Origin of the sequence: Ensifer sp. KUDG1, from assembly GCF_050434285.1 — a bacterium.
Lineage (GTDB): Bacteria > Pseudomonadota > Alphaproteobacteria > Rhizobiales > Rhizobiaceae > Ensifer.
This window is the reverse complement of record NZ_JBNDIG010000018.1, coordinates 1-57,671: the sequence shown is the minus strand read 5'-3', so window position 1 is coordinate 57,671 and position 57,671 is coordinate 1. Positions and strand designations below refer to the sequence as shown.

Below are 57,671 nucleotides of genomic sequence, written 5' to 3'. Positions count from 1 at the left end.
TGGCCGGCAAGGCGGCCGAGGGACTGGAGGAATCCTCAGGGATCGCGGCGCGCACTTTGGCCTCCTGGGAATACGGCTGGCAGAATGAGAAAGGGCTGCTTGGAAAGGGCGACATTCTCGTTATTGATGAGGCGGGCATGATTGCAAGTCGGCAGCTCGCGAGGTTCGTCAAAGAGGCCGAGGCAAGAGGCGCCAAGCTCGTGCTCGTCGGCGATCACGAACAGCTGCAGGCGATCGGCGCAGGATCTCCGTTCCGCGCGATTGCGGAACGGATCGGCGCGGTCGAGCTCTCCGAAATCCGCCGTCAGAAAGACGCCTGGCAGCGCGAGGCGTCTGTTGCCTTTGCGACGCATCGCACGGAGGAGGGGCTGGCGGTCTATGCCGAGCGTGGGGCGGTTCAATTCCGCGATGATCGCGACGAGGCTCGAGCAGCTTTGATGTCTGACTATCTCGCCGACAGCGAGGCACGAGCAGCGGGGTCCCGCATCGCACTCGCGCATCGGCGTGTCGACGTCAGGGCGATCAATGCCGACATTCGCTTGGGCCTTCAGGAGCGTGGTCGACTGGCGCGCGGTGATGAAGTGGATGCGGTTCTCGGGCGGGAACGCGTCTACCATACCAACGACGGCGCGCGGTCCTTCGCCCGCGGCGACCGCATCGTTCTTCTCGAAAACAACCGGGATCTTGGCGTGAAGAACGGCATGCTTGGAACCGTTGAGGCCGTCAAGCCGGACGCACTACATATACGTCTCGACGGCAGTGCTGGCGCAAACAAAAGCGGCCGCGCAGTCTCCATACCGGTCAACAGTTACCAATCCTTTGATCACGGCTACGCGACGACAATCCACAAGTCGCAAGGAGCAAGCGTCGATCGCGCCTTTGTCATGGCCTCCACTACCATGGACCGGCATCTGGCCTATGTCGCAATGACCCGCCATCGCGACGATGTGCGGCTCTATGTCGGCCGGGTTGAGATGAAGGACATGAAAGCGCTTGGCGCCAGCATGGGCCGCTCAGGCGCGAAGGAAACGACGCTCGACTACAAAAGCGTCTTCGCCGCGCGCAGAGGGCTTGGTGAGGGGTTCGGCATCCAGAGTGAGATCGTCATCGCGGTTGCAGCAGGGGGCGCCAGACCCGGGCCTGCTCGCGAAATGCAAACGGGATTTGCGGCAGGAGAGACGGGGCGCGAGAGCGTCAATCCGCTCATTCCTTCAATCGCGACCTATGCACGCAGCATCGAGGACATCGCGCGCGAAAAGGCAAGGCCGGATTTCGATCGCGCCATGGAAGCGGTGCGATCCGTGGGTCGACAAATCTATGTTGACCCCGACGGTGCTTCGGCGAAAATTGGACAGGCGATTGTCAACGCTGGAGCGGACGGGCAGACGCTTGCAAACGCCGTAACCGAACACCCGGAACGGTTCGGCGAGCTGCGCGGCAAGACCGGGTTCTTCGGCGACAGCAAGGAGCGCAAGGCCGCTCATCACTCTTCCAAGGCCCTCGGGCTCCATGTCGCATCGGCGGCCAACACCTGGTCGCGCCGGCTTGAGGCCGAACGTAAATCGGAAGCCTGGCAGCGTGAGAAGAGGGACGTGGTTGAAGTTCCCGGTCTGACCGGGCGGAGCGAGGACATATTGAAGGAGTTCGACGCTTTGCCTCAGGCGGAAAGGCCGCGGTTTCTCACCGAGCTCTCCGGGACGCCGGAAGGGCGGCAGGTGTTGGAAGAAACCAAAACCATCGCCCGCGCTCTTGAGCAGCGTCTCGGAAGTTCGGATCCGCGAAGTTTCAAGAAGGAGCTCGACCGTCTAGGTTTGAAAGATCGGGTCGTGATCGACCGCATCAAGGACGTCGCGCGTCTCGTCGACAGGACGCAGCGGGCCGAGTTGAGCCGGACCTATGAACTCACGCGCGGACTGAAGAAGGGTCTCGGCTTGGGGATGTGAAGTTTTCGAACTTGCCGCACCAATCCTTGACAGGAAGGAGATATCTTAGTGCCTCGATACGTATCGCTAATCGAAGCGTCGGCAATGCTGGCAGAAGCCAATCGAGTTCTCGTTATCGGTTGCTCTGGAGCCGGCAAGACCCCATTTTCCCAGAAAATCGCGAATTCATATGGCTTAGAATTTCGGTCCCTCGATCGCCCGCCCTGTTGGTCCGGGCCTGTGAAGTTGCGGGGCGTGGCGGTTGAAGTTGCCGGATGCCGGAAAACACAACGGCCCGGCGATCTTTCGATCCCGAGCCGTTTTTCATCCTTGGGAGGATAAGGCGCCCCTCGGGGCGCTGGAATTTGTTAGCCGCGGCGCGTGTCCGGGAAGTTCGCCGGATCAATGCCCAGCGTGCGCAGGTCGCTTGCCTTCGGGCGGCGGTGACCTTCGACAGCGGCGGCGGCAGCGCTAGCAGCGCCGAGAACTGCGAATGCACGACCGATGAAACCCTTGTGATAAGTTGTGGTAGCCATCTTCTTGCTCGCTTTCGTTTTCTCTTTGATGAGCAAAAGATGGGGTTTGGTCGGTCTTTTTGCAATGCACAATCGGACACGCCAGCCATGCAATGGAAGCAGGCCCGGTCGGTATTCAAACCGTCCGGGCCTGCGGATAGGCCTTGGGAGGAGGCGCTATGTCGATCGGGTCCGAAAGGGTTTCCAGAACCGATTGTTATTGGGGCTTAGTCTTCGTTGGCGGCGAGCTGCGAAAGGACTTCGCCGCGGCCACGGGCCCGAAGGATGAGCGGTACGATCAGCGCTGCTGCCGCGATGATCAGAAGACCGGCTGCGATCGGCGAGGTGAACAGGACCGAGTAGTCCCCCTGGCTGATCGCGAGCGCGCGGCGTAGCTGCTGTTCCGCGAGCGGGCCGAGGATCAGGCCCACGACAACAGGCGCGATCGGATATCCGAAGATGCGCATGGCGTAGCCGAGCAGGCCGAAGGCGAGCAGCATGCCGAGTTCGTAGACCGACGGGTTGGCGCCGATGGTGCCGAGCGTGGCAAACAGCAGGATGCCGGCATAGAGCCAGGGCTTCGGAACGGTCAGCAGTTTCACCCAGAGACCGATGAGCGGCAGGTTCAGCACCAGCAACATGAAGTTGGCGATCAGCAGGCTGGCTATCAGGCCCCAGACGAGCTGCGGATTGGTCGCAAACAGCAGCGGTCCGGGTTGGAGGCCATATTGCTGGAAGCCGGCAAGCATGATTGCCGCGGTTGCCGTGGTCGGAAGGCCGAGCGTCAGGAGCGGCACGAGCGTACCGGCGGCCGACGCGTTGTTGGCCGCTTCCGGGCCGGCGACGCCTTCGATCGCGCCATTGCCGAATTCTTCCGGATGCTTCGTCAGGCGCTTTTCTGCGGCATAGGACAGGAACGTGCCGATCTCGGCACCGCCAGCCGGCATGGCGCCGATCGGGAAGCCGATGAGCGTACCGCGCAGCCACGCCTTCCAGGAACGTGCCCAGTCGGCCCCATTCATCCACACCGAGCCACGGACGGCCTCGACCTTGTCGGGCCCCTTGTCGCCCTGTGCAGCGATGTAGAGCGTCTCGCCGATCGCGAACATGGCAACGGCGAGCGTCGTCACCTCGATGCCGTCAAGCAGCTCGGGAACGCCGAAGGAAAGGCGCGCCTGGCCGGTCAGTTGGTCGATGCCGATGACGGAAAGCGCCAGGCCGACAAACAGCGACGTCAGACCGCGAAGGGTGCTGTCGCCGAAGGCCGAGGAAACGGTGACAAAGGCGAGAACCATCAGCGCGAAATATTCGCGCGGACCGAAAACCAGGGCCAGCTTGACGATGTAGGGCGCGATGAAGGCAAGGCCGAGCGTGGCAATCAGGCCGGCGACGAAGGAGCCGATCGCGGCCGTTGCCAGCGCTGGCCCACCGCGTCCCGCTCTCGCCATCTTATTGCCTTCGAGCGCAGTCACGATCGAGGCGCTTTCACCGGGAGTGTTGAGCAGGATCGACGTGGTCGAGCCGCCATACATGCCGCCGTAATAGATGCCGGCAAACATGATCAGCGAGCCGCCGGGATCGAGTCGGTAGGTGACCGGCAGCAGGAGCGCCACCGTCAGTGCCGGGCCGATGCCGGGCAGGACGCCGACCGCCGTGCCGAGCGTTACGCCGATCAGCGCGTAAAGCAGGTTCATCGGTTGCGCAGCAACCAGCAATCCCTGCATCAGGAATTCAAAAGTAGCCATGGTCGTCGGCCCTCTTAGAAGAACAGGCGTTCAAGCGGCCCCGCGGGCAGCGACAGGAGCAGGAGCTTGGCGAAGATCACCCACACGACAAAGCAGATCGCAATGCCGACGGGGAGCGAGAACCAGAGCTTGCGCTTGCCGAAACCACGTGCGGTCAACGCGAACAGAATGCCGGTGGCGATCGAGAAGCCTGCAATGTTCAAAAGCAGCATCTGGGCGGCAAGACCACCGACGATCCAGATAACCGGAGCGATTTCCTGGCGCTCGCGCTCTGGAAAATCGCCGCGAAACGCTTCGATAGCGGTCCAGATCGCGAGGCCAAAAAGACAGCAGGCAATCGCATAGGGAACCGTCGTCGGTCCGACCTGGGAGTAGCCGGCAGCGCCGGTCAGGCGCGACACATCCCAGAAAATGAGTCCAGCGATAGCGGCGAGAACCACCGCGATGAAGAGCGCCGCCCGATCCGGGCGACGCGTTGCAGTTGAAGGGTGATGCCCCTTGGTCATTTCACCAGTCCAATGTCCTTGAGAACGCCTTCGGTCGCCGCAACATCCTTGTCGAGCTGGGTGTTGAAGGCGTCACCGGCGAGATAGGTGTCCTGCCAGCCCTTGGTCTTCAGGACTTCCTGCCAACCGGCGGACTTCGCAAGCTTCTCGATATCGGCGGTTACGGCAGCCTTCTGCTCGTCCGAGAGGCCCGGAGCAGCAGCGATCATGCGCCAGTTTTCGACAGTCACGTCGAGACCGGATTCCTTCAGCGTCGGAGCATCGACGCCGGCAAGGCGCTCGGCGCTCGATACGGCGAGCAGGCGCAGCGTGCCGGCCTTGACCTGCGATTCGAATTCGCCGTAGCCCGAGACACCGGCCGTAACCTGGCTGCCGAGGATAGCGGCAAGTGCTTCACCGCCACCGGAATAGGCGATGTAGTTGATCTTGGTCGGGTCGACGCCGGCCGCCTTGGCAATCAGGCCAACAGCGATGTGGTCGGTACCGCCGGCCGAGCCGCCAGCCCAGGACACAGCGCCCGGATCTTTCTTCAGGGCTTCGACGAGGTCGCCCATGGTCTTGATCTCGGACGAGGCCGGAACGACGACAGCTTCGTATTCGCCGGTGAGACGCGCGATTGGCGTAACGTCCTTAAGGGTGACCGGGGACTTGTTGGTGAGGATTGCACCGACCATGACGTAGCCGCCGACGATCAGGGCGTTCGGGTTGCCCTTCTGCTGGCTTGCGAACTGGGCGAGACCGATGGTGCCGCCAGCGCCCGGGACGTTCTGAACCTGAACGTTGCCGGAGATGCCTTCCTGCTGCATGACCGTCTGCAGCGACCGGGCCGTCTGGTCCCAGCCGCCGCCAGGGTTTGCCGGTGCAATGATCGTGTAGTCAGCGGCAACTGCCGGGAGCGACATGGCACCGGCGAGAATCGTTGCAAGGAAAATATGTTTCAAGGTCAGTCCTCCGTGAGGCGCGTTTTCACCGCGCACGTTGTTGCTGTGTGCGAACGGGAAGACGGCGACGGGCTCTTTCGACCCTTATCGCTTGACCGGATTGGTGGCTTCCTCCCAGTACGCAACCGGCGGCCCGCCTCCACGGGTGCCAGTGACCTTAAGGCACCATAGAAAGCTGACATTTAGCTGACATCAAGACCCGAATGCGAAAATCCTGCCGCACCGTTTACGGAATTTTAGGCTCTCGCATGCGCTGACAGGCGATGTTGCCGGTCCCCGGCGTTCAAATTGAGGAAGTTCCCGACCGGATTTCGCGACGGAACCACGAATCGCAACTGGGATATTGCCGCCAGCCGGCCCGAGCCTAGGTATGAGGAAGCAACGCCGACAAGGCGAAGACAGGTTTGCGCCGAGCCCGCCTGAAGGCGAGCTCCGGCAAGGATGATGGGAGAGTAAATTCGATGGCGAAAGCGACGACCAAGGCGAAAAACAACGATGCGGCGGAAGACGCCGCCTCCGCCTCCGGGCAGATCGAAGCGAGGATCGCGGAACTTGGCGACTGGCGCGGAGCGACGCTCGCGCAGATACGCAAGCTGATCAAGGAAGCCGATCCTGACGTCGTCGAGGAATGGAAATGGCGGGGTGTCCCGGTCTGGGAACATGGCGGCATCATCTGCACCGGCGAGACCTATAAAGCGGTGGTGAAGATGACCTTTGCCAAGGGGGCAGCGCTCGAGGATCCGGCCGGACTTTTCAACTCCAGCCTCGAAGGCAACACCCGGCGCGCCATCGACATCCATGAGGGCGAGGCGATCAACGAAGAGGCGTTGAAGGCATTGGTTTTGGCCGCCGTCGAACTGAACCTTTCCGCGCAGGCCCTACGCTCCGGGCGCTCGCGGAAGAAGGCTTAGGGCCGGAGCCTGGCGGGTTTCCAGCCTGACCGGGAGCGCTTTCCGGTCGGTCGTCTTCAATGGAGCCTTAAAACCTCGTTCCATTTGGCAATCAGCCGTGAGCGCTTCACCTGATCGAGATAGACCATCAGGCCCGGGCTCACCGGGACGGGACGCAACTGGCCGCCAAGCATCTCCTGCATGGTGTTGGCGGTGTTTTCGCCGGCGACCTCTGGGCTGACGGCCGGGATTTGCAATTCCCGCGCCATGATCGTCTGGCCTTCCTTGGACATGAAGAATTCAAGATAGCGCCGGCCGAGGTCGGGGGAGGCGGCAGCTTGCGGGACGAGGCCGATGCGCGACATCACCACGGTGTAGTCCTTCGGCAGAACGATGCCGACATCCGGATGCCGTGCCGCCCAGTCGGCGGCGTAAGAGCCGAGGATGTTGTAGCCGAGCACGAAGCGGCCGTCTGCGACACGCTCGAGGATTGCTTCGCTGGTCGAGTAGAGCTTGACGCCGGCCGCACCCATGGCCTGGATGACATCCCAGATATCGCCGAACTGTTCCTGGTCGCGTGACATGAAGAGGAAGCCGACGCCGGACCGCTCGATGTCATAGGTTCCGATCCTGCCGAAGACGGCCGCGCCCTGGCGCTTCAGGTAATCGACAAATTCCGCGCGCGTCGACGGCGGTTTCTCCTTGGTGAAGCTCGGCTTGTGATAGACGAAGACGGCAGGCTCGAAGGTCAGCGCATAAGCCGTGTTGCGCCAGTTGGCCCAGGCCGGCCAGCGGTCGCTCATCGGCAGGTCGCTGCGCTGGGCGTAACCGTCGTTGCTGAGCTTGACTTGCAGGTCCATGGCGGAAGAAAAGGCGAAGTCCGCCGTCTTCATTCCGGCGTCGGTCTCCTTGATGATGCGGTCGTAGATTTCTCCGGTCAGCATGTCCTCATAGCGCACGGCAACGTCCGGATTGGCCCGCTGGAAACCGATGATCATCGGCTTTGCGAGCGGCTCGTCGAGTGATGAATAGACGACCAGCGTGCGCACGTCCGCTTTGCCGGAAAGGGCCGGGAATATGATAGGGGCCGCAAGGAGCAGCTGAGGACAAAGAGCAAAAAAAAGAAAAGAAATCAAGAACCGCATGAATCCACAATGCCTCAGTGTCGTACCGTTCACAAGCAAGGCGTCGGCGGATAAGGTGGTCGGGGGAGTGATGATAATTGCGTATCTTGCTTGTTGAGGACAACCAGGACCTGGCCGAGGGCCTGTCGGCGATCTTGCGCGGCAGTGGCTATGCCGTTGACGTCGTCAGTGACGGTGCGTCGGCGCATGCGGTGGCCGCTGCCGAGACGTTCGACCTCGTCATTCTCGATCTCAATCTGCCGGAGATGGATGGCCTCGATGTCTTGAGGGCGATGCGCGCGCGGCAGAACCGCGCCGCGGTGCTGATCCTGACGGCAAGGGGTGCGCCTGAGGAGCGCATCAAGGGGCTCGACCTCGGCGCAGACGACTACATGATCAAGCCTTTCGACGTTGGCGAACTCGAAGCGCGCGTGCGCGTGCTCTTGCGCCGGCAGGCGGGCCTCAGGGCCTCGACCGTCAGTTACGGCAATGTTTCGCTCGATCTCAATACCCGCAGCTTCTCGTCCGGCGGGGCGTCGATCGATATCCCGGCGCGCGAGCTCGGGCTGCTTGAGCTGCTGTTCATGCGCGCCGGCAAGGTGGTCGCCAAGGATGCGATCATGCAGTCGCTGACCGGTTTCGACGATGATCTGAGCCCGAACGCGATCGAGCAATATGTCAGCCGGCTTCGCAAGCGGCTCGCACCGCACGGCTTGACCGTGCGAACCGCCCGCGGCATCGGCTACTACCTCGACAAGATGGCTGGGCCGGAATGAGACCGACGGTCTACAGCCTTCGCCGGCGCTTGCTTGGCTGGCTGCTGGTCTCGACGGTCGTCATCGGCATTATTGCACTCGTGGACACCTACCGTGAGGCAGTCACAACCGCCAACGTCGTTTCCGACCGCGTGCTCGCCGGTTCCGCACTGGCGATCGCAGAGCGCGTGGTCGTGGCGGAGGATGGCTCGCTCGAAGTCGACATTCCCTATGTTGCCCTGGAAATGCTGACTTCCGCCGCGCAGGATCGGGTGTTCTACCGGGTCGACGGGCCGCCCGGCCAGTTCATCACCGGCTACCAGACGTTGCCCTCGCTGGCGGAGGAACCGGGAGCGTCGACCACCTTTGCGGATTCGATCTTCCGCGGCGAGCCGATCCGCATCGCCGCCCTTCGCCGCTCCGCGTCGACGGGCATCAATTCCGTGCCCTTCGTTGTCACGGTTGCCGAAACGACGATCGCGCGCCGACATCTGACGCAGACGATCCTGGTGCGCTCGGCGCTTCGCCTTGGCATGATGATCGCCGGCGCGGCCGTGATCGTCTGGATCGCGGTTACGTTTTCCTTGCGTCCGCTCTACAGGCTGGGGGACGCGATCTCCGAGCGCAGTCCGGACGATCTGCATCCGATCGGCGAGCGGGTTCCGAACGAGGTCCAGGGCCTCGTCGATACGGTCAATTCCTTCATGGGGCGCCTGCAATCGGCGCTCGATGCACTTCGCAATTTCACTGGCAATGCCAGTCACCAGCTTCGCACGCCACTCGCCATCATTCGGACACAGCTCGCCTTGGCGCAGCGCGCCGGTTCAATAGAGGAGACCCATGTCGCGGTGAAAAAGGCCGACGAAGCGGTTGCCAGTGCCGAACGCATTCTGGGGCAACTGCTTCTGATGGCGAAGATCGATGCCGCCGGCAAGAACGAGGCCCGTATGCTCGAGCGTGTCGATCTCGTCGAACTCGTGAGGGAAATCACGGCGGAACACGTGCCGGCAGCGGGAGAGGCCGATATCGATCTTGGCTTCGATGGGGCGGACGAAGCCTTCATTCGCGCAGAGCCATTGCTCGTGGCTGAGATGCTGAAGAATCTGATCGGCAACGCTTTGCTTTATGCCGGTTCTGGTGCCGAAGTGACGACGCGTGTTGTTGCAGACACTGGATCCGTGTCGCTTGTCGTCGAGGACAATGGCCCGGGCATTCGGTCAGAGTTGCGCGAGCAGGTGTTGCGCCGCTTCGAGCGCGGAGGCAGTGAAGCGCCGGGCTCTGGGCTAGGACTGCCGATCGTCGAGGAGATTGCCGAACTCTACGGTGCGACGACCCGTCTCAGCGAGGGAGCCGACGGACGGGGCCTCAAGGTCACGATTCTGTTCCCGGCCTCCACATAAACGGGCATCATTTTGATCATTTTGAAGGGGGACGGGTCCGTTCGAGATGGCCGAGGCAGGCTGCCTCAACTTTGGAGATGAGGATCTCCGTGCGTTGCGCGAGCCAGTCCAGGGCTTCGCTGGAGATGTCATAGTGCGGTGAATAGCGCGCTTTGACGTAGGCCTCATTGAGAACGTTGAACCACGCTGCGTAGCGCTGCGGTTGCTCCGGCCAGACCTCGACCAAGTCTTCAGCACGGTCTTCCGCCAGCCCCCGAAGGAAACGAAGATTGTGCGATGACGGGCTGTAGTTTGTCAGGACCAGAAGGAGGGTTGAGTATGCCTGCTCGATGGATTGGTGAAGCAGGAAAGCCGCCTCTTTGTGGTTCCCTTCGCCTGCGCAAAATCGGCTTGTCCTCAGAAACACTCTGGAACGCGGCAATCTGTCCGCGAGATACTCCGATGCCAACCGCCACGCTTCTTGGGCGCCGACACATCCGGGAGTTGCCAAAGGTTCATTATCGAGGTCGTACAGGGCAATTCCGTCGCGCGCGATGTCGACGAAGAAGTATCGGCCTTCACGCAGGTTGGTGTTCACCTCCCGCAGGGCATGCACGATCACGCTGACCGGAGTTTGGATTTCTCGGTCGCGCATCAACCGGTCGTTTGTACGGTTCCAGTCGGTTGGATCGGTAAGCTTCTTGTTGTTGACGATCACCAAAATGTCGAAATCTGAACGGTACCCTTTTTTGGTGTGGGGCTCGTCGACGAAAGTGCCACGACTATATGAGCCGAAAAGCACGATCTTGAGGATGCGGCCACGCTTCTTGAATTCGGCGGAGCCGCCTTTCAGCGCGTCATCGAATTCCTCGTGAATGATCTCGACCACGCGACGAAGCTCTTTTTGCTTGATCGCGGGCAAGTGGTCGAGGCTCGTCTTCATCGGCAGCAGTCCTTCAATTGTGAATCGGTACCTTGCCGAAAGGGAAGGACCAATTCAACAAAGCAACCGTGACGATCCCTTCGCAATCGTTTCGCAAAAAGATCATCGGGAAAGCTCACGGTGAAGACCGAACGGACGCTTTGAACGATCAGCGCCCAACCCCATCGCTTCCCGCGCGCGGACAACGTCGCCACTGGAGGAGGGAAGGCTCGACTTATTTTGGTGTCAGGTTCAGATTTCTAGGGCGCTAGTTACACCCCAATCGGTTGTCTGAGTGGCGTTAGATCAGCCTGGGTTCTCTAGCGGTCACGCTGGCCGAAGAGGAAACCTGTCTCGCGGGTTTGTACCCGCAGCACCGCGTTCCAAAGCTGAAGAACGAAACGCGGCTGAAACTGGCTCGCAAGCTTGCGCTGCGACAACATGGGAAGTCTCCAATAGTTTTGAACGCGTGCCATATAGTGCATAGCCAAGGATTCAGCCAGAGCGCATGTGCCGGGGCAGCCTTGCATGCCAAGCATATGTGGAAAATGCCTTGTTCCGACTGATATAGCCTCCTGAAAAAAATAAAAATGCCGGGATGACCTTCGTCATCCCGGCCAGTTGGCTTCACTGGGAGGAGAGTACTGCTTTTGGGAGTCAGGCCTTCTTGCGGTTCTTCTGTCGATAGACGTCGACAACGACGGCGGCGACGATGATCAGGCCCTTGACGATTTCCTGGTAGTAGGCGTCGACCCGAAGGAAGGTGAAGCCTGAGGTCATGACGCCATGGATGATGGTGCCGATGACTGTGCCGGTGACCCGGCCGACGCCACCCGTCAGCGAGGTTCCGCCGATGACGCTCGCTGCGATCCCGGGCGGCGGGGACCGGGCCGGGGGAGTTCGCGCTCTTACCGAAGATGCCCTCAGAACGTCAAGGTGCCCCGCGAATGCGAATCCGTCCCAAAACCCAGTCAATCGAGAGTGTGGCCGAAACAACGACTGAGCTTGTTGCAACATCAGATCTGTTCTAAGGCAAAGTGATGCCGTGTTAGGCGCCTTCTAGGGTCAATTATTGCTTTGAAGGCATCCCGAAAGCGCATTTCACCTTCTATAAGGGGCCAGATGGATGGTGATTCTGCCGATGAAATTCTGAGGGTTACATTAAGTGAGCGTGCACTTTACAGACATAGTCGACGGCGGGATCCAACTCAGGCATTCGTCCACCCCTTTGTCCCGGCTAGGCTTGCCAGAGCTTCGCGAAGTTATTCATGAGCTGAACCTTGTTTCTGATCGGCTAGGATGCGTAGCGTTCGAGGGGGACGGTCTCAGTCAGAATGACCTTGTAATATTTGCAGGAAATCTAGAACGATTCTCTATGTTGTCCGCCGCTAGAGGCGTTGCATCGCGCATTTTTTATTTTCAAGATACTTCTAGTTGGTGGTACGGTGGGTCAAATCTTCTACCAAATATTGAGGGAATTCAGAAATTTCTTGTTCGGCATGTTACCAATAGGCCGTGTCTATCCTTCGGGCAATCGTCTGGTGGATACGCGGCGCTAGCTATTGGCGGGCTTATACCTCATATAGACGTGCTTGCGTGCTCTCCGCAAACATTTGCCGATGGAAATGTTAAGGAGCGACTACACCTAGCGCCTTCACTCGCAGTGCAGCGCACCCCAGATCACCTCATTGATATTGCGGAATTGTATCGCTCATCAGGCAGAAGGGGGATGGCGGCTGCGATATTCTCTGCATCGGAGGCAGGTAATCCATTGCATAGTCATTTCTGGATCGATCATCTCCACTTGGCAAACATCGCAGGAATACCCTCAATAGATATTCACATCGGAGCTTCCGCTAAGCACTCACTCGTGTCCAAAAATGCTCTACGCTTTTCCGAGGGGCTAAGGGAATTGCTGCGTTGTTCTAGGAAGAAGAACGAAGTTAAAACGAAGATAGTCCGGCGCCTCGTGGAGGACATCGCTTCCGGGCATCTGGAACGCGAATATGGATGAGCTGTTGTCTGATGCAAACTTCCACTGTGAAGAACGCCTAACCTTCGCGAGCGATAAGGCGATATCGTTCTGATTGAGCGCTTATTGCGCTTGTTGCGTCTGATTCGTATAACGGTCTCGTAGAAGAAGGCCCGTCAAACATTATGAATTTCTGCGTCTATCTCGACAACGGAGCGGAAGTGCACGGCTATTTCGTGCCAGACGGATTTTCGGCTTCCCCAAGAATACATGTTCGTATCAATGGTGATGAAACGCCCAAAATAATTCAGACGTGGATTTTCATTGAAGGAGCCAAAGCGCAGGGGGCGCATCAAACTGGTAATGTCGGCTTTATCCTCAGTGAGGATAACATACCAGGCTTGAGTAACGCATCTCAAGTAGAATTGTCGGATCCGGACAGTGGCCTGGTGTTTTATCGGCGCGATCAAGCAAGATCCTTCGTTCCTAAAAAGGTTCTACGGTTGGAGACCGCATATGTGCCTCACAGCGAAGTAGATCTGAGTCTGAGGCCGTACTTTCAGTTTTGTGAACACCGAGTCGAGCACTATGGCTACGAAACAATACGGCAAATGTTGGAAATCATTCATCAACCGTCCGTCTATGTATCCGGAAGAATGCTTCTCAAGAATTTTAAATTATACATCGACTATAATATAGATACGACTATTATCTCTCTGAGAGATCCATTTTATGAATTGGCCTTGCGGTTAATTGTTTTCACTCGAATTGGAAAACAAGAAATCAGCTTTGTATCTGCGCGCGACAAAACATTGTTCAAACCGGTAATTGAGTGGTTGGATGGCTTGGATATAAAGAACGAGAGGGCGTTAAAATTGGCTATTCGGAGAGCTCCCAAAGACGCAATGAATTTGCTTTCTTCGCCATTCACGCAACAGTTGACAGCAGCAAACCCCTCCGAAACTCCGACGCTCAATGAAGTGTCCCAGGCTTTGGACGCGCTATCGCAGTTCACATTATTCGATGTCGGCGGGGATCCCGACGTATTTCCGAAAAACATAGAGGATTTACTTGGAGTGCCGCCTGGGACAGTGCGGATGCGGCCCCAGTTTCAGGCGGCGCACCAACTGGCTGATATGCTCCGAGGGTTTAGTCAAATACAGCATATCTTGGAGGCCGATCTTCTATTGTATCATTTCATACAGAAAGCGGGTGAACGCGCGGCACACGGATCGTGATTGGGCGGGCGAACATCGCCGCGGCAGGAGCTCCCGCGCCTCATTGCAGAGCTCTGCTGTGACTTTGCAGGCCGACGTCTGTGTCAATTGGACCCACTATTCAAGGTGGATTGCGATCCTGGTCCGCAGGCGCCAGTCCTGGGTACGTGCGCGCCGCAACCAATACCTCCAAGAAGGGGCAGGTGCGGCGAGAATGCTGCCAAGGACTCGCCGGTTGCGCGCCTGCGGCCGGCGAGAGCTTGAGGCCTAGTTACGAGAGTACGCTATCTTAAGCTGCAGACGGTGTCATCGAAACAACATGCCAAATCGAATCGTCAACTACGAGTTGGCTCGTGCGAAACTACCGAGGGGCCGAAGTCTCGTCCACATTGCGGTTTTCCCCAGACGCTACACCTACCGTCCGCTGGCTATTCCAGAGCGGGAGTTCTAAGCAATTACGCGTCACTCAGTCGAGCTTTTGGCGTACCATCACCACCACTCCGCAAGCAACGGCGCACGTCGCGAGGCACGCGAGTAGACTGAGGAAAAGGGATAACGCAATGTTAGGATACTCATTGCTATCAGGGAGCGTAGGCTCAATAAAATTATCGACATAGATCAGTTGCAGCGAGCTGACTAGCTTCACCTTTTCGAGGTCCTCAAGAGCTGCTTTAAGCCGGGCTTCCGCCAATGACAAATCTAGCTTCAACTTTTCGAATAGTGTTGAGTATTCCGCGAGGTTTGTGCCTTCCCGATCTGTGCTTCCGGCAGCCTGTGCCCTCAAATCATTTGCCTGATCCTCGGCCGCTGCAATGCGTCTGTCCAGGTCAGCAATCTGCGGGGTGTTGATGGCGACCGTCTCGCTCAGAGCCTGCCGACGACTCCTCAACTCTGCGATATTGGACTCGACCGAAGTCAAGACAGATGCGAGTCGCTGCGCTGAAAGCGCGATATCGAAAACCCCTGTCTGATTCTGCGTATCACGAAACTTCCCTCTGAGATCAGCGACATCCTTCGTAGCAAGATCAACATCCCGTTCGGTGGAACTGCGGAGATCTTGCCACATACCAGAACTTAGTTTGTTAACTCGCTCCTCCGAGAGGCGGAGTACAAGTTGTACCAAGTCCCGGGCGTCCTGCGGGGAGTAGGCCGTAACTTCAAGCTCAACGATACCACTCTTAGGGTTCACGTAAGTATGGGCATGCTTCTTCCAGTATTCCAGCATGTCGTCTTGCGTGGCGTCGGCTGACAACCGAGATAGGAAGTCGATATTAGAACCGCCAAACAAGCTATGAAGATCCACTTGCTTCTGCATGTCTTGAATAATTGCGGGGCTTGCTAGGTAGTTCAGCAGGATTGCGGTGTCCTGAACAATCTTTTCCTTAGGCTCGACGTTGTTGCTCGAATATCTATCACGCGAAAGAAGCGGCGTGGACGACCTAACGATGAATCGGACCTCTGACACGTACCCTGGGCTCGCCAAGAATACGAAGTATCCGATGCTTGCGATCATTGGCAGGAAAAGAGTTGTGCCAATGAGAAACATGATCAATATCGAGAAAACACGATCGCGGGCACGAGGTGCCAAACCGGCAAGTCGGTATAGGTTGCGGCGGCTGCGGTTCTCAAAGGTCAACGCTCGAGCGTAGGAACTCAACGCAGCGGCCACCCTTTGGCTTCGCTCCAGCGAGGTCACCGGTTTCGCTTCGATCAAACGGCCGTCGTCTTTTTGCATGTTTTCCGACAATATCTATACACCTACTTAACGATTGAGCCGCATATAGGTTGCTATTCCATCTTCAACGTTATCAAATTGTACCATTTGGCCGTCGATCAATACTATGGCGACGTCGCAATAATCTTTGATTGTCTCCATGTCATGTGAGATCATAATAACGTCCGACTTGGCTCGGCGTGCCCGAAACGCTTCTCGACAACGCCGCTGGAAGTTCGAATCGCCAACGGCTGTGATTTCATCTACCAGATAGCAATCAAATTCGATGGCCATGGAAAGACCGAATGCGAATCTTGCGCCCATCCCAGAAGAATAGGTCCTCAAAGGCTCGTTTAGGTAGCTACCGATTTCCGCGAATTCCGCAACGAACCGCAGTACGCGATTAAAATCCTCGCCATAAGCACGGGCAACGAACTTCAGGTTCTCCTTACCACTCAGCATGGGGTTCAATCCATTTGCAAATCCTAACGGCCACGAGACCCTCACTTGACGCCGGACGCGCCCTTTGTTGGGAAGTTCCGCTCCGGCGATCAGGCGCATAGTGGTCGATTTCCCAGCGCCGTTCACTCCGAGCAATCCGTACGACCTTCCGGATGCAAAATGCATGAACTGATTTCGTAAGATATAACGGCGATGTGCAGCCGTTTTATAATACTTTGTAACGTTATCCAGCGTAATCATCACTACACCCGATGATCTTCAATAGACATCCAGAGAAGCGTTGCGGTCATCCAGAGCGTGAGCAGTCCGACAGACAAGATAATCCAGCTAGAGAATCGATCAGGGTATTCTGAATCTTCCGGAGTATTCGAGTTTGAAAAGATCGACATGAACGTTGTCCGTTTCAGTGCCGTCGATTTGGCAGTATCAAGGTTCCGTACGTTGGCCTCATAAATTGCCTGTGTGACGATTCGTCGCGTCTCCAAGCGTGAGAATTCCGTCAAACTGCTCGATAACTGCGTATCCGCCCCATCAAGCGAGCCAGCCATATTGTTTTGACGCAGCTTGATCTGATCATCGATTGCTTGAATGGAGCGACGAAGCTCCCTGCCACGAGCGGTTTTGTCCGCACCAGCGGCCTCCAAAGACTTCAAGCTGACCGTCAACTGCAATTTTTGCTCGGTGAGTTTACCAATGATCTCACTCAACATCTTGGCTGAAGATAGGGGATCGAGGATCCCAGTTTTGTTTTGGTAATCCCGTAAGTCGTCGAGCGCCACGCGATAGTCAGCCAAGCTAGCCGTTACGTCACCCTCGACCCTTGCGACAAGGTCCCCCTTGGCCTTCTCCGAGATTTTGTCAATCATTGCGTCGGCGCTACCCAGTGCAGCGTTTGCTATCAACACCGAGGCCTCAGGGGAAAATGCCCTAACGGTGAATACAATAATACCAGAGGGACCATCGACATAGGTATCAACATGCCGTCCCCAGTACTGAAAAAGCTCCTCAGATGTAGCGTTCAGGGATAGTCGTGAAAACCAGTCGACATCTTCCCGGGAAAAATATTGACGTAAGCCAATCTCTACATCCAGCTTCCTTACGATTTCCGGCGATTTTAGATAGTTCGCTACAATGTAGGAATCCTGTGTCAACGAGTCACCACCAATCATCGAACGTCCTTCGCGAGCCTGTGACGTATCGAACTTCTCGCTGACGCCGATAGTGCGCACTATCATACGCATCTCCGCGACATACTGGTTACTGGCTATTAGCCAGAAATAGAGACCGGCAAGTGCGCTGGGCAAGACGACGAAGAACAGCAGCGAATTTTTCTTGGTGAAAAGTAGTCCGAAGAGACGCGACACGATGCCAATCTCGGACAGCCGCATCGCTTCATCGGCTTCAAATGAAACAGCTAGACGATCCTTAGGATCATGCCCTATCTGAAGGCTCATTCTTCGTCCTCAAACGCACGTTAGGTGTAGCAGCCCGAACCGCGTCAGACACGCTTCCAGATGGCACATCCCACGATTACATTCAACTTCCAAAATGTACCCTGTGACGTCTGATGGCTTCTGCTGAAGCTCGTCGTCCTTACAGCGTCTCGTCTCTCACCGATATGCCGATTGGTGTGGCGCAATAATGGCCACCCGACCCGCATCTGGTTTATCAGGCCTCAAACAGCTTTTGATCCAACGACAGGCGTGATGCAACAGCAGCGGGTATTTTTTGGTGGTTTGCACCGAGGCAGTGTCCTGCAACGAGAGCAATTCGCTGGGCCGCCCTCGCAAAGCGGTGCCTTAGTGTTAGGTTTCCGTAGCTCTCATCCACCTGCTGCCAAAGGGCTTGAATCGCAAACTCACCGGCTGTCCACAGGGCCCGACCTGGGTTAGGCGACAGCTGGTAGCCGAAATACTTGGAAAAGTTCCGTGACTCGTCAAACGCGCGGCACAGCTGTTCGAAAAAACCGTAGTCGTGTGAGTGGTAGACGACAGCGTTCGGGGAGTAGGCCTTGCTGTAGCCGGCTTCAATAATGCGTTTTGCCCAGATCTGATCTTCGGCGAATTCGACATCGGGATATGGTATCTGCTGCCAAATCGATTTTCGCAAAAGGGAGTTATTGTCCGAGTAGAAATGCAACATTTGGCGCCAGCCCACGTCGGCCTTGTACCTGATTGGATCGAGGTCGCGTGAAACCACCAGTGGATGAGCTAGGAAACCCGCAAAATGCTTGTCGAGGTCGCTTTTCGTAAAAGGTGAAGCGGTTTGTTGAGCAATATGGCGACCGAACACCCCGGCAATCGCGGGGTCTTGTTCAGCAGAGGAAACCAGATTTAGGAGCCAATACTCATCGACGGGTTCCGCGTCGTGGGTGAGGAACGCAACGAACTCAGCGTCGGCGAGCCCAACGCCAAGGTTGCGGGTCTTGCCGTGGCCGAATTCACTCGGCCCGATTTCAACTAGCCGAACGTCACTCAGCCCTCGCAGGTAGTCAGATGTTCCATCCGTAGAGCCCGAGTCCACCACGATAATCTCGTAGCGCCACGGCGTCCGTTGAGTCCGAACTTTGTCCATCACTGTCGGCAAGACGTGCATGGCATTTTTCGTTGGTATAACTACCGCACAACGATATCTGGTCATTCGGCGATCTTCCGGCTGGCGGCATGCTCAATACGCTCTTGGATCGCCGCCTCAATCATGCGCGCTGATTTCTCCCAAGAAAGTTCCTGAACGTAAGATAGAGCCTGCTCTTGAAGTCGCTGGCGCTCTCGTGGGTCACTCAGGAGTCGCTCCAGCGCGTCAGCTATCCCATCAGCCGTTGGTTTGGCAAAAGTCATCACCTCCTGAGGAAAGATGGACCGCACCGTGTCGAGATCGAGGTCTATGACCGGAAGACCGCAGGCCATCATCTCTTTGTTGACCAGCGAATGGTTCGTCGCCGAGAAAACAACGCCGACCGTCGCCTCGCGGTAAAGCGTAGCGAGTTCATCGCCGCTTAAGACACCATGGTCGCGGTATGGGAACGGCACGTTCAATTTGCCGAGTTGCCAACCGAAAAAATCGACTTCAAAAGAAACGCCGCGCTGATGCAGAACCTCAAGTGCTAGAAAGGCAAGCTCCACGGCGCGACGCGGTGTAACGTAACGCGCATACACCGCGATTCGCGATTTATGTCGAGCCTGGTCAGATGCGCCGAGGCTGTAGATTTGCCTGTCATAGGCTAGCGGCCATGACATTGACCACCTTCCGAAACCTTCCGACATCCTTCTGTGCAGCCAGTCACCTGCACACAAGCAGTCGAAATCAAAATGGTATGTTGCTTCGGTCAATAACGCTTCAGCGCCAGCAGGATAAAAGGCTGGCTCAAAATCCTGTACGAAGTAAAACTTCCTTGTGAAACCCCGCATTGCTTCTACCGGATAACAGGTGAAGCGATCAGTTGCGATCAATGCGTCACCGACAACGTCCGGTGCGACACCCGTGAAAAGCTGTACTTTACCCTGAAAAGGCTGAAAATGCGTGTTAATTGCTTCGAGGACATCCAACTCTGTCTTGTGTATTGTCGGGTTTTGAACAAGAAACTGGACATCATGGCCAAATCGCTCAAGATAACTCGCAATTCGGAAAATCGTCATGTGGCCACCGGCCCCGGGCAAGAAATCGGGTATGACCCAGGCGATGCGCAGTCGCGATAGTTCCATACTGTCGAGCGGCGGCGTACCGCCGGAAGGTGCGTAGTCGATAAATGACTTGAGGTGCTCGATGCGGCGTTCGAGAGGGGTGTTTCTCGGTCGGCCCGGGGTCAACATACCCCAGACCCACCGCATTAAAGAGCGCAATGACACAGACTACCCTTTGTTTATCGAAAAATGGTGCCTCAAAAGACAGATTCTGACAAATACATCCAGAAGTGAGGTCTTCGCGAGCTGGGTCTGAGACTCACACACTCGGCCTCGTGTGACGGCGCATCGGCTTACGTTGTGCATTTATTGACCTCGTTGCCACCACGCTCTACGGGACGAGGACATGATAAGCAATACCCCAGCGGGGGCTTGGAACGCCGTAAGGTCTTGATGGTTGGCCACGCCTATCCTTTGATATGGCCGATACTGCGATGCTGGTGAAACCGTATAACAGTAACCGAAGGGCTGGAGCGCTCAGCGATAAGAGCGCAAAAAATGCCTTCTACCTTTACACATATGGATCGGCTCGCTAGTGATGTCGAAGTTTTGGATGCTAACGTTGTAGGCGGGCGAGGATGAATTTTGAGCGCACGAGTATCGCGGATGTTGTCGTCGTAGAGCCCAAGAAATTTGGCGATTCCCGAGGCTATTTCATGGAAACATTTCGACAGGTGCTGTTTGCGGAGCATGTCGGAACCTTCGAATTCGTCCAAGATAATCAATCATTTTCCGCCGAAGTCGGCACGGTGCGGGGATTACACTTCCAAACGGAGCCCAAATCCCAAGGTAAATTGGTACGTTGCATTGCTGGGGCTATTCTCGATGTCGCGGTCGATATCCGCTCTGGGTCACCCACCTATGGCGCGCATGTTGCGGTGGAGTTGACTGCGGAAAACGGCAAACAGCTCTGGGTACCGCCAGGTTTCGCTCACGGGTTCTGCACGCTCAAGCCGAATACTGAGATTAGCTACAAGGTGACGGACTATTACAGCGCCGAGCATGATCGCGGACTATTATGGAATGACCCGAGACTTGGAATCGACTGGCCTGTCGATGTCGAAAAGGCGGCCCTTTCTGACAAGGATAAAAGACAGCCGTCGCTCGCCGACCTGGGCTCGGTTTTCACTTATTGAGGCTCTTCATGCTGCATTCCTCAAAGGTCGGCCGTCCGCTTGCTACGTTGGTTTCTACTAGGACCTATTCCACGATAATGTACGGAGAAATTTTCAGATGCGCATAATTGTAACGGGTGGGGCAGGTTTTATTGGGTCTGCCGTCGTGAGACACCTCGTTCTAAATAAGGGTGACGAGGTCCTGAACTTAGATAAGCTCACGTATGCAGGCACAGAGACGTCGGTAAGAGCGGTGAGCAATCGTGAAGGTTATCGTTTCGTGCAGGCTGACGTGTGCGATCGCGCAGCGGTCGCACAGGTGATTGCGAACTTCCGCCCAGAGCGTATCATGCATCTTGCGGCAGAAAGCCATGTCGACCGCTCGATCACTGGCGCCAAAGATTTCATCGACACCAACGTGATGGGCACTTTCACAATGCTGGAATGTGCTCGCCAGTACTGGTTGACCTTAAGCTCCAAGGAAAAAGAGGCGTTCCGCTTCCTGCATGTCTCCACTGACGAGGTCTATGGCTCGTTAGGCGACGAAGGGCTGTTCACTGAACAGACCCCCTACGATCCAAGCTCTCCGTACTCGGCCTCCAAAGCGGCATCCGACCACTTGGCCAAAGCTTGGGCGCGTACCTATGGAATGCCAGTAGTAGTTTCGAACTGCTCGAATAATTACGGCCCCTATCATTTCCCAGAAAAGTTGATTCCATTGATCATCCTCAACGCCCTTGGTCAAAAACCGCTGCCGGTCTATGGTAGCGGCACCAATATTCGCGACTGGCTGTATGTCGAGGATCATGCTCGTGCACTAGATATCATTGCGGAACGCGGGAAAATCGGCGAAACCTACAATGTCGGCGGCCGAAACGAGCGCCGCAACATCGATGTAGTCATCCGGATCTGTGAATTGATGGATCGTCTGCGTCCACAAGCGCAACCCCATTCCAGTCTGATAACCTATGTGACAGACCGTCCCGGCCATGACGCTCGCTATGCAATCGACGCAAATAAGCTCGAAACTGAATTAGGCTGGAAAGCTGAAGAGAACTTCGATACCGGGATAGAGAAGACAGTGCGCTGGTATTTAGAGAACGAATGGTGGTGGTCTCCGCTGAGGCAGGATTATTCCGGGTCTCGCCTCGGTCTACTTTCCGAAAAGAAAGCCTCCGTATGACGGGTCGTAAACGATTGATTGTGACGGGCCGGGAGGGCCAGGTCGTGCGATCGCTATTGGAACGTGGCGGCCATGATCGACGCTTTGAGGTGATCCCGCTCGGACGCCCGGAGTTGGATCTCTCAGCGCCGGGTACAATTGAGGCCGTCCTGCGCGTCGCCCAGCCGGATGTGATTGTATCTGCCGCTGCCTATACAGCGGTGGATCAGGCGGAAAGCGATGAAGAAGCCGCGACGGTGGTCAACGGCTTAGCAGCCGGTAGAATTGCGCAAGTGGCGGCGACGCTGGGCGTACCGGTCGTCCATCTCTCGACCGATTATGTCTTCAACGGTGCAAAATCCTCGCCTTACCTGGAGACGGATCAAGTGGCACCCGTTGGCGCTTATGGGCGCTCGAAGCTTGCCGGTGAACAGGCTGTGGTTGCCGCAACATCAAACTTCGCAATCTTGCGTACAGCTTGGGTTTATAGTCCCTTCGGCGCGAACTTTCTGAAGACGATGTTAACGCTCGCTGAAACCCGCAAATCCTTGAACGTTGTCGATGATCAGCTTGGAAACCCGACTTCAGCACTCGATATTGCGGAGGCTGTGCTCGACGTTGCGGCGAACCTCATTGCAAACGATGATCTGGCTCTGCGCGGTATCTTTCACATGACCGGTTCGGGAGAGGCAAGTTGGGCCGATTTCGCGGTGGAGATCTTTGCACAGTCAACGCTCGTCGGAGGTCCGAGTGCAGAGGTTGGCCGAATTCCATCAAGTGCCTATCCGACGCCCGCAAAGCGCCCGGCAAACTCGCGGCTCGACTGTACGAAGCTTGCGGACGTCCACGGTGTTAGGCTTCCCGACTGGAAGCATTCTACTGCAAAAATTGTCGAGCGGTTAGCTCAAGCTAAACACTAGGGAAAACTACGTATGAAGGGCATAATTCTTGCGGGTGGCAGCGGTACCCGCCTTCATCCAATGACCAGGGTCATATCTAAGCAACTGATGCCGGTTTACGACAAGCCAATGATCTTTTATCCGCTCTCGACGCTGATGTTGGCTGGGATTCGCGAGATTCTGATCATCTCAACACCTGCAGACATGCCAATGTTCGAGCGCCTTTTAGGGGACGGTTCGCAATGGGGGGTTGCCCTAAGCTACGCGGCTCAACCTTCACCCGACGGTCTGGCTCAGGCCTACATCATTGGCGCAGATTTCATCGGTGACAGTCCATCGTGCTTGGTCCTTGGTGACAACATTTTCTATGGTCATGGTATCACGGATCTCTTCACGAGCGCCATGAAGCGCCCAGCGGGTGCGACGGTTTTTGCATATCATGTCAACGATCCGGAACGTTACGGCGTCGTGGAATTCGATAAGCAGATGCGGGCCATGTCGATCGAAGAGAAACCCACTACACCACGTTCCAGCTGGGCCGTTACGGGACTGTACTTTTACGACAAGGATGTCGTCCAGATCGCCGCCAATCTTAAGCCTTCGCCGAGAGGTGAGTTGGAGATCACCGACGTTAATCGCGCCTACTTGGAGCGAGGTGACCTGCATGTAGAGCAGATGGGCCGTGGTTATGCTTGGTTCGATACGGGGACGCCGGACAGTTTGCTCGATGCGTCCGAATTCGTTGCCACGCTGGAACGTCGGCAGGGCTTCAAGATCTCGTGCCCCGAGGAGATAGCCTTCCACAAAGGCTTCATCGATCGTGACGGGCTTGCGAAGCTAACCGAATTGTACGGCAAAGGCGACTATGGCAAATACCTGAGAGAAAAGGTGTTGGCGCATTAGGCCTTGTTCGTAAGGCCGGTGCAGCAGATTCTAACAAGCATTTTAGACAAGCATTCTCGGTGATGGAGCATCCTCGTCTAAGCTTTGTAACGACAGGGCACTGGTTTTGCATTTGCCCTTGGCTCTTTGTTAAAGCAGCCGCTCAGGGCGTTTGCCATGAGTTTCAATCCGTGCCGTAGGATTGGGATGCTTGTAAAAGGTACGGGCTGCGGGTTCATCGCCGAACCTAATGCGGAGCTGATAGCAACTCATGCGAGCGTGTGAGTGAAGCGAGCGCAGATATCATTGGCAGACTATCTATGCGCCGACGAAGCGTTCTTGACAAACAACTCTTGCCGTCGGATCGCTCCCCATTCTATCCTTGCCGGGCAGCTGTCAGCAGCCTCCTATGTCTCGGTACAAGGGCACGGCCGTGCGGCAAAACTGGGGTCTGAGTCTGTCAGCCTACGAGGGCGCATCAGCACGTCATGTTGGAGGAGGCAATGACTCGCGTTGCGCAGTCTGGTTGCAGCATCGCTCGTGTCTTCGTTATCACACCGGCTTGACGACACTACAAGCTAGGTAGTGTGACTAGCTGATCGTTATTGAGACCCGTTCGATATGGCGGTAGGTGCATTGCAATGTCTGTTGAATGGAAGAATGTGTTGAAAAAAGCGATGAACCAAGCACAGAAGATTATTGCTAAGGCTTCCGAAAAGGTCCCACTTCTAAAAAACATGAAGCTCGAGAAAGCAATCACGCGGTACTTTGATCGTGATTGGTATCTGCGCCAGCATCCGGATGTCATGCAATCGGGGATGGATCCAGCGCTGCATTTCATGCGGTATGGCTGGCGAGAAGGTCGAAATCCGTCAATCTATTTTGATGTGCTGTTCTACTTGGACGCTAACCCCGATGTCCGCGCCTCGGGGATGAATCCGCTGAAGCACTATGTTTCCCACGGCTGGTCCGAAGGCCGAGATCCCCATATTCTTTTTGACGTAAGCTGGTATCGGGAGACCAATTCCGATGTAAAGGATGCTGGATTAGAGCCGCTCTTGCATTTCGTCAATCACGGCGCAGAGGAAGGGCGTAGCCCACATCCACTTTTTGACGCACAGTGGTATTTAGAGACCAACCCCAGTGTGGCTGATTCTGGCCTGAACCCATTCTCGCACTATCTGTCGATAGGCGCCGCGGAGTTGAGAAGTCCACATCCTCTTTTTGATGCAAGGTGGTACGCAGAAAAATATCCGACCAATCGTCGCGCGTGTGTCAATCCCCTATTCGACTATATCGAAGTCGGTGGAATTTCTGGAAGGGACCCAAACCCGTACTTCAATTCTGCTTGGTATATCAGCCAGCATGAGATCCTGAGGCAAAGCAACAAAAATCCTTTGCTGGACTACGTCACCCAAGGGCAATATGAAGGGCGCGATCCGCATCCAGATTTCGATTCCGAATGGTACCTCCTCAACAATCAGGACGTGAAGGCGGCCAAAAAAAACCCGCTCGCGCACTATCTTACGGCAGGACGCCATGAAGGGCGCTCCCCATCGGAGCCTGGGCCGAGGTCGGAGTTATGCCACGTCCTTCAGATACCATACGAGGTACGCCGCGTTCCCCAGGGATTTGAGGGCAAGGATTTTTGTCTATTCGTGACTTTTAGCGCGAACGGACACATCGCCGATCATGTACTGAGATACTTCAATGCTCTGAAAAGCTGCGGTCTATCCATGATCGCCATCGTTGTCACAGAGGGACTAAGTGTCGCTTTGCCGAACAGCCTATTGCAGAGCGACGGCCTCATTGTCCGCAGAAATCATGGTTGGGATTTCGCAGCTTGGGCAACCGCGCTCGCTGCGCTGCCCGGATTGTGGAAATCGAAATCGATCATCTTCACGAACGATAGTATCTACGGGCCTACATCCGTTCGTAAACTGAAAGACATTGTAGACCAATTTCTGAACGGTACCGGCGACATATTTGCGCTAACTGATAGCTACGAGAATAGGCATCACATGATGTCGTATTTTATTGGCTTGAAGAAAGAAGGTTTGACGTCTCCCGCTGTTCGAAACTACTGGAAGAGTGTCAACAGCTATGAAGATAAGAACCATGTGATACACCAGTACGAGTTATCAACGCACGATCATTATCTCAAAAGTGGATTGAATATTGAAATAGCATTTCCATCGAAAAAGTATTCCCCCGGGGATAACCCGACTCTACATCACTGGCAGGATCTTCTGAAGCGCGGCTTCCCGTTTATCAAAGTGCAAGCTCTCAGAGACAATTTGCCCAATGTAGACGTGTCCGATTGGAGATATGCCTTAAAGAAGTCACCGGATTTGGTTGCCGACATTGATAAACATTTGGTGGCGCTGGCGTCTAAATCCGAAGATTCTATGCGATCGTCGCGTCCAATCCCAAAAGGCCTTAACCGATACAAAATTCCGTCCAACCTGACCAATGATATTGGCGCAGTAACAGCCATTCGCCCCACTGACTCCACCGATTACGTTCTCGAATTGCCATTCGAGTTCCGCACGAACATCAAAGATTTACCCGATCGTGTTGCGGTGATAGCGCACATGTATTACGTAGATCTGGCCGCCGAGCTCATGGAAGAGTTCGAGAAGATCCCTGTCCCCGCCGATCTTTTCATATCAACTGATTGTGCGGATAAGAAGCAGGATTTGTTAAAACTACTGAGAAGCTATCGAAATGGCAGTGTCACCGTCGAAGTCTTCCCAAATGTTGGTCGTGACATTGCTCCGATGCTCGTTGGATTTAGAGACGTATTCAGAATTTATGACTACTTCTTGCACGTTCACTCGAAAAAGTCTCCATATGGATCTGCACACGAAGGGTGGAGAGAGTATCTCCTAGAGAATATTCTTGGGGAAAGCGAGAACATACATTCGATACTGTATCTGCTAAAAAACACCACTACTGGTATTGTATTCGCTGACCATTTCCCAGGTATCAGGAACTTGCTCAACTGGGGCTATAATTACTCTACCGCAAAGTCGTTGCTCAACCGAGCAGGGATCAAGCTTGATGGCAGTTTCATCCTCGAGTTTCCCTCAAGTTCGTTCTTCTGGGGTAGGTCAGATGCCATAAGGCCGCTTTTGGACCTTGAGCTTGGCTGGACAGATTTTCCACCAGAGGAGGGTCAGTTTGATGGCACGCTTGCACACGCGATTGAGAGGTCGTTGCTTTACTTCTGCGAAAGTGCTGGGCTTGGCTGGTCAAAGGTCGGGATCGCGAAACATGTACCTGGAGACCGTCTGGTCCCAGTGCTCTCTGCAGATGAACTCAATTTCTGTATAATGCGGACTAGTCACGCATTGCTGGGTAACGAGTATCGTCGCGCAAACTACTTCGAGAAATACGGAGAGGTAGTTCCTGCATTGGGTCGCAAGGATCAAAATACACGTATTAGATTTAACTTGGTATTGCCTACCATTAAGCCTGAGGAGACGTATGGCGGGATCTCAACCGCTGTAAAAATATTCAAAACTATCTGTGGCAAGATGGGCCATGACGTCGACTTCAGGATTATTGTTACACATAGCCCGGTAGATATGCATGCCTCAATGAACTTCCCGGACTACAGCGTAGTTTTGCCGGATAGTCCCTATGATCATATGAACAAGACTATCGTCAATGTGTTTGACAGGCGGTCTACGAGGAGTATAGGCGTTCGCTCTGGCGATGTATTTATGACGACAGCTTGGTGGACCGACAAATACACTCAAAAAATCCTGGAACTGCAAAGGACTTTTTTTGGTGTATCCCAGCCTAAGCTATATTTTATTCAGGACTTCGAGGTTGGCTTTTATCCTTGGTCGACCCGGTTTGCTTTAGCAGGATCGACCTACAATAACTTGACTGATGGGATTGCGCTTATCAATTCAGAGGAGTTGGCGCAGTTCATGGCAACTCAGGGGATGAACTGTGAGGGCTATGTTGTCCGATACTCAATGAACGATACACTTCGTCAGGCCGTCTCAGCGAAACCGAAGCAACGCATACTTTTATTTTACGGCCGACCTAGCGCCTCTCGAAACTGCTTCGAGTTGATTTGCTTGGCCATCGCCACTTGGCAACGGCGAAATCCCGAGTTGGCCACAAAATGGCGAATCGTGTCAGCCGGAGAAGCTTATGACCCTGAATTAGCGAAACCCATCTTCAATGCCGAAGTCCGAGGTAAGCTATTGCTGGACGAATACGCTGAGTTGCTTTCCGTATGTTCGGTTGGTGTCTCATTGATGATCTCGCCCCATCCTAGTTACCCGCCACTCGAGATGGCTGCAGCTGGCCTTGTTACGGTGACGAATGATTACGAGAATAAGAGAATGGGTTTGCGGAGCGACAATTTTATAAGCTTGGAATACCTAGACGTAGATGTATTAGCACAAGCAATAGAAGATGCGATCGATAAGGCAGAGGCGAATATTGGCCAGAGTTTTTCATTAGGAGAAATTCGCGACCAGCCATGTGACCTACCTGATTTTGATGCTACCTCGGTCGCTAGCCGTCTGTTAGCACTTGCTAGAAATCGGGCGAGCGGCCCTCATGGTCGGCATGACGGCGACTTGCCGCCGAGAATGCCACATCAATCGTGAACCCAATTCGCGGTAACGAAAAGTTGCCGCGAACTTGAGATTAAGTTAATGTGAGCTTTTTTCTGTTGTTCGCGCATTATGTAGACGGGATGGCTCCCTATTGTTGATCCTTCGATGTTTTAGGTATCTTCGCAACGTTCTCAGGTTGTCGGGCGCAATATACTTTTCTGGTGGACGTTCAAACAAACGCGCGCGCTATTTGGAGGTGTTAAATGTAGCGCTGTATCTGCGAAATAGAAGTGAGTGGGCTAACTACCATTCGCCTTTTTTTGATTGCCGCAATTATTACCAGGCCAATCCCGACGTAAGAGATGCAGGGCTGGAGCCAATATCACATTATTTGGAGCATGGATGGCGTGAACTCCGGTCACCTTCGCAGTATTTCGATGCGGCCGGTTTCTCCGCAGCCCATCCGCATATCAACGGCCAACGTCACGATCTTGCAGAGGTGTGTCTGCGTTTGTACGGTTCCTATGCGTGGAAGGTTGATGGGGAGATCGTGCCAGTCCGCAATGCACAAATGTCACGAAAAGGCTTTTCGTTGCGTGAGCGTACCCGCCTGTTCAACGTCTGGCAGAAGTATCGACATTTTTTCGATGCCAACTTTTATCTCTTGGAATATCCTGACGCGGCTATAACTACGGATGAAGCATTCGTGCATTACATGCACCGGGGTTTTTCCGAGGATCGTAACCCGCGACGGGATTTTGACGGTCACCGCTATCGCAAACGGCATGGACTGTCACGCGGAGAAAATCCCTTCCGACACTGTGTAGATAGCCTAAGAGATGCGACCGCGTTTCCCGCCAATAGTCACGATTGGCTCGCCCTGCGGGTTGACTCAGTTGAAGATCGAAACGTAACGACTGACACTCTTGGGTCATATCTTGAAGAAAACCGTGAGCGGCCAAGTCTATGCGTTCACCTTCACTGCTTTTATGTTGACCTGTTGCACGAAGTGATAGACCGAATCCGGTTGATCACCATTCCATTTCCTCTTGTTGTGACTGTTTGTAGTGAGGTTGATGCCGCGGCGGCGCAATATCTGCTAGCCGATATCATGCTTCATCGAGAACTTCACATTATCGTCGTAAAAAATAGAGGGCGAGATATCGCTCCATTTTTGATTGATGCCAGCGCCATTTGGCGGAAGTCGGATTTGGTCTTGCATCTTCATACAAAAAAAAGCCCGCATATATCGTGGGGCGATAGTTGGCGCAGATATTTGTTCGATCGAACTATCGGTGGGGAAGAGATATTGGGATGGGCTATTGACTATTTTAGTAACCATCCATCCACCGGCCTGATCTATCCGGAAAACTACTGTATGATCAGGTACTTCACCGAGAAGGAGCAGAATCATTGCGCTATCCGCTCTGTCGCGGAAAAGCTTGGATTAGAGTATGATCTTCTATCACCGCGCGCGTATCCTGCCGGATCTATGGGGTTTTATAGGGTGAGTGCGCTTGTCGGCATCCTCGATTCTGAGGGGTTGGAAGACCTCTTCGAACAGGAGATGGGGCAGCTTGATGGCACGGCAGCACATGCTTTCGAGCGATTGCTTCCCGAGGTGGTTCGACAAGGAGGGTATGAAGCTACGCTCTATGCCGCTGGCCCGTAGTCGTTAGGGCATTAGTTCATTAGTGGCGGTTAGGCGAGCTTTGGAAGTTTGCACCTAAGCCATGGAGCTCTACCGTCCGAACGGCCTCGCCACTCCACTTGTCTGCTTCCGCCCAAACAAGCATCGAGCGGATCTGCGCCGGGGCGCGTAAACTATAAACCGGTAAGAATTCAAGCATCGTAAGCCTCCGGTGGAGACCGCAGCTTATGCCGCTTTAGCGTTCAGCGCGTCTGGCTGCCAGTTCCACGGCAGCAATTGCTCCAGCCTGCTGATCGGCGTGTCGGCGATGCGCGCCAGGACGTCGGCAAGCCAAGCCTGCGGATCGATGTGGTTGAGCTTGGCGGTCATGAGCAGTGTCGCCATGAACGCGGCACGGTCAGCACCGCGATCGGATCCGGCGAAGAGCCATGACTTCCTGCCGAGTGCGAAGCCTCGCAACGCTCGCTCGGCCGCATTGTTCGTCAGGCAAATCCTGCCATCCTCGAGGAATGACGTGAAGCCATCCCAGCGCTTGAGCATGTAGTCGATCGCCTCGGCGACGGGAGAACTGCGCGATAGCTTTGCCCGCTCGGTTTGAAGCCAGCCTTGCAGCTCCTTGACGAGTGACTGGCTGTCCTTGCGGCGACGCTCCAGGCGCTGGTCGGCGGCAAGCCCGTTGATCTCCCGTTCGATATCGAACAGAGCGTCGATCCGTTTGACCGCTTCCAATGCAATCGGCGAGATCGGCGCGGCGCGGCTGCCGCGTTTGGCATTCGCAGCAATGTCGGCGAGCACGAAGAATTTGCGACGCGAATGCGCCCAGCACAGTGCCTGCATCAGAGGACCGGGATCGCGATCTACCTTGAACAGCGGATTGTAGCCGGCATAGGCATCCGCCTGCAGAATGCCGGCGAAGGTCTTCAGGTGGCGCTCGGGATGCTCCTGCCGCCGGTCTCGCGAGGCATAATAGAGAGCTGCGGGCCGCGAAAGCCCTCCAAACGGCCGATCATCCCGGACGTAAGTCCAGATCCGCCCGTTATCGGTCTTTCCTTTCGCCAGGATCGGCACGGTTGTGTCGTCGCCATGCAGCCGCTCGGCCGCCAGAACATGCCCCTCGATCAGAGAGTGAATGGGCTTCAACGCCGCAGCGCATGCTCCGACCTGGTCGGCCAGTGTCGACAAGCTGAGGTCGACGCCCTCACGGGCATAACGTTCGCTCTGGCGATTGAGCGGTTGGTGCTGAGCGAATTTCTCGAAGAGGATCATCGCCAGCAGGTTCGGCCCGGCAAAGCCACGGGGCGTTACGTGGAAGGGTGCTGGCGGCTGCGCAATCTTCTCGCACTCCCGGCAGGTAAACTTCTCCCGCACTGTCTGGATCACTTTCCACTGGCGCGGGATGACTTCCAGGGTCTCGGCAATGTCCTCGCCGAGCTTCGATAGCTTGGCCGAGCCGCAGCAAGGGCAATTCGGCGGGGCGGCGATGACGACGCGTTCGCGCGGCAGATGTTCAGGAAACGCCTTGCGTGATGGGCGCTTGCGCTCGAAGGACCTGAAGGCTGAGGCTCTGGCTGCAATCTCTGCGCCCAGTTCGTCTTCGCCGGCGTCTGCTTCAAGCTCCTCGAGTTGCAATTCCATCTGTTCGAGGAGCCGCGCTTTACGCTCGGACCGGCTGCCGTAGAGTTCACGGCGAACCTTGTCGATCTCCAACTTCAACCGCGCAATCAACGCCTCGGAATGCGATACGAGCGCCTTTGCGCTGGCAGCTTCAGCCTTCGCGGTCGCTACTTCCGCCTCGGCAGCAACGCGCCGGGCACGTTCCTGAGCCAGCAGTGCAAGCGCACTGGCAAGATCGTCCGGAAGCTCTTCAGTCGCATCGCTCATGACAGGATGGAATCATATTCGACCCTGCCATTCCAGTGTTTTTGCTCATCCGGCGGACGTTGGCCGCCAGGTCTTTTGCGGCATCCGCCAGTCGATGCCTTCCAGCAGATAACCGAGCTGCGCAGGTGTGATCACCACCGTTCCATCGGCTGCCGAGGGCCAGATGAAGCGTCCCCGTTCCAACTTTTTCGTGAACAGGCAGGCTCCCTGGCCGTCATGCCAGATCACCTTCATCAGGCCACCACCGCGGCCGCGGAACACGAACAGGTGCCCGCACATCGGATCACGCTTCAGTGCCTCCTGCACCATAAGCGACAGACCCGGAAAGCCTTTGCGCATGTCGGTATGGCCTGTCGCCAGCCAGACCTTTACACCGGCAGGGACCGGGATCATCGACGACCCAACACGACGTCGAGAATGCGGCCCAGCGCCTCGGTGTCGATGTCACTATCCACGCGGATGCGTCGGCCACGACCAAGTTCGATCGTTACATCGCTGCGCTTGCGTCGGGGATGGGATGGGGTGGGCGGCTCCGGTGTAGCGGGCGAGCCTGGCGGAGCGGTCTCGGACACGATAACCGGCACCAAAGTGGTGGCCAACTCGATCCTCGGCTCCTCGATTTGGCACAGCTCCTTGCGCCAGCGGAAGAGCTGACTGACATGGATGCCGGCCGCGCGGGCAATCTCCGAGATCACCGCATCCGGCTCAAAGCAGGCCGCAACAAGGCGCTCTTTGTCCTCGCGTGACCAGCGCCGACGGCGCTCTACGGATGTGATCAACTCAATTGGATGCTTCGTCATATGACTACTCCTAGTGTTACCACTAGGACTGGCAGTCAGCAGCCCGTCATCGCAAGACGGCCTTCACCGTGGGCTTACCAAGCATCCGGTGAACGCCGCAGTTCATCATCGGGAAGTCTGGGCGTGTGGTTCACCGGCACCGGCCGGATAAGGTCAAGGCGCAGATGATCTCGGAGATCCTTCGGCTCGGCGCAGTGGTGAAAGAAGTCGGAGAGCGCCATGGCTTGTAGGCAACCACCTTGCCGTTTGGCGGACGATAGCGCGAGAGGGTAAACCGGTTTTTGCTAATGCCAGGGGAGCGCTGGAATGCAACCGTGTGCTGCTCACACCTTAAGCGAAATCCATCGCCTGACGCGCGGACATGGCCGTGCATGGACGGTTATCTGCGATGCCTGGACATCAATTCATGATTTGCGGCCTGAGTAGACGCTCCAAAAGCAGACCGATCGGCAGCGTAAGTATGCACCACATCATTACATAGGTCTTATCCAGATATTGGGTAGGGTACCCTAGATAGTACGCACTTCTCATCCACTCAACTAAGTGGAATACAGGATTGAAGCTACAGAAATAAATAACCTCCTCAGGAAACGATGTAATGTATATCGGGGCGTTAGAGCTCAGATATACCACAACCATAAATAGTGAGTAAATCATAGCGAAGAATGGGAATATAGCCGCTATGACACTTGCTATGATGCCTACCCCAATCGACAAAGCAGCTGTGCAAGCCATCGCGAGTAAAGCTTGCTCAGGTGATCTTGGTACGACATTCGACCCCGTTGCCACGAGGATTGTCCCAATGAAAAGAGTGGCCAAAACAATACCGATGATTTCAAGAAATGATCGGGCGAGCATAATGTCAATCAATTTCACTGCTGGAAAGGCGAGCATGTTTTTGTTTGCAACAACTGAGATCGACATGTAGCGAGAGATATAACTAAACGTTAGAGCCGGAACCAACCCAGTCGCAAAAAAGAGAGCAAGATCCTCTCCAAACACGGCGTTGCGGCCCGTAAAAGAGTAAATAAGCAGTAGGATCAACATATGGGCGACTGGCATAATCGGGCCCATCAGAAACCCTAGTCCATGGTTGAAGTATCGGCTCCGGATGTCGCGCAGGACCACCGCGTGCATCACGCTTATCATCCTGATTAAAGCGATTCTGTCACTGGTCCCGACCGGTGTCGCAGCGCGTCTCATTCCTGGCGTCCTCAAGAAAATGGAGTTGCTCCATATATCGTCTGCATCCCTTTATCGCTAAATGGGCAGGTACGCTACGAAAACAAGTTGGCGCGTTCCTGCGACCGAATGGGTTGGAGCGGCGGAATTCTATGCGATCCCGGTGAGCATCACAGGAACGGAGCAATCATCCACACCGCTTCGGCCAGGGCGATTCGTTGAGCCATGAATGCGTATACCGGCGTGTCGGCTTCGTGCTGGGGGATGATCTTGGCTGAAATGCTGCGGCCACTGTCATTTCCGGGTCATTCCGCTATCGGCCATTCGATTATACCGATCCGCAGAAACGGCTACCGTCGCCACAACAATGGTCGAAAGCTTCGACAACCCAGAGCCCGGGTAGATGCTGTGGTAGCTTCGAACGCGAGGTCGCTGAAAGACCAACCTAGACCGCGAACAGTTGGGTATGACTGCGCGATCTGCGGGCCGCAGTATATGTAGAATCTCACCAAGATAGGCGAGATACCTTGGTCGCGAAAAACAAAACGCCGGGATGACCTTCGTCATCCCGGCCAGTTGGCTTCACTGGGAGGAGAGTACTGCTTTTGGGAGTCAGGCCTTCTTGCGGTTCTTCTGTCGATAGACGTCGATGACGACGGCGGCGACGATGATCAGGCCCTTGACGATTTCCTGGTAGTAGGCGTCGACCCGAAGGAAGGTGAAGCCTGAGGTCATGACGCCAAGGATGATGGTGCCGATGACTGTGCCGGTGACCCGGCCGACGCCGCCCGTCAGCGAGGTTCCGCCGATGACGGTCGCTGCGATCGCGTCCAGTTCGTACATCACGCCCATGCCGGCCTGTGCAGTCTGGGCCCGGGCGGCAGTGACGACGCCGGCAAGGCCTGCCAACATACCGGCAATCGCATAGACCTTGATGAGATGCGCCTCGACATTGATGCCGGAAACGCGGGCGGCCTGGACGTTGGCACCGATCGCATAGGTGAATTTGCCGTAGCGGGTGTAGCGCAGCGCGATGTGGAAGATGATCGCGACGACGAGAAAGACAATGACGGGCCAGATGCCGGTGCCAATGAAGTTGAACTGCTCGGTGAGGCCCGAGACCGGCTGGCCCTTGGTGTACCACTTGGAAATGCCGCGTGCCGAGACCATCATGCCGAGCGTGGCGATGAAGGGCGGGATCTTGGTGCGGGCGATCAGCTGACCGTTGATAAAGCCGGCGAGCAGGCCGATGCCGATGCCAAGGCCGATCGGGACGATCGCCGGCATGTCGGTGAGCGACGGATAGAGCGCACGCGGCCAGGTGGAGGCCTGGGCGACGCTTGCCGAGATCATCGCCGTCATGCCGACGACGGAGCCGGAGGAAAGATCGATGCCGCCCGTTATGATGACCTGGGTGACGCCGACGGCGATGATGCCAATCACGGACACCTGCAAAATCATGATCGTCAGGCGCTGCGGGTTCATGAGGAAGCTCTGGCCGACGAAGATCCAACCGAGGATCTCATAGACCAGCGCGATGCCGATCAGCACCAGGAAGATGTTGAATTCGGGGGGCAGGCGGCGCTTTGCGCCGGCGAGCTGCGCGCTCGTGCCCTGTGCGGCGATGTTGGTGTCCATTTTCATTCCTCCCTTTCGTCGGGTGGCACTTCGCTCAGCTGGCTGCGAGCTCCATGACCTTGATCTGGGTTGCTTCCGCCCTGTCGAGGAAGCCGGTGACGCGGCCTTCATGCATGACCATGATGCGGTCGCTCATGCCGAGCACTTCGGGCATTTCCGAAGAGATCATGATGACCGCGACGCCGTTGCGGGCGAGTTCAGTGACGAGGCGGTGGATTTCCGCCTTGGCGCCGACGTCGATGCCGCGTGTCGGCTCATCGAGGATCAGGATGCGCGGATTGGTGAGCAGCCAGCGGCCGATCAGCACCTTCTGCTGGTTGCCGCCCGACAGGTTCTCGATGCGCTCCTGCAGGTTCGGCGTCTTGACCCGCAGCTTGCGGCTCATCTCTTCGCAGGCAGCCGTGATCAGTCTTTCGGTAACGAAGCCGCCTTTGACGAAACGATCCTGGAGCACCGCGATCTGCATGTTCTCGAGAATGTCGAGGATCAGGAGACAGCCTGTATCCTTGCGGTCTTCGGTCAGAAACGCCATGCGGTTCCTGATCGCCGTGTTCGGGCTGTCGACCGAAAGCATCTTGCCGTCGATCGAAATCGTGCCTGAGCTTGCCGGGGTCACGCCGAAGAGGGTTTCGGCGACATTCGAGCGGCCGGAACCGACGAGACCGGCAATGCCGAGAATTTCGCCGGCGCGGACGTCAAAGGAAACGTCGCGGAACACGCCGTCAAGCGCAAGGTTCTTGACCGACAGCACGACGTCGCCGATCGGAACCTCCTCCTTCGGGAACATCTGGGTGATTTCGCGGCCGACCATCATGCGGATGATGTCGTCGCGGGTAACATCGCTCGACGCGTGCGTGCCGATGAATTTGCCGTCGCGAAACACTGAGAACTCGTCGGCGATCTCGAACAGCTCGTTCATCTTGTGGGTGATGTAGACGATGCCGATCCCCTGTTCGCGCAGGTCCCGGATGATCTCGAAAAGGTGGGCGACCTCGCGCTCGGTCAGCGCAGACGTCGGCTCGTCCATGATGAGCACGTCGGATTCGTAGGAGACCGCCTTGGCGATCTCGACCATCTGCCGGTTGGCCACCGACAGGTGACGCACCTCGATTTCAGGATCGATCTTGATTTTCAGGCGGTCGAAGAGACGCGCGGTGATGCGGTTCATCTCGCCATGATCGACGAACCCGAAGCGGTTTTTCGGCTCGCGGCGGATCCAGATATTTTCCGCCACCGTCATGAACGGCATCAGGTTCAGTTCCTGATGGATCATGGCGATGCCGTTTTCGAGGGCGTCGAGCGGCGACTTCAGCCGGATCTCGGCACCCTTCAGCTTCACGTCGCCTTTGTCGGGCGTGTAAATGCCGGCGAGGATCTTCATCAGGGTCGACTTGCCGGCGCCGTTTTCGCCCATCAGTGCGTGGACAGTACCGCGCTTCAGCTTGAACTCGACATCGTCAAGTGCGACGACACCGGGGAATTCCTTGCGGATCCCTTCCGCAGAAAGAAGATATTCGGCCTTGGGTACCGCGCCGCTGGCGCGCACGGCTGCCATCGTTGTCGGACTGAGCGTCATGTTCCTTGCCTCCCCGTCGTTTCCGGCTGTCGCGGAAAGTCCTCATCGCTGGCGGGTGACCAGCCTATTTTACCGCGTACGGCATCCATTGGACGCAGACATTTGCGGTCGGACCTGCATTTTCGAAACGAGAGCGCGAGGTTTCCCGCGCTCTCGATTGCGGCGATCAGTTCTTCGCCTGGTACTTGTCGAGGTTTTCCTTGGTCACGAGCTCGAAGGGAATATAGACCTTCTTGTCGACTGCTTCGCCCTTGGCGAGCTTCAGCGCGGCGTCGACCGAGCCCTTGCCCTGGCCGGCAGCATTCTGGAACACCGTGACGTCGAGGTCGCCTGCGGCCATGGCTGCAAGAGCATCCTGCGTCGCGTCGATACCGCCGATGACGACGCTATCCATCGAACGGCCGGCGGCCTTCAGCGCCTGGATCGCACCGATCGCCATTTCGTCGTTGTTTGAAATGACGGCGTCGAATTCAACGCCGGCCGAGAGCCAGTTGGTCAGAAGATCTGAGCCTTGCGTGCGCGACCAGTTGGCGGTCTGCTCCTCGACGATCTCAATGCCCTTGCACTGGTCGGTCCCAAGCACATCGTGGATGTCCTTGGTGCGCATGCGGGCGGCCTGGTTGGACAGTTCGCCCATCATCACGACGGCCTTGCCCTTGCCGCCAAGCATCTTGCAGATTTCCTGCGTCTGCAGCGTACCGGATTCCTGCTCGTTCGATGCCACGAAAGCCTGCTTTTCCGGCAGCGTGTCGACGTTGACCGGCTCGCGGTTGACGTAGACGAGCGGGATGCCGGCATCCGCGGCGATCTTCGACATGGCAGCCGTTGCATCGGTATCAACCGGGTTGACGATGATCGCGGTCACGCCGGCGGCGATGAAGTTCTGGATCTGGCTCTGCTGCTTGGAGACGTCGTTCTGTGCGTCTTCGATCTGCAGTTCGACGCCATCAAGCGTCTTGGCGTAGTCGGACATGCCGTTGCGCAAGACCGTCAGGAAGTTGTCGTCGAAAAGGGCCATGGATACGCCGATGGTCTCGGCATGGGCCGCCGTCGACATCATCACGGCCAGCGCTGTGCTGAGCACGAATTTCTTCATTGTCTTTCTCCTCCACAATGGTGCCCGGCGCCACCTTCTCCTGCCGGGGACGCAATGGCCGATTGCGCTCATTCATTTCGAAAGCGGCACTCCCGCTGCGCTTTCGAATAAAACGGAATAAACGAACCAGTAAATTGCGATTACGGAATATGTATTCCATTTTATGCGGGCGCCGTCAAGGCCTGATACGGCGCCCGTTGTTGATTTGACGGCCTCGGGCCGCGGGTGCTCAGATCTGGGTTTGGATGTAGTCCACGCTCTGCCTGACGGCTGCGGCCGGATCCGCCAGTCCGTGGACTTCCGCGGCGAAGGGCTCAAAGGAGAGTGGTCCTGCATACCCCGCCGCGCGCAGGCGCCGAATCTGTCCGACATTGTCGAGCAGGTCGCTCCGGTCGACGAGGACGCGGTGCGAATCACGCAAATCCGACACGGCCACGCGTTCGTCGGTGACGCCGGAAATGTGGATAAGGCCTGTCATCTCGGGATAGACCGCATGCTCACCGGCGAGGTGGTGGTGAAACGTGTCGTGCACCAGGCGGAAGGTCTTCATACCCTCGACTGCCTTGATTGCCTCAGCAGCCTCCGTCTTCGAGCGCAGTGAGCAGATTTCGAAGCCGAGTGGTTCGACGAGTCCGATGATCCCGGCCTTCTCGAGCATCGGCTTCAGTGCCGACAGCGCCTTGCGAAGATTTGCCTGGCGTTCACCATCGGCCCGACCGGTGCCATCATTGACGGGAACGAGGACTAGGGCCTTGGCGCCGCAGTCGCGCGCATAAGCGATCAGTTCCTCGGCTTCGGCCAAACGGGCTTCGTTCCATTCGTTGAAACGTTGAAGGGCATTGATCGAGATGATCGTGATGCCGTGACGACCGGCGAGGGCGGCGACATCCTTCGCTGGCGTGCCGTCGAGGATGGCGTTGCCGGTGAGATCGTTGCGGATTTCGACAGAGGTCATGCCGAGCGATCTGGCGAGTTCGAAAAAGGCGCCAAGTGGTAGGTTCGGCGTCGTCATGTGATTGAGGGCGAAGGGCAGGGCGGTCACGGGAATATTTCCTCCAGTGGGGTGACTATGGGCTATAAATGGAACGTTCATTCCATTTATAGCCTTGCGGACAATTGACCAACTGTCGGAGCGCAGTCAAAGCGCGCAACGCTCAAAGGTCTTGCATCCCTGCAAGATTGCCTTTCGTCAATGATGGAATTCCATCAGGATCCGCTAGATATTCTCCGGCGTAAAAAGGTCGAAGGGAAGGAAAGTTTGCCCCGGCGCCCCGGTCGGGCCTTTGTCGATCGCCTGGATCATCAGGTTGATCGTTTCCCGGGCGAGCGCGGGCGTTGGGGTCGATATCGCCAGTGTCACGACATCGTCGCCAAGGGCCGCACGGGAATCTGGTGTCAGCTCGTTGACGACAGCGATCAGTTTTCCCTCAAGCTTTTCCTCTCGGATCGCCGAGATCGCCCCTTCCATGCCGCCACCGCAGACATAAAAGCCGATCAGGTCCGGGTGACGCTGCAGCAGATTGAGTGTCGCCTCATGGGTGATCTCGGCGGTGTCGAGGTTGACCATTGTATCGAGCACTTCGAAGTCGGGTGCATGCTCGCGAAAATAAGAACGGAAGCCAATTTCGCGCAGCTCATGGCCTAGAAAACGGTGGCTGCCGACGAAGGCAGCGACCTTGCCGGGGCGTTTAGCGGCCTTGGTGATCATCCACGCGGCCGTGCGGCCGACCTTGTGATTGTTGAGGCCGACATAACCCTCGCGGACACCGGCGGCAAAATCCGAAAGCAGGGAGAAGACCGGAATGCCGCGCTCCTTGAGCTCCTCGATGGCGGTGGTCACCGCCGGGTAATCGGGCGCGACGAGCGCAATGGCCTGGTTGCGCGCCGCAGCGGCCCGGAGCTTTTCCGTGATGGCCGATGGGGTGGAATTTGCCACGAAATCGACCTGGGCGAAGATGCGCGCATGCGAGAGCGACAATGCCGCGCTTTCGATTTCCTTCGCAACCGTTTGATAGAAGGCCTGCTCCGGCTTTTGCAGGACGAAGCCAAGCCTGTATTGCGGCAGGTCCTCAAAGACGCGCTGTCGGATCAAGCCCACCGCGTGATAGCCGATTGATTTAGCGGCCTCATAGACCCGGCGCGCGGTTTCCTCGCGCACGGGATGGCGCCCGTTGAGTACGCGGTCGACGGTGGCGACGCTGACGCCGGCGGTGCGCGCAAGATCGGCAATGGTCGGACGGTTGCTCATCGCGGCTCCTGATAGGTTTGTATCACGCATGAAATGCACGTGATGACATCATTTGAGAGAATATATCATTGCTGCATTGAGGCCTGGCAAAAGTCAACCTATCGTCATTGCACGACATGAGACGTCGCCGGCCAGATCGGGTCGGACCGCGGGGAGGAGACCAAATGACGATGATGCCGACGAAGCGAGACTACAGCCTGCTTGGCCGAGATGCCCAGGCGGCCGTCGCCAACGGCCTCTCGGCCGCAGAGTGGTATCACACCGACATTCCACGCAAGCAGATGAAGGAACTGATGAAGCGTGAGGATGGGCCGGCCATCCGCGACACTGCGATCTGGCTCGGTTGTCTCGTTCTGTTCGGTGCACTCGGCATCACCTTCTGGGCCACCTGGTGGGCCGTCCCGTTCTTTCTTGCCTATGGCGTTCTCTACGGTTCCGCCTCCGATAGCCGCTGGCATGAATGCGGCCATGGCACGGCGTTCAAGACGATGTGGATGAACGATGCCGTCTACCAGATCGCCTGCTTCATGATCATGCGCAATCCTGTCACCTGGCGCTGGAGCCACACGCGCCACCATACAGATACGGTGATCGTCGGCCGGGATCCCGAAATCGCGGTCATGCGGCCGCCGGATCTCCTTCGCCTCGTCCTCAATTTCTTCGGCGTGCTCGACGTTTGGCACGCGTTGATCGACATGGTGCGCAACACGTTCGGCATCATCAGCGCCGAGGAAGCGACTTTCATCCCTGAAATGGAGCAGCCGAAGGCGATCCTGGTCGCACGCATCTGGTTTGCGATCTATGCGGCCACCGTTGCCGCCTGCTTCTACCTTGGCTCAATCCTGCCGCTGATGCTGATCGGTCTACCCAGGCTTTATGGCGCCTGGCACCACGTGCTCACCGGGCTGCTGCAGCACGGCGGCTTGGCCGACAACGTGACGGACCATCGACTGAACAGCCGCACCGTCTACATGAACCCGGTGAGCCGCTTCGTCTATTGGAACATGAACTATCATGTGGAGCATCACATGTTCCCGATGGTGCCTTACCACGCGCTGCCGAAGCTGCACGCCATGATCAAGCATGATCTGCCGGGACCGAACCCATCGATGCTGCACGGCTACCGAGAAATGATCCCGGCCTTTCTGAGGCAACTGCGAAACGAAGATTACTTCCTGAAGCGCGAGCTGCCGGTAACGGCAAAGCCCTACCGGGAAGAATTTCACAGCGATGAGATCGTGCATGCAGCCGAATAACCAACGATTGCCAGGAAATGGGAGGAAATCATGAGCGGAGACTGGGTTGAAGTCTGTTCGGCGGACGAAATCGACGAGGAAGATGTGATCCGTTTCGATCACGACGGGCGCACCTTTGCGGTCTACCGCAGCCCGGAAGACGAGTATTTTGCCACAGACGGGCTCTGCACCCACGAGCATATTCATCTGGCAGATGGCCTCGTCATGGACGACATCATCGAATGTCCGAAGCACAACGGCCGCTTCAACTACAAGACCGGCCAGGCCAAGGGCGCTCCCGTTTGCGTCAACCTGAAGACCTATCCGGTGAAGGTCGAGGCGGGAAGCGTGTTCATCGCGCTCGGCTGAAGCCGCTGCCGATAGGATTGGGTTCGCCGCGGCGAGCAGGGAGGTTTGAGATGGGTTCCATCGTCATCGTGGGCGCCGGCGAATGTGGCGCAAGGGCCGCCTTTGCCCTCAGGGAAAAGGAATACGACGGCACGATCACACTGATCGGCGCGGAACCGCATCTTCCCTATGAGCGGCCGCCTCTTTCGAAGGAAGGGCTCAAGGCAGAGGTCGCGCCGAAGTATGTCGCTAATGCCGAGCGCTACGCGGCAGCGGGAATCGAAGTGCTGACGGATATCCCGGTGATGGCCATCGATCGCGCCGAAAAGCGCGTGACGTTCGCAGACGGAAGCAGCATCGCCTATGACCGGCTGTTGTTGACGACCGGTGCGCGGGCGCGAACCATGGCTGGTATAGATGAGGCGTCACGCCGCATCCGCACCCTCAGAACCCATGCCGATGCTGAAGAGATTCGCCGCGAACTCGCGGCTGGCCGCAAGCTTGCGATCATCGGCGGTGGCTTCATCGGTTTGGAGCTCGCCGCAACGGCGCGCCGACTCGGTGCTGCCGTGGCGCTTATCGAAGGGTTGCCGCGCATCCTTTCGCGCGGTGTGCCGGAGGAGATCGCCACAATCGTTGCCGCGCGGCATCGCGCAGAAGGCGTCGACATACGGTGCGGCGCGAAGATCGAGCGCATCGAAGCGGACGAAGGCCGTGCGCGGGTCGTTCTCGCCGGCGGCAAGACAATTGAGGCCGATCTCGTCGTCGTTGGCATCGGCGCGGTCCCGAACACGGAGCTTGCAGCCGTCGCCGGCCTTTCAATCGAGAACGGCATTGCGGTCGACGCAACGCTTCAAACCAGCGATCCGGATATCTATGCCGCTGGCGATTGCTGCTCTTTCCCGCTCTGTCACTATGGTGATCGTCGGATACGTCTTGAGGCGTGGCGCAATGCCCAGGATCAGGGAACGCTCGTTGCCGGTAATCTGCTCGGCGGTGGCGAGGCAATCACCAGCGTGCCGTGGTTCTGGTCCGACCAGTATGATCTGACGCTGCAGATCGCAGGGCTTGCCGACGGCGCTGCGACGATCGTGCGGCGTGAACTCGGTGACGACGCTTTTATTCTTTTCCACCTCGACGATACCGGTCGGCTGCTTGCGGCCTCCGGCATCGGACCGGGCAATGCGGTCGCGCGCGACATCCGGCTTGCAGAAATGCTGATTGCAGCCGGAAAGCGGCCGGATCCGCAGGCGCTCATCTCGCCCGAAACCAAGCTTAAAGCACTCCTCGCCGCCTAGCGTGAGAAGCAAATCTCGTCCTGTTTCCATGATTTCCGGAGCCGTCTCATGAAAAGCCACCGTCCGACCGTTGCCGATCTCTTGTCGATGAAAGGCAAGCGCCAGCTCACCATGCTGCGCGTCGAAACGCTGGATGAGGCCGAAGCGGCCGAAACCGCCGGCATCGATCTCGTTTCCGTTCCCCCGACGCTTTTAGGGCCGGAGTTTCGGGAGGTTGCGCCGACCTGCTTTGCCTTTCCGGGCCTCGAATATGGCGACTACGTTACGGCGGAAGAGTACATGCGTGCAGCCTTCGAGGCGTTGAAGGCCGGCGGTGACGCTGTCTATTGTGCTGCAGGGCTCTCCACCGTCCGGCGTATGCGCGAGGAGGGCATTCCCGTCTGCGGCCATGTCGGCCTCATTCCCTCCAAGGCCACCTGGACCGGCGGTTTCCGCGCGGTCGGCAAGACCGCGCAAAGCGCTCTGGAAATCTGGCGACAGGTCAAGGCGCTTGAGGAGGCCGGCGCCTTCGCGGCAGAAATCGAGGTCGTTCCGGGAGATGTCGCTGGGGCGATCAGTGCCAGAACCTCGATGCTGATGCTTTCGATGGGAGCGGGGTCAGGTTGCGACGCCCAATACCTGTTTGCCGCCGACGTGCTCGGAAGCAATCGCGGCCACGTGCCGCGCCACGCCAAGACTTATCGCAACTTTGCCGCCGAATACGACCGGCTTCAGCGCGAACGGATCGCCGCGTTCTCGGAGTTTGCCGAGGATGTGCACTCGGGCAGCTACCCGCAAGAGGGGCACCTCGTCGGCATTGACGGAGCTGAACTGCGCGCGTTTCTGGCCGACATCGAGCGCGCCTAGAGCCGTATGACTTGCGCGGGAGAGGGTGCTTGGTATAGTCCACGCGCCAATTCAACTTTCTTTCCGCGACGGATTACGATTTGAGCGCCCTTCTTCAGGACAGTCTCACCTTTGTCTGCTTGCTGGCGGTGATTTATGCAGCGACGGTGGCGCTGTACTTCATCCTCGGCTACGGCATCACCTGGCTCAACGACCGCAACCCCGAGCGCCGCATTCAGAAGGGGCGGCGCGGCGAGAAGCGCAAGGCCATCGAGATCCGCCAGAGCATGGCCTCGATCCTCGTGACCTGCACGTCGGTCGCGATCGGCCTTTTCGTCCAGTACAAGGGATGGACCCTGTTTTCGCCCTGGGACTTCAGCTGGTGGACGGCCGTCCCCCTCTTCGTGCTCTGCATGATCCTCTTCGACGCCTGGTTCTATTTCGCCCATCGGCTGCTGCACACCAAACTCTTCTATAAGTACCATCTCCTGCATCACCGCAGTGTCGCGCCGACGGCCTGGAGCAACGATTCGATCGGCTTGGTGGATACCGCCATGAGCCAAGGCTACTACGCCGTGATCACGTTCCTCGTGCCGTTTCCGCCGATCATCCTTCTGGCGCACCGCCTCTTCGACCAGATCAACGGCACCTTCGGCCATGCCGGCTTCGAATACTTCGCCTCACGCACCGCGCGCTATCCCTCGCCGATGCTTTGCACGACCTATCACGACCAGCACCACGCCGAGTTCAAGTACAACTACGCGAACTATTTCTCGTTCTGGGACCGCGTGATGGGGACCGTCGCGCCGAACTATGATCAGAGGGTGGAGATTTTCGAAGGTGAGGCGCCAGCGCTCAATTTGCGACGATCGTTAGCCGGGAAAGACATCGCGGAACGGCGTGTGGCCGACTAGTTTTTGGTTAAACGCCAACTAGCACTGGTGACGGATCAACGATTTCACTAAGCGTTCTTGCCGACAAGTTACGGACTGGATCGTGGATCCTTGAGCTACAGTTAGTACGCGGGCTCCTTCATGAGAAGCCCGCGTACTTTTGGAGGTTATGTAACAAGGTTGCTCACCACCGCATCGAGTGCCTCTCTCACGTTGATTCGCGCTTCTTTAGCATCCGAGCTTTGGCATGTGGTCAAGATCGACGTGTACTTGGCAAATGGCGTCACTGATACGACGTGGTCGGGATTCACGTACACGGGAGCGTTGTTGTCTCCGACCAAAGTGAATCTTACCAATCTCATTATTCTACCCCTGTCTGGCGCCTAGCGTTAGGTGCGAATGAAAACCAGGATAATTTCTCGCTCACGTAAGTAACTCCGCGTCTTATTAATGGCCACACGACACGCTGATGGCGCCTTTGTCTCTTAGGTGAAGCGGATGCAGAGTGCCTGGATAGAGCTGTTCGGCGGGAAATATGTCTCGACGATGACGCGTCGAACAGACATGGAAGGTCCTTCCTCACGCGCATGTAGTTGCTTCGCGTCGACATTCTTGTAATGGCTTCATCTGAAATGTGGTGGCGACCGTTTGATTGGAACATAATGAGAGAGGTTGACGAAGGCGAGTGTCATGTCGCGCTTGTAGGGGCCGCGAGCCTTTACGCTGATCGGCCAATTGTCGTTTCTGTGCACGATCCCGACCACCGGTTTGGACGCCGCCCACAGCTTCTTTTCAAGCGACGTGATCGGACGCCGTCCACCGTTCTTCGCTCCTTCCTGATTGATAGCACCGGTCGCGGACGCTTCTACGGTTGGACACCGGTGCAGTTGGATGCCATTGCGTTGGCCATTGATCCAGAAACCGCGAACCACCTATCTACTGTCGAGCCGGAGATAAGGATTCGGCGCTTATGCTTAATTGAGCTGGCTGTTCTGATCGCATGTCGACGAACCCTAATCTTCTTTCAAATCATTCGTCTTTTCCTCGCCGGCAATAAGAAGGGTGCAGCGTTTCGGTTCGTTCGGCAATGCGATGCGCTCTCCGCTCCTGACTACAGCGATTGGATAGAAGCCCAAGCACTCGCCGAGAAGAATGAAGCTCGCATGGATGGACAAGTCTCCCAAAGGAGCCTGCGGGTACTTGTTTCTATTGATGGCGGTGACGCGCTCGGCGTCGCAGAAACCAGAGATTCGTTGAATGCCCAGTCTTGGCGGTGCTTTCAGGAAGCCACTTCGGCGGATGTCGCGAAGCTGATTGAATTCAACAAGGCGGATAAAGACACACTCTGGATACGGCTTCCGGGCGGCGTGCGCCTTGCTGAGCGCGCACTCGAGAGATTGGTTGAGCCATTCGCCCTCTCTGAAGATGTTGCGATATGTTATTCTGACGAAGACCGTATTAGCGCTCGAGGTGAGCGCTTTGCCCCCTTCTTCAAGCCCGCTTGGAACGCGCCACTCGTGCGCTCGGGCTGGCTTCCATTGGAGGGTGCGGTTTTTCGCGTGGTCCACATACCGAGAGGCGTTGCTGTGGAAAGTGCCTCCAGTGCAGAGATTGCGCTCGCAGTTGCGCAGGCGCGGACAGGCGATATTTTGCATTTGCCACGGGTGCTACTGCACCGTGGGCAATCGTGCTATTCATCCCCGACCCACGCCGAGGTTCAGCCGAGGCGCGAGCGGCCAGCGGTCAGTATAATTATTCCGACGCGGGACAGGGCTGAGCTGCTTGAGGCTTGCCTTAAGGGACTGTTCGAAAACACCGCCCCTGCAGATCTTGATGTCATCGTCATTGACAATGAAAGCACCGAACCAGCCACGTTGGCGCTGTTCTCGCGGTATCAGCAGTCAGGGCTCATCCGTCGGATAGCTCTTCCCGGAGCTTTTAATTTCTCTCGCGCCTGTAACATTGGTGTCGATTCAGCCCAGCACGACCTCATACTTTTGCTGAACAATGACGTGGAACCTATTGATTGCCATTGGCTCGAGTGTCTAGCAGGTGAGCTCGATGATCCCACTGTCGGAGCTGCCGGAAATTTGCTCCTTTTTCCCGATGGCTTCGTTCAACATGGCGGAGTGACGCTCGGTGCGGGGACAGTCGCGCGACACAGCTTTCACTTCCGCGATCCAAAGGACGGTAGCGACAGGGGGCTTTTGCGCCAACGTCGTGATATGTCAGCTGTCACTGCGGCCTGTTTGCTGACGCGCAGGGACCTGTGGCACCGCCTTCGCGGCATGGACGAACAAAATCTGACGGTCGCATTCAACGATGTGGACTACTGCCTGAAACTCCGGGAAGCAGGCTTCCGTATTATCTGGACGCCGGCAGCGGCTATGTTGCATAGAGAGAGCGTCTCGCGTGGTGCCGACGACACGCCGCAGAAGCTTAAGCGCTTCGCGGAGGAGGAGCGCGCCATGCACGAGCGCTGGAGTGATGCCTTGAAAGCAGACCCTTACTACAATCCGAACCTCTCGCTCATTGCCGAAGAATTCGTTCTCGAAGCTCATCCGAGAACTCTTGCTGCGAGGTCGAGTGCTTGAGCCGCTTGCGCGAACGGTTGGCGCGCTGGATCGAGCGGCGGCTACCTCAGCCGCGGCTGCGGGAAGGTGCCACCAACCGGCCAAGACGGCTGGTGAAGCGGATTATCGTTTTCGGTCGGATGCCGAACCCGACCTTCGACTACTATCTGGCCGCGCGCCTAGAGGCGCAAGAAATGCCGCCGTATCAGGTGGTAGACATCCGTAGTGGTGAAACAACTGCGCTGGAAGCCGAAGGAACCTTTGTCATTCTGTGCCGCTACGCGTCACCTTCCGTGCTGCGTTGGATCGAGATCAACGCAGAACACCTTGCCGGCGTAGGACTGTTCGTAGATGATGACATACCTGCTGTTGTGACGGGCAATGATGCGGATTTCTTCTATCGGCTATTCCTTTGGTATCGCGCTCTTTGGCCCCTTCGCCGTCTGAATAGGCATCTAGACATCGTCTGGGCGTCAACGGCAAACCTCGCAGCAAATCTGGCGTGTGCAAGGGCTGTGGTACTGCCGCCAGCGCCGCCGTTGGCGCTAAGTCAGGCAGCGCGAAGCGATCGTGAAAGACAGAGTCAGCCGGGTTCGGAGATCTTGATTGGGTATCATGCAACCGGAGTGCACTTGGAGGAGCACCATTTCCTCAGGCCCGTGATTGCGGAGATTCTGCGCGAAAGACCACAGGTTCGGTTTGAGGTGTTTGCAGATCGGCGTGCGAAATCAATTTGGCGAGGCCTCGAATGCGTGGAGATCCGGGAACCAATGGCTTGGATTGAATACCTGGCGGACGCGAACACCCAGAAAATTGACATTATGCTAGTACCGCTGGCGCCTTCGCGAGTAAATGACTGCCGCGCGGCTACCAAGCGTATTGACATAGCGCGCTACCAAGCGGCTGCGGTGTTTTCCGAGGGGGCGGCATACGGTCGCTCCAATGAGGGCACTGAGCTGCGACTTCCCTACAACGCGAGTTTGTGGCGTGAAACTATTCTGAGGCTGGTTGACGACTCGGAGTTGCGTGAAACAGTAGCTGCCGCCACGCACCAGGCTGTCATGCAATTGGCATGGGCAGCTGTTCCGGGCCTTGAGTCGCTCAAACCTGACAAAGGGTCCAATTTTACGCTCTAAGTAGGCGCGATTTTTCGCTCGGAGCGCCCTCGCTCGAAGCGATGCGATGGCTTCACCGTATGGGAGGGGCTTTCGGAGCGTAGCCGGGCAGTTTCCATCTTCACCACTTTCGCCGAAAATGAATAGGAGGTTCATTTAGACATTGTTGGACGACCGATTGGAATCAGTTTAGCGCGCGAGGGACCGTGACAACTATCCGGAATTGTAATCGGATGATTTTAGATCGAAAGGTCAACTGTTTACGACATTGCGGGCGTGCATCGAAGCTGCTATCTAAAGTACATGCTAAGGTTAACAGCTCACGATGAAGCTTTTTCGACGAGAAGTATATTTTGAATAATAATACGTTAAGCTTAAATACAGCGATCAATGAAGTGCCGTATCGCGGGTCTGTTGATGAATTGACTTCAAGTGGCATTCGGGGGTGGATTGCTGATGGCGATTGCAAGCCTATCGATCGACTTTCGGTTGAACTTGATGGCGTGGGGCTCGGACAGGTTTCGGCTAATCTCAAGCGCCCTGACGTCTCGGCAGCACTAGATACAGACGGTAATTTTGGTTTTGAACTGAAATTTAATCGCTCGGCACTCGTCTCAGGGTTGACGTCAGGTGGACGGACAGAGCCGGGAATGTCGAGGATGGTTTCGTTGCGGGTCTTTGCCGATGCGGCTGGCCTGGGTCAGAAGTTGAGTGGCAATGCGGCTAGTCCGACTCTAGTTATGACTTTGCGAATGACCTTCGCGGAGTGGCTCGAGCATACTGGTTTGCAACTAGTTGAGGACATTTACGACTCTCGGAAGTCTGTCTACTCGCGTATTGCGTTAACTATTGATCAAACGGAAACCGGTCTCAAGTCAATTGCTTTGGAGCAGGAGCCAGAACTCATTGCGACATCTTTGATTTGGCGGGGGCATGCTGATTTCGCAGAGCTGAGTCGCCAGGAGATTGTCGAGAGGTATTTCGATCGCGAGTACTATCTTCGGCAGTACCCGGACGTACAGGCAGCGAACATCGACCCACTCGAGCACTATCTTCGATCCGGCTGCAGAGAGAACCGTAATCCCCACCCGCTTTTTGATGCCAAGTTTTATATTGCAAGCCTTAGTTTGCTAGGAGACGAGAGGAAGCATCTCGCAGAATCTGATCCTTTCTACTTTTTCCTAAAGTTCGGGGCTGTGGTCGACGCCGATCCGCACCTTGGTTTCTGGATGGATTGGTATCGTGCGAAGTACCATTTTCCCAGCCGTTTGCATCCATGGATCGACTACGTCAGTGGCGGTTGGCATTTCGGGCGTGAACCAAACCCAGGCTTCGATAGTACGCTGTTCTTTGCAAAGTTTGGCTCTGCCTTAAAGCAGGATCAGACGCCACTATGTGTCTTTTTTGACAAAAAAGAAGAGAGAGATCTCGTTCCTCACCACCTGTTTTGCAATTCCAAGGTGCTGTCATGTGGTCAGAAGTACGACGCAAATTCACTTAACCGTTATCTTTCTTTTTTGGGCAGTCGTCGGTCTTTGTCTAGTGTATATAGTCCCCTTATAGATTTGGATTATTACAAAAATTATGCAGGCGTTTCTGTAGAAAATTTGCAAAACTTACTTCTTCACTATTTGGTTGAAGGTGAGATTGACGGGTTAAAACCGAATTATCTTTTCGATCCCGCCTGGTATCGTGTAAAATACCACATTGTTTCGGACATTCGAGGGCCGTTGCTGGATTATTTAGCCTCAGGCGAAGCAAAATTGCGCGATCCGAGCAGGTATTTTTCGACCCGATACTACCTATTCATGTACAAGGATGTCGCTTTGGCGGGAATGCACTTGCTGAAGCACTTTCTCTCCAGCGGCGATCGCGAGCGCCGAAGACCTCATAAGCGCTTTGATCCTTTTTGGTACGACAAGATAGTCAAACTTACTCCAAACGAGGACCCGTTTCGGCGGTTCATGAATTCGCCCCTTGCCGCATCTCCCCATCCCGCGATTGTTGTGGGTGATAGGGCAAGTGCCAGCGAACTGCGGGAGTGGCTACACGATCAGCCTGAAGGGGGAGCCCAGAGGTCACCATTTGGCGTGCGAACAGTATTCGAGGTAGGCAGTGGGCAATCGGAAGCTAGCTTTCCTTATGCTAAGGCATTAGGCCGTTCGATTGATGAATTCGAAGATTCGGTCACGCATTTCGATCCGCTGCAAATTTCTAAGCTTCGTCTGAATGAGACGATAGTCCGAAGCTACCCATATTTTGACCTTGCAGCTGCCAACAAGCTGCAACAAGAGGTTCGGCGCCGATTCGAGAAAGAAGGACAGGCGCGGCCCCTTCCGTTGGTCAGCGTAATTATGCCTGCAAGAAATCGGCAGTCCGTGATTCTGCGGGCAGTATCGTCAGTCTTGAGACAAACGTACGACAATTTTGAGCTAATCGTGATTGATGATGGATCGACCGACGGTACGATCGATCGCTTAGCTACAGTTTCGGACAGCCGCGTTAAACTGGTTGAACAAGCGCATTCCGGCGTTTCAGCGGCCAGAAACAAGGGGCTGGAGGCGGCAACTGGCACCTACATATTCTACCTTGATACGGATAATCACTGGGAGCGGTGTTTCCTCGAGATTATGGTAAAATCCATGATCCTTGAGAATGTCGATGCTGCGCATGCGGCGCTGCGGGTCTATAATGACCGCGGTCAAATCTATTACCGTGGCGATGTGTATGATGTGCTCGCCATGGATCGTGAAAACTATATCGATATGAACGTGTTCGGACATCACCGTCGGTTCGTCGACGAGGGAATCCGATTTGATGAATCACTTGCGCGGTGCGTAGACTGGGACTTGATTAGGCGGCTCTCTCTAAAATCACCATCTTACTATGTCGCCTTTCCTGGCTGCAACTATGTGGATGATAGCGGTGAGCTAAAGAGAATTACCAATACTGAGTTGGTGGGAGATTTCTATAAATTATCAATTGAGCAGATGGCGCTCCCCCGCCAGGTCACCGGTCAAACAATGGTGCGCCCGCCGAAATACTCGATAATCTGGTCTATACAGCCTGGCGAACATCACTCGGTTGCGACACAGGTGTGGGATGCTGTGCGCCATTTGTCGAAGGGTGAGCACGAGCTTATCATCATCAACAATGCCTTGCCCGACGCCATGACCGCGCTTCTGGCGGAACTTTCAATGTCGGTACGTGGCTTGAGGGTGATCCACCTTTGGCGAACGTTTATGTTCTTTCCCGCGGCCAACTTAGGCGCGAAACTGGCATGTTCCGAAAGATTGTTTTTTTGGGATGGTAGGCTGCGATATGACGGGGATCAAATTGATAAACTGATGACGGCATTTAGCCCTTCATTTGACGTCTGCTTTCCCCTAGTGGTCGATAATGAGGGCAAGGCGGTCGAAGGGCTGTTTACTGTATCCCATGATTCGGCGTGTCTCCAGGCCATCGCCGGCATGCAGATTATCGATAGAAATGTCGGAGATGCGTTCGGCGTTGCTGCACGACATTTTCCTGTCGCGATAAGCAAGAGCGCCTTTGAGAGGCAGAATGGCTTTAGCTCGAATCTTTGCCTAAACAATGGACTTGTAGGTTTCGTCGTCGCGTCGTGGCGCCAAAATACTCATAAGGTAGTGATGCACCTTGGCTCGCGGTTCACCGCCGAACGGGAGAGGAGTACGTGCGGAACGAGTGTTGCACAGGCGCGCGAGCAAGAATGGTTCATGCAAAACATTGGTCCGCTGCCCAGTATCGAAATTTCGTTCACGAAGGTCCGAACGAAGCCTTCTGCTGTGCCGCAGAAGTATCATGTGTCCCATGGGTTGCTTGAGGCGGCGCCTATTACCCTGCCAGCCAATCTGCGCATCACTCGTTCCGGTTCTAAGTCGATTCAAATCCGGTGCCCGGCGCCAGCTGGACCAGCTAGCCAAGCTTGGGGAGACTATCATTTCGCTCTCTCTTTGAAAACCGCATTTGAGTGCTTAGGACATCGTTGCGAGGTGCGTCTGCGTGATCATTGGAACTATCCTACGCATGACGTAGATGTCGTGCTTCATTTGCGCGGGATTGTGGACGTCAAGGCGGTGCCGGGCGCCGTTAACTTTTTGTGGCTTATAAGTCACCCCGATAAACTGCGAGCGTCCGAGCTTGAGGGCATGTCCGGGGTTTTTGTTTGCTCGGAAAAATCGCGACTGGACGTCCGTCAAAGGTATGGGGTCAGCTCGTCTATCCTTCCGCAGGCGACAGATGCTCATCGCTTCTCATTCCTGGATGAAGGGACTGTGACGTCGATTTCACAGCGCTTTTTGTTCATCGGAAATTCGCGGCGCGAGCCACGCCAAATCGTTTTGGATTCCGTGAAGATGAACTTGCCGCTCGATATTTATGGGCAGGATTGGGAGTTTTTTGTCGACGCGTCCTATATTCGTGGGAAGCACATCGACAATTCCAATCTTGCTCATTGGTATAGATCAGCGCTGTGTGTTTTGAACGATCATTGGCCTAGCATGGCGCGTGCAGGGATTATCTCGAACAGATTGTTTGATGTGATTGCCTGCGGCGGAGTGGCGATTACAGATGAAATAGCGGGCGTTCAGGAGATATTCGGTGAACACGTGAAAGCATACTCTGGTCGGCGAGACCTGGAAGTTTTGACAGAGAGTGTTAACGAGTGGGCGCCAACTCTATCGCAAAGACGCGAAATGAGCGCTGAGCTGTTATCAAATCATTCGTTCGATACGCGCGCGCGGCAGATTATAGAATACTTGGCCAAAGCTTGAGTGTAGAGTTTCTTATTATGACAGATGTTAAGCCAATTGCATTTTATCTTCCTCAGTTCTATCCGAACGCCATCAATGATATCAATTGGGGACAGGGTTTCAGTGAATGGCGGAGTGTGGTGAAAGCTAAACCGTTGTTCGATGGACACTTCCAGCCACGTCTGCCCGGTGCGTTAGGTTTTTACGATCTCCGCAGTCAGGAGGTGTTTGAGGAGCAAGCTGACTTAGCCCGTGCTGCCGGCGTTTTCGGCTTTTGCTTTTACTACTATCGGATGGGAAGCCGGCGCCTTCTAGAGCGGCCACTTCATTCGTATTTAGACGGAGGGCGCCCAGATTTTCCATTTATGTTTTGTTGGGCCAATGAAAGCTGGACGCGAGCGTGGGATGGTAAGTCTGACGATTTGCTGCTCGAACAATTATACGACGACGTCACGAAACAGGGGCTTATTGCCGACCTTGTCGAGGCGACGAAGGATCCGCGGTATATTCGTATCAAGGAGAAGCCATTCGTGCTCATCTACCAGGTTGAGCGGATCCCTGACCGTAAGCTTTGGTTAGAAGAACTTAGGCAGGCGGTTTGGTCTCGGACTGGGCAGGAACTGACGATAGGATGTGTCTTCTCGCCTGGTCTCAGACTCGAAATGTTGCGGGACGTCGATTCAGTTGTACAGTTCCCGCCGCATCGTCTACCTCGCAATCTCCCTCGCAAATTGATTGATGTCGAAACGGTCAGCCCCTTCGATACGTCTCGCGAAGATTATTTCGAATCTTATGACGCCATCGTTGAGGCCGCGCTAACGCGCGTGGACGGTTTTGAAAGGATGTATCCCGGAGTGACGCCTGATTGGGATAACTCTCCGCGCAGGTCGAAGAATGCGCATGTCGTTGTTGGTAGCACGCCGGCAAAGTTTGCAGCCTGGGTCCGAAGGGCCAGCGATGTGAGCCGCGAAAAGTTCCAATCTGGCAGTATTGATGCGCCGCTTCTGTTCGTTAATGCTTGGAATGAATGGGCCGAGGGTGCCGTGCTGGAGCCAACGGAAAGTTTGGGTACGGCATACCTTTCGGCGCTTACTCAAGGGATTTCTTTGCAAGCTCCGTCTAAATTGTAGACTCGGTAAATCTAGGAGGCTATTTTATCAGCGGAGATACCTCGTATAAGAGTTGCGGGTGCTTAATGCCCACTCTTGGAATGTGATCCCAATGTACGAGCCCTTTGCAAAAATCCGAAAACATGTGCCAGGCTACAAATTTGAAGTTGTTTTCGACGTTGGAGCCAACGTCGGAAATCTAACAAAACAGTTCCATGAGGAACTCCCGTCGGCGAGAATATTTGCGTTCGAACCAGTGTTGTCAACATATGAGGCTGCGTGTGTGCAGACCATAGATTGTAGCGGAGTGACCATATTAAATTTAGCGCTCGGCGCGTCAGAGGGGACGGCTCACATGACGATCGGAGATAACTCTGAGATGAACAGAGTCGATCGGCGTCGGGGCGATCATGTGGTGCAGATGAGCACGGTTGATCATATTTGTTCGGGTCGCCAGATTTCCGGCATCAGCTATCTCAAAATTGATACGGAAGGGCATGACCTGGAGGTATTGCGAGGGGCGTCGCATATGCTCCAAAATACCGACTTCGTAGAATGCGAGGTTAGTCTCAATAGATACAACAAATACCATGTTTTGTACGATGATGTGAATGGCTTCCTCGAGCCATTCGGCTTTGGTGTTTTTCATTTATTTGAACAAACGATGGAGTGGATTGCAAAGGCACCCATTCTGCGGCGTGCAAATGTCGTTTTTGTGAGCTCAAGAATTTACGGGAATGTCTAATGTCGACTTGTTGTCGCGGTGTCGTTCCCAACCTACCAAGAGTGCAGGCGGCATTATCTATGGCGCGAAAATCAGTGGCGACGGAGGCGGCTCGCAGGCACTGGATTGGGGCGAACAATAGAAGTTGCAGTTTGAGATGGATTACGCTCGAGAGAGTAAGGGTAGTAGGTATAAGAGCCGAATCTGTTCAAATCTCTACCGAAACCGGGAAGTTTATCTCGTTTAGGCGCTGCATTAGCAGGACATGCTAGCGAGAGTTTGCAACATGTGTTTGTGCAAGATAACGTGCGCTGCGGACCCGGTAGAGGACATGGATTTTTGTCAGGTTTTTTCAAGAAGTACGAGGGCTTCTGCCCTATATGCCAAAAGCACGCATCATTCCAGGCGTCCGGCGAGTGGTTTCGAGGCCGATTGATCTGCTCAACATGTCCTAATGGGTCGGTTCCCAGAGAGCGTGCTTTGGCGCTCGTCTTGGAGGAAACATTTCCACATTGGCGATATTTGCAGATTCACGAATCGTCTCCGATAAGCCGGGGGATTTCGGTCAAGCTCGCCCGTGAAGCGAGACACTTAGTTCAAACTCAGTTCTATCCCGATCTTCCACGGGGATCGACCGAACGCGAATTCAGAAACGAGGATCTACAGAAACTCACGTTTGAGGATAGGGCATTCGACCTTTTCATTTCGCTGGACGTTTTGGAACACATTCCGGATCCAGAGGCGTGCATCAATGAAATTTGGCGTACCCTGAAACCTGGCGGCGCCATGATCAGCACGTGGCCCGTCCGCAACAATCAGGTTGACGCCGTCGAACGGCGTGTCGTCTTCAACGACGATGGAACGCTCACGCACCTCAAGCCCGAGGAGTGGCACGGCAATCCTGTCAGCGACAAGGGTGCACTTGTGACGGTCGATTATGGCTACGATATCCATAAAAAGATAGCGGAGTGGAAGCCATTCGATGTCCGTGTGTATCGCTTTGCCGATGCGACGCATGGAATTTTGGGAGAATACACCGAAGTGTTTCTCGCTCGCAGACCGCTGAACTCATAACGTCAGACGATGTGCGTATCGATTCCGGTTCGGGATACTAGTCAGGCACGAGCATCACGACGCCAGCCAAATAGTTGTGACGGATGTATGCCGATGCGATGCGCAATCGCCGAAACGCTTGCACCGGGCTCCATCGCCTCAGCCAGCCCGCTCCTTGATTTCATCCGACCAGCGCCGCCGAAACTGCCGCGGCGCACCCTCGAGCCGTTCCGGAACGGCTTCGATCATATGGAAGTTTCGTAAGCGACAAGGAGACCCCATCTGGCAGGCGTGATGGACGTCGCGCTATGGCAGGCATCTGATTTCTCTGACTGTGAGGATCTATGTCTACGCCTACGGCTAGCCCTAGAATGATCCATATGATTGAGGCGGTAACGGATCGACTTGAGGGTTCTCCCCGCCAGTTGCGACGTTTCTGGTCTGACGAATTTAAGGTCGAGGCCGTTGAGGAGGCTTGCCGGCCTGGAGTGAATATCTCGGCGATCGCACGACGGATCGGCATTACGCCCTCTCAACTCTACCGGTGGCGGCGAGACCTTCTGAACGAGAGCGAGCCGGACCATGTGGCGTCGGCTGAAAGTGGACAGAGATCGATGATCGGGGTCAGCTCTGTCGTCGAGGTGGTCATCGGCGACGTTGTAATCCGGGCCGGTGCTGAGATCGACGAAGCGCATTTGCAGCGCGTTATCCGAGCGGTACGCTCGGCATGATCCCGTCAGGCGTGAAGGTCTTCCTTGCCAGCCATCCGATCGACTTCCGCAAGGGGCCGGACAGCCTGCTTTCGCTGGTGCGGGATGCTGGCAGTGATCCGTTCAACGGAGCGCTCTATGTCTTTCGGGCGAAACGAGCGGACCGGATCAAGATCGTATGGTGGGATGGCTCGGGCGTCTGCCTTTATGCCAAACGGCTAGAGAAAGCTCAGTTCTGCTGGCCACGTATCGGCCACAGCCGCGTCCAGCTGAATCATGCCCAGCTTCTGGCTTTGGTGGATGGTATGGACTGGAAGCGGGTGCGGTCGACGCCCGTCAAGCCTCCCGAGATTGTTGGGTAAAACCACTGCGGCGAAGTGAATCAGGTGCCTGAAACCGCGGGCGGATCACGGCAAAATATGCTCTGATCTGACCCATGACGCGACCCGAGATCGAGCTCCCGGATTGCGGATTCCAGGAATTAACCGGACGGGATTCCGATCAAAATCCGGACAGCGTTCCGATCTGAAGCCGGACAGCATTCCAATCAATTACCGGA

46 protein-coding genes and 1 pseudogene (1 of these 47 running past the window's edge) are annotated in these 57,671 nt (G+C 56.0%); 24 read left to right on the top strand and 23 right to left on the bottom strand.

The annotated features are described in order from the left end of the window. A protein-coding gene (gene traA, locus M2267_RS29660; protein WP_429119439.1) for a Ti-type conjugative transfer relaxase TraA crosses the window boundary here: on the top strand, positions 1-1,943 show its 3' portion. The gene continues 1,318 nt to the left of window position 1, outside the view; 1,943 of the gene's 3,261 nt are visible here — the last part of the coding sequence; its start codon lies beyond the left edge, outside the window; its stop codon occupies positions 1,941-1,943. A 347-nt stretch (positions 1,944-2,290) separates the two neighbouring features. On the opposite strand, the gene M2267_RS29655 is transcribed toward traA, so the two are convergent. The 4 genes from M2267_RS29655 to M2267_RS29640 all read right to left on the bottom strand — a co-directional run bounded on the left by M2267_RS29655 (position 2,291) and on the right by M2267_RS29640 (position 5,629). Further along, the gene (locus M2267_RS29655) at positions 2,291-2,458 is read right to left on the bottom strand and encodes a hypothetical protein (RefSeq protein ID WP_089045897.1); all 168 of its coding nucleotides are present in this window, start codon (positions 2,456-2,458) and stop codon (positions 2,291-2,293) included. A 206-nt stretch (positions 2,459-2,664) separates the two neighbouring features. Then, a complete protein-coding gene (locus M2267_RS29650) occupies positions 2,665-4,182 on the bottom strand; it encodes a tripartite tricarboxylate transporter permease (protein ID WP_429119438.1) in 1,518 nt (505 codons plus the stop codon). Between the two features lie 14 nt (positions 4,183-4,196). Next, positions 4,197-4,688, bottom strand: a complete 492-nt coding sequence (locus M2267_RS29645) for a tripartite tricarboxylate transporter TctB family protein (RefSeq protein WP_060521021.1) — start codon at positions 4,686-4,688, stop codon at positions 4,197-4,199. Beyond that, the gene (locus M2267_RS29640) at positions 4,685-5,629 is read right to left on the bottom strand and encodes a Bug family tripartite tricarboxylate transporter substrate binding protein (RefSeq protein ID WP_060521022.1); all 945 of its coding nucleotides are present in this window, start codon (positions 5,627-5,629) and stop codon (positions 4,685-4,687) included. The genes M2267_RS29645 and M2267_RS29640 overlap by 4 nt, the downstream gene beginning before the upstream one ends. Positions 5,630-6,090: 461 nt before the next feature. Here M2267_RS29640 and M2267_RS29635 point away from each other — a divergent pair, with 461 nt between their 5' ends. Next, the gene (locus M2267_RS29635) at positions 6,091-6,540 is read left to right on the top strand and encodes a DUF1801 domain-containing protein (protein ID WP_429119437.1); all 450 of its coding nucleotides are present in this window, start codon (positions 6,091-6,093) and stop codon (positions 6,538-6,540) included. A 56-nt stretch (positions 6,541-6,596) separates the two neighbouring features. Here M2267_RS29635 and M2267_RS29630 read toward each other — a convergent pair whose 3' ends face one another. Continuing rightward, positions 6,597-7,664 carry an ABC transporter substrate-binding protein gene (locus M2267_RS29630; protein WP_060610331.1) on the bottom strand — a complete coding sequence of 356 codons (1,068 nt, stop codon included), beginning with the start codon at positions 7,662-7,664 and terminating at the stop codon, positions 6,597-6,599. Between the two features lie 77 nt (positions 7,665-7,741). Between M2267_RS29630 and M2267_RS29625 the strand changes: the two genes are divergently transcribed. Together M2267_RS29625 and M2267_RS29620 are read left to right on the top strand one after the other, a co-directional pair. Then, on the top strand, positions 7,742-8,419 hold the full coding sequence (locus M2267_RS29625; protein WP_252160655.1) for a response regulator transcription factor: 678 nt from the start codon (positions 7,742-7,744) through the stop codon (positions 8,417-8,419). Beyond that, positions 8,416-9,798: a sensor histidine kinase gene (locus M2267_RS29620; protein ID WP_252160654.1), complete on the top strand. Its 1,383-nt coding sequence runs from the start codon at positions 8,416-8,418 to the stop codon at positions 9,796-9,798. Before M2267_RS29625 ends, M2267_RS29620 begins: the two co-directional genes overlap by 4 nt. 16 nt (positions 9,799-9,814) lie before the next feature. Here the strand turns inward: M2267_RS29620 and M2267_RS29615 are convergent, their stop codons facing one another. The 3 genes and pseudogenes from M2267_RS29615 to M2267_RS29605 form a co-directional block, all read right to left on the bottom strand. Continuing rightward, positions 9,815-10,720, bottom strand: a complete 906-nt coding sequence (locus M2267_RS29615) for a nucleotidyltransferase and HEPN domain-containing protein (RefSeq protein WP_429119436.1) — start codon at positions 10,718-10,720, stop codon at positions 9,815-9,817. Between the two features lie 299 nt (positions 10,721-11,019). Next, positions 11,020-11,142 (bottom strand): hypothetical protein, encoded by a 123-nt coding sequence (locus M2267_RS29610; RefSeq protein ID WP_276556046.1) that lies wholly within the window; start codon positions 11,140-11,142, stop codon positions 11,020-11,022. Positions 11,143-11,356: 214 nt separating this feature from the next. After that, a pseudogene (locus tag M2267_RS29605) lies at positions 11,357-11,572 on the bottom strand (ABC transporter permease); the annotation flags it as partial. Positions 11,573-12,856: 1,284 nt separating this feature from the next. Here M2267_RS29605 and M2267_RS29600 point away from each other — a divergent pair. Beyond that, positions 12,857-13,909: a hypothetical protein gene (locus tag M2267_RS29600; protein ID WP_252160650.1), complete on the top strand. Its 1,053-nt coding sequence runs from the start codon at positions 12,857-12,859 to the stop codon at positions 13,907-13,909. A gap of 445 nt (positions 13,910-14,354) precedes the next feature. Here M2267_RS29600 and M2267_RS29595 read toward each other — a convergent pair whose 3' ends face one another. The 5 genes from M2267_RS29595 to M2267_RS29575 all read right to left on the bottom strand — a co-directional run bounded on the left by M2267_RS29595 (position 14,355) and on the right by M2267_RS29575 (position 19,873). After that, positions 14,355-15,623: a hypothetical protein gene (locus M2267_RS29595; protein ID WP_252160649.1), complete on the bottom strand. Its 1,269-nt coding sequence runs from the start codon at positions 15,621-15,623 to the stop codon at positions 14,355-14,357. Positions 15,624-15,650: 27 nt separating this feature from the next. Further along, positions 15,651-16,304, bottom strand: a complete 654-nt coding sequence (locus M2267_RS29590) for an ABC transporter ATP-binding protein (protein ID WP_252160648.1) — start codon at positions 16,302-16,304, stop codon at positions 15,651-15,653. 2 nt (positions 16,305-16,306) lie between these two features. After that, entirely contained in the window at positions 16,307-17,518 is a 1,212-nt protein-coding gene (locus M2267_RS29585) for a hypothetical protein (RefSeq protein ID WP_252160647.1), read from the bottom strand. Positions 17,519-17,732: 214 nt separating this feature from the next. Then, positions 17,733-18,704 carry a glycosyltransferase family 2 protein gene (locus tag M2267_RS29580; protein ID WP_252160646.1) on the bottom strand — a complete coding sequence of 324 codons (972 nt, stop codon included), beginning with the start codon at positions 18,702-18,704 and terminating at the stop codon, positions 17,733-17,735. Next, complete coding sequence (locus tag M2267_RS29575; RefSeq protein ID WP_252160645.1) at positions 18,701-19,873, bottom strand: glycosyltransferase; 1,173 nt, start codon at positions 19,871-19,873, stop codon at positions 18,701-18,703. The genes M2267_RS29580 and M2267_RS29575 overlap by 4 nt, the downstream gene beginning before the upstream one ends. A gap of 449 nt (positions 19,874-20,322) precedes the next feature. Between M2267_RS29575 and rfbC the strand changes: the two genes are divergently transcribed. The 6 genes from rfbC to M2267_RS29545 all read left to right on the top strand — a co-directional run bounded on the left by rfbC (position 20,323) and on the right by M2267_RS29545 (position 30,057). Then, a complete protein-coding gene (gene rfbC, locus M2267_RS29570; protein WP_429119435.1) occupies positions 20,323-20,880 on the top strand; it encodes a dTDP-4-dehydrorhamnose 3,5-epimerase in 558 nt (185 codons plus the stop codon). A 97-nt stretch (positions 20,881-20,977) separates the two neighbouring features. Further along, positions 20,978-22,042: a dTDP-glucose 4,6-dehydratase gene (rfbB, locus tag M2267_RS29565; RefSeq protein ID WP_252160643.1), complete on the top strand. Its 1,065-nt coding sequence runs from the start codon at positions 20,978-20,980 to the stop codon at positions 22,040-22,042. Next, on the top strand, positions 22,039-22,941 hold the full coding sequence (gene rfbD, locus M2267_RS29560; protein ID WP_252160642.1) for a dTDP-4-dehydrorhamnose reductase: 903 nt from the start codon (positions 22,039-22,041) through the stop codon (positions 22,939-22,941). Before rfbB ends, rfbD begins: the two co-directional genes overlap by 4 nt. Positions 22,942-22,953: 12 nt before the next feature. Next, entirely contained in the window at positions 22,954-23,823 is an 870-nt protein-coding gene (gene rfbA / locus M2267_RS29555; RefSeq protein WP_252160641.1) for a glucose-1-phosphate thymidylyltransferase RfbA, read from the top strand. A gap of 620 nt (positions 23,824-24,443) precedes the next feature. Continuing rightward, positions 24,444-28,436, top strand: coding sequence for a rhamnan synthesis F family protein (locus tag M2267_RS29550; protein ID WP_252160640.1), 3,993 nt, complete (start codon positions 24,444-24,446; stop codon positions 28,434-28,436). A gap of 100 nt (positions 28,437-28,536) precedes the next feature. Further along, positions 28,537-30,057 carry a rhamnan synthesis F family protein gene (locus tag M2267_RS29545; protein ID WP_429119434.1) on the top strand — a complete coding sequence of 507 codons (1,521 nt, stop codon included), beginning with the start codon at positions 28,537-28,539 and terminating at the stop codon, positions 30,055-30,057. Between the two features lie 204 nt (positions 30,058-30,261). On the opposite strand, the gene tnpC is transcribed toward M2267_RS29545, so the two are convergent. The 9 genes from tnpC to M2267_RS29500 form a co-directional block, all read right to left on the bottom strand. Then, on the bottom strand, positions 30,262-31,917 hold the full coding sequence (gene tnpC / locus M2267_RS29540; protein WP_429119433.1) for an IS66 family transposase: 1,656 nt from the start codon (positions 31,915-31,917) through the stop codon (positions 30,262-30,264). A 45-nt stretch (positions 31,918-31,962) separates the two neighbouring features. Beyond that, positions 31,963-32,310 carry an IS66 family insertion sequence element accessory protein TnpB gene (gene tnpB, locus M2267_RS29535; RefSeq protein WP_429119432.1) on the bottom strand — a complete coding sequence of 116 codons (348 nt, stop codon included), beginning with the start codon at positions 32,308-32,310 and terminating at the stop codon, positions 31,963-31,965. Continuing rightward, positions 32,307-32,717 (bottom strand): IS66-like element accessory protein TnpA, encoded by a 411-nt coding sequence (gene tnpA / locus M2267_RS29530; protein ID WP_429119431.1) that lies wholly within the window; start codon positions 32,715-32,717, stop codon positions 32,307-32,309. Before tnpA ends, tnpB (M2267_RS29535) begins: the two co-directional genes overlap by 4 nt. Positions 32,718-33,116: 399 nt before the next feature. Continuing rightward, positions 33,117-33,854 carry an ABC transporter permease gene (locus M2267_RS29525; RefSeq protein WP_252160901.1) on the bottom strand — a complete coding sequence of 246 codons (738 nt, stop codon included), beginning with the start codon at positions 33,852-33,854 and terminating at the stop codon, positions 33,117-33,119. A gap of 657 nt (positions 33,855-34,511) precedes the next feature. Continuing rightward, on the bottom strand, positions 34,512-35,537 hold the full coding sequence (locus tag M2267_RS29520) for an ABC transporter permease (protein ID WP_429119430.1): 1,026 nt from the start codon (positions 35,535-35,537) through the stop codon (positions 34,512-34,514). A 34-nt stretch (positions 35,538-35,571) separates the two neighbouring features. Beyond that, complete coding sequence (locus M2267_RS29515; protein WP_429119429.1) at positions 35,572-37,113, bottom strand: sugar ABC transporter ATP-binding protein; 1,542 nt, start codon at positions 37,111-37,113, stop codon at positions 35,572-35,574. A 166-nt stretch (positions 37,114-37,279) separates the two neighbouring features. Then, entirely contained in the window at positions 37,280-38,209 is a 930-nt protein-coding gene (locus M2267_RS29510; protein WP_192439150.1) for a sugar ABC transporter substrate-binding protein, read from the bottom strand. Positions 38,210-38,438: 229 nt separating this feature from the next. Further along, positions 38,439-39,251, bottom strand: a complete 813-nt coding sequence (locus tag M2267_RS29505; RefSeq protein ID WP_252160636.1) for a TIM barrel protein — start codon at positions 39,249-39,251, stop codon at positions 38,439-38,441. Positions 39,252-39,425: 174 nt separating this feature from the next. Then, entirely contained in the window at positions 39,426-40,457 is a 1,032-nt protein-coding gene (locus M2267_RS29500) for a LacI family DNA-binding transcriptional regulator (protein ID WP_252160635.1), read from the bottom strand. A 164-nt stretch (positions 40,458-40,621) separates the two neighbouring features. Here M2267_RS29500 and M2267_RS29495 point away from each other — a divergent pair, with 164 nt between their 5' ends. The 11 genes from M2267_RS29495 to M2267_RS29445 all read left to right on the top strand — a co-directional run bounded on the left by M2267_RS29495 (position 40,622) and on the right by M2267_RS29445 (position 56,423). Beyond that, the gene (locus M2267_RS29495) at positions 40,622-41,713 is read left to right on the top strand and encodes a fatty acid desaturase family protein (protein ID WP_429119428.1); all 1,092 of its coding nucleotides are present in this window, start codon (positions 40,622-40,624) and stop codon (positions 41,711-41,713) included. A 30-nt stretch (positions 41,714-41,743) separates the two neighbouring features. Next, on the top strand, positions 41,744-42,061 hold the full coding sequence (locus M2267_RS29490; RefSeq protein ID WP_429119427.1) for a MocE family 2Fe-2S type ferredoxin: 318 nt from the start codon (positions 41,744-41,746) through the stop codon (positions 42,059-42,061). Positions 42,062-42,111: 50 nt separating this feature from the next. Next, a complete protein-coding gene (locus tag M2267_RS29485; protein ID WP_429119426.1) occupies positions 42,112-43,338 on the top strand; it encodes an NAD(P)/FAD-dependent oxidoreductase in 1,227 nt (408 codons plus the stop codon). 48 nt (positions 43,339-43,386) lie between these two features. Continuing rightward, positions 43,387-44,184, top strand: coding sequence for a 3-methyl-2-oxobutanoate hydroxymethyltransferase (locus M2267_RS29480; RefSeq protein WP_252160631.1), 798 nt, complete (start codon positions 43,387-43,389; stop codon positions 44,182-44,184). An 80-nt stretch (positions 44,185-44,264) separates the two neighbouring features. Beyond that, positions 44,265-45,077 carry a sterol desaturase family protein gene (locus tag M2267_RS29475; protein ID WP_429119425.1) on the top strand — a complete coding sequence of 271 codons (813 nt, stop codon included), beginning with the start codon at positions 44,265-44,267 and terminating at the stop codon, positions 45,075-45,077. 596 nt (positions 45,078-45,673) lie between these two features. Then, on the top strand, positions 45,674-47,650 hold the full coding sequence (locus tag M2267_RS29470) for a glycosyltransferase family 2 protein (RefSeq protein WP_429119424.1): 1,977 nt from the start codon (positions 45,674-45,676) through the stop codon (positions 47,648-47,650). Further along, positions 47,647-48,765, top strand: a complete 1,119-nt coding sequence (locus M2267_RS29465) for a hypothetical protein (protein WP_429119423.1) — start codon at positions 47,647-47,649, stop codon at positions 48,763-48,765. The genes M2267_RS29470 and M2267_RS29465 overlap by 4 nt, the downstream gene beginning before the upstream one ends. 332 nt (positions 48,766-49,097) lie before the next feature. Continuing rightward, on the top strand, positions 49,098-53,537 hold the full coding sequence (locus M2267_RS29460; RefSeq protein ID WP_429119422.1) for a glycosyltransferase: 4,440 nt from the start codon (positions 49,098-49,100) through the stop codon (positions 53,535-53,537). A 17-nt stretch (positions 53,538-53,554) separates the two neighbouring features. Continuing rightward, positions 53,555-54,646, top strand: a complete 1,092-nt coding sequence (locus M2267_RS29455) for a glycosyltransferase WbsX family protein (RefSeq protein ID WP_252160626.1) — start codon at positions 53,555-53,557, stop codon at positions 54,644-54,646. 91 nt (positions 54,647-54,737) lie between these two features. Next, the gene (locus M2267_RS29450) at positions 54,738-55,370 is read left to right on the top strand and encodes an FkbM family methyltransferase (protein ID WP_252160625.1); all 633 of its coding nucleotides are present in this window, start codon (positions 54,738-54,740) and stop codon (positions 55,368-55,370) included. Positions 55,371-55,829: 459 nt separating this feature from the next. After that, positions 55,830-56,423 carry a class I SAM-dependent methyltransferase gene (locus tag M2267_RS29445; protein ID WP_338082504.1) on the top strand — a complete coding sequence of 198 codons (594 nt, stop codon included), beginning with the start codon at positions 55,830-55,832 and terminating at the stop codon, positions 56,421-56,423. 41 nt (positions 56,424-56,464) lie between these two features. On the opposite strand, the gene M2267_RS29440 is transcribed toward M2267_RS29445, so the two are convergent. Further along, entirely contained in the window at positions 56,465-56,557 is a 93-nt protein-coding gene (locus tag M2267_RS29440; protein WP_252160899.1) for a transposase, read from the bottom strand. 216 nt (positions 56,558-56,773) lie between these two features. Between M2267_RS29440 and M2267_RS29435 the strand changes: the two genes are divergently transcribed. Together M2267_RS29435 and tnpB (M2267_RS29430) are read left to right on the top strand one after the other, a co-directional pair. Next, complete coding sequence (locus M2267_RS29435; RefSeq protein ID WP_246806152.1) at positions 56,774-57,133, top strand: transposase; 360 nt, start codon at positions 56,774-56,776, stop codon at positions 57,131-57,133. Continuing rightward, on the top strand, positions 57,130-57,474 hold the full coding sequence (tnpB, locus tag M2267_RS29430; protein ID WP_057249416.1) for an IS66 family insertion sequence element accessory protein TnpB: 345 nt from the start codon (positions 57,130-57,132) through the stop codon (positions 57,472-57,474). Before M2267_RS29435 ends, tnpB (M2267_RS29430) begins: the two co-directional genes overlap by 4 nt. The last annotated feature ends 197 nt before the right edge of the window (positions 57,475-57,671 follow it).

Coding starts and splice junctions, on each gene's coding strand:
- M2267_RS29655 (WP_089045897.1), bottom strand. CDS start 2,458: ATGGCTACCACAACTTATCACAAGGGTTTCATCGGTCGTGCATTCGCA.
- M2267_RS29650 (WP_429119438.1), bottom strand. CDS start 4,182: ATGGCTACTTTTGAATTCCTGATGCAGGGATTGCTGGTTGCTGCGCAA.
- M2267_RS29645 (WP_060521021.1), bottom strand. CDS start 4,688: ATGACCAAGGGGCATCACCCTTCAACTGCAACGCGTCGCCCGGATCGG.
- M2267_RS29635 (WP_429119437.1), top strand. CDS start 6,091: ATGGCGAAAGCGACGACCAAGGCGAAAAACAACGATGCGGCGGAAGAC.
- M2267_RS29630 (WP_060610331.1), bottom strand. CDS start 7,664: ATGCGGTTCTTGATTTCTTTTCTTTTTTTTGCTCTTTGTCCTCAGCTG.
- M2267_RS29620 (WP_252160654.1), top strand. CDS start 8,416: ATGAGACCGACGGTCTACAGCCTTCGCCGGCGCTTGCTTGGCTGGCTG.
- M2267_RS29615 (WP_429119436.1), bottom strand. CDS start 10,720: ATGAAGACGAGCCTCGACCACTTGCCCGCGATCAAGCAAAAAGAGCTT.
- M2267_RS29610 (WP_276556046.1), bottom strand. CDS start 11,142: ATGTTGTCGCAGCGCAAGCTTGCGAGCCAGTTTCAGCCGCGTTTCGTT.
- M2267_RS29600 (WP_252160650.1), top strand. CDS start 12,857: ATGAATTTCTGCGTCTATCTCGACAACGGAGCGGAAGTGCACGGCTAT.
- M2267_RS29595 (WP_252160649.1), bottom strand. CDS start 15,623: ATGCAAAAAGACGACGGCCGTTTGATCGAAGCGAAACCGGTGACCTCG.
- M2267_RS29590 (WP_252160648.1), bottom strand. CDS start 16,304: ATGATTACGCTGGATAACGTTACAAAGTATTATAAAACGGCTGCACAT.
- M2267_RS29585 (WP_252160647.1), bottom strand. CDS start 17,518: ATGAGCCTTCAGATAGGGCATGATCCTAAGGATCGTCTAGCTGTTTCA.
- M2267_RS29580 (WP_252160646.1), bottom strand. CDS start 18,704: ATGACCAGATATCGTTGTGCGGTAGTTATACCAACGAAAAATGCCATG.
- M2267_RS29575 (WP_252160645.1), bottom strand. CDS start 19,873: ATGTTGACCCCGGGCCGACCGAGAAACACCCCTCTCGAACGCCGCATC.
- rfbC (WP_429119435.1), top strand. CDS start 20,323: ATGAATTTTGAGCGCACGAGTATCGCGGATGTTGTCGTCGTAGAGCCC.
- rfbB (WP_252160643.1), top strand. CDS start 20,978: ATGCGCATAATTGTAACGGGTGGGGCAGGTTTTATTGGGTCTGCCGTC.
- rfbD (WP_252160642.1), top strand. CDS start 22,039: ATGACGGGTCGTAAACGATTGATTGTGACGGGCCGGGAGGGCCAGGTC.
- rfbA (WP_252160641.1), top strand. CDS start 22,954: ATGAAGGGCATAATTCTTGCGGGTGGCAGCGGTACCCGCCTTCATCCA.
- M2267_RS29550 (WP_252160640.1), top strand. CDS start 24,444: ATGTCTGTTGAATGGAAGAATGTGTTGAAAAAAGCGATGAACCAAGCA.
- tnpC (WP_429119433.1), bottom strand. CDS start 31,917: ATGAGCGATGCGACTGAAGAGCTTCCGGACGATCTTGCCAGTGCGCTT.
- tnpB (WP_429119432.1), bottom strand. CDS start 32,310: ATGATCCCGGTCCCTGCCGGTGTAAAGGTCTGGCTGGCGACAGGCCAT.
- tnpA (WP_429119431.1), bottom strand. CDS start 32,717: ATGACGAAGCATCCAATTGAGTTGATCACATCCGTAGAGCGCCGTCGG.
- M2267_RS29525 (WP_252160901.1), bottom strand. CDS start 33,854: ATGCACGCGGTGGTCCTGCGCGACATCCGGAGCCGATACTTCAACCAT.
- M2267_RS29520 (WP_429119430.1), bottom strand. CDS start 35,537: ATGGACACCAACATCGCCGCACAGGGCACGAGCGCGCAGCTCGCCGGC.
- M2267_RS29515 (WP_429119429.1), bottom strand. CDS start 37,113: ATGACGCTCAGTCCGACAACGATGGCAGCCGTGCGCGCCAGCGGCGCG.
- M2267_RS29510 (WP_192439150.1), bottom strand. CDS start 38,209: ATGAAGAAATTCGTGCTCAGCACAGCGCTGGCCGTGATGATGTCGACG.
- M2267_RS29500 (WP_252160635.1), bottom strand. CDS start 40,457: ATGAGCAACCGTCCGACCATTGCCGATCTTGCGCGCACCGCCGGCGTC.
- M2267_RS29495 (WP_429119428.1), top strand. CDS start 40,622: ATGACGATGATGCCGACGAAGCGAGACTACAGCCTGCTTGGCCGAGAT.
- M2267_RS29490 (WP_429119427.1), top strand. CDS start 41,744: ATGAGCGGAGACTGGGTTGAAGTCTGTTCGGCGGACGAAATCGACGAG.
- M2267_RS29485 (WP_429119426.1), top strand. CDS start 42,112: ATGGGTTCCATCGTCATCGTGGGCGCCGGCGAATGTGGCGCAAGGGCC.
- M2267_RS29480 (WP_252160631.1), top strand. CDS start 43,387: ATGAAAAGCCACCGTCCGACCGTTGCCGATCTCTTGTCGATGAAAGGC.
- M2267_RS29470 (WP_429119424.1), top strand. CDS start 45,674: ATGGCTTCATCTGAAATGTGGTGGCGACCGTTTGATTGGAACATAATG.
- M2267_RS29455 (WP_252160626.1), top strand. CDS start 53,555: ATGACAGATGTTAAGCCAATTGCATTTTATCTTCCTCAGTTCTATCCG.
- M2267_RS29450 (WP_252160625.1), top strand. CDS start 54,738: ATGTACGAGCCCTTTGCAAAAATCCGAAAACATGTGCCAGGCTACAAA.
- M2267_RS29440 (WP_252160899.1), bottom strand. CDS start 56,557: ATGGAGCCCGGTGCAAGCGTTTCGGCGATTGCGCATCGCATCGGCATA.
- M2267_RS29435 (WP_246806152.1), top strand. CDS start 56,774: ATGATCCATATGATTGAGGCGGTAACGGATCGACTTGAGGGTTCTCCC.
- tnpB (WP_057249416.1), top strand. CDS start 57,130: ATGATCCCGTCAGGCGTGAAGGTCTTCCTTGCCAGCCATCCGATCGAC.